The following is a 57,671-nucleotide window of genomic DNA, read 5'->3' on the forward strand; positions in this document are numbered from 1 at the left end:
TAGATAACTCCATTGTGCATCATGCAAAATTTGAAAAGGCACGGAAACCTAACTTATACTGGAGAGCAATTCAGCTAAAACAACATTCCCTAGTCTTTTAGTTCGATTTCCTTATACGTTCATTTTTTATCATTTCTTAACGCTGGACTAGATAGCGACAGGTGCTTTTGTTCGATGATCGAACATTTTTACTTATTATCGAACAAAACCTGATTTTTTCAGTCAGATTTCACGCTATAGTAAAAATATAAACACAATACATATCAGGAAAGTATCTAAATGGATGAGGAATTGCATAAAACTGAAAGATGGCTTGAAAATAAAGATAATAAAAAAATCATTCGACATGAAGATTTTGTGGCCGGCATCAGTAAAGGTATGGCAATTCTGGATTGTTTTGGTGCTGACCGTCATCGTTTAAATATTTCAATGGCTGCTGAACGGACTGGGATGACCCGCGCGGCAGCACGGCGTCACTTACTCACTCTTGAATATTTGGGCTATTTAGAGTCGGATGGTCATTATTTTTATTTAACGCCTAAAATTTTAAAATTCTCAGGTGCTTATCTTGGCGGTGCACAACTTCCTAAAATATCTCAGCCTCTATTGAATCTACTCACCAATCAAACGTCTTTAATCTTTTCCGTGATGGTACTGGATGGATATGAAGCCATTACTATTGCACGTAGCGCTGCGCATCAACAAACAGATCGTGTTAACCCCTATGGTTTACACTTAGGAAATCGTTTACCTGCACATGCAACATCCGCAGGGAAAATTTTATTGGCCCATCTGGAACCAAATGAGCAACGTGAATGGCTGGAAAAATATCCACTACAACGTTTAACCAAATATACCCATACCGACAATGCAACATTTTTAAACTTGCTACATGAAATCAAAGAACAAGACTGGTGCTATTCTTGTGAAGAACATGAGTTAGGTGTCCATGCGCTTGCCGTACCGATTTATCAACAAAGATCTAAAGTGATTGCTGCTTTAAATATTGTGTCCCCGACTACTCGTACCACTAAGGAATATCTGATTCAGCACATTTTGCCATTACTACAAGAGACGGCACGTGAGTTGCGCAATATTTTATAAAAAGCCTAGATAAACAATCTAAATCTACATACTTAATCTAGTGCTTTAATCACAGAGTATGTGTTAATTTTTTTTAGGACTTAGCAAAATAAAAAACCGCGATAACAGAGCGGTTTTTTATTTTATCAGCTTTAGTCAAATACCACTTTTTTATGGGTGAATCGACTATAGAAAAATACAAGCAACCCCAATAAATATAGGCAACCCGACAACAATAATAATGATACGCCTGCCGCATAAAGTAACCATGCTGCATAGATGACTGCGACTGCGGCAATCCAAATATGCTTACTACGTTTATGTTTCACAGATTCTTTTAAATAGAATGCAGAAACCAAAAAGTATGGCAATAAAATCATTACTGATGAAATCAGCAATAACTGCGTATAGTTTTTATCAAAGAAGCAGACTGCAATCAGCGAAATTTGCACCACAATAGACGTTAGCCAAAGTGAAGCAATCGGCACACCATTCTGATTGGTTTTTAAAAATATAGAAGGAAAAGCTTTATTTTTTGCAGCTAAAAATGGAATTTCCGTTGCAAATAAAGTCCAACTCAAATAAGAAGAACTAACCGAAATAATCAAACCTAGCGTAATAATAATCGTACCAGGCAGCCCAATCAGTTGCTCCAATATGGTTGCCATAGAAGGGTTATGCATATTGGCAATTTCAGCTCGCCCAGTTACACCATAAGCCAGTACAGTCACCATGACATAGAAACTCAATGCCAACAGCACACCCAAAACGGTTGCACGGCCAATATCTTGTCTGTTCTTGGCGCGAGATGATAAAACTACAGCGCCCTCAATACCCGTAAATACCCATAAGGTAATGAGCATCAAATTACGCACCTGTTCCCAAACAGGCAACTGTAAAGAAAAGTCGATAAAGTTAAGTTTGAACAGATCCAGTTTGAACGCAATAAAACTACAGGCAATAAAAATAACCAAAGGAACAATCTTGGCAATCGTCGCAATAAGATTCACCAAAGCTGCTTCTTTAATGCCCTGACTGACCAGCCAATGCACAATCCAGACAAAGATAGATGAACCAATCAATGCATACAGGGTATTGCCTTCACCAAAATACACATGCTCTGGGCTATCAGTAAATAAACCCACACCAGAAAAGGCAATTACCACATATCCAACAATGCCGATGGTGGTACAAAGCCAATAGCCCCATGCAGAACAAAAGCCAATTAATTCACCAAAACCTTCTCGAGCATAATTATAAATACCACCATCTAAGTCAGGTCTTTGCCGTGTTAAAAAAAGCAGTGCAAAAGCAAGAAACAGAATTCCTACGCCTGTTATAAGCCAAGCCATGAGTAAGGCTTGGCCATTTGCGACTGCAGCCATGTTTTGTGGCAAACTAAATACCCCTGAACCCACCATAGAACTAAACACTAAGGCAGTTAAGGAAAGTAAGCCAATTTTAGCTGTAGACATAAGAAAATCTTACTGTTTAAAAAATTGAGAAAGTTCTGCAATATGCTCGGGACCAATACCACAACAGCCCCCAATTAAAGTTGCTCCCGCAGCTTGCCATTGCTGTGCAAAGCTTAAATATAATTCAGGATTTAAATCGGCACGGATTTCATCTAAACCATCGTTAGCGGTTGCTTCACTTTTCTGTGGCGGAAATGCGTTGGCATAAGCCCCAATTTGTACTGTTTCTGGTAGTAATTTTTTAATTTGGATAATGGCTTGCAATACCACTTCTGGTTGGCAGCAGTTAAACAATATTGCGTTGGCACCAAGACGTTGTATCAACTCAGCCACTTGTTCAAGGCTTTCCCCAGAACGCAATAAGGGTTGTTCTAACTGAATTTCATCTTGTAAGGTAAATGACACCCAAAAATCTCGCCCATCTTTAGGTAATAATGCATGTACGGTTTCGACTTCTTTGAGGCAAGATTGTGTCTCTGCCAACCAAAAATCGACATGCGGTGACAAAGTTTCAATAATTGGTGTTGCAAGGGTTTTAGCTTCTGCTTCTTTAAATAAATCCGCACGGTAAGAACCAAATAACGGAGGCAAACAACCCGCAATGCGAACGTCTTTTCCACTCTCTTCAACTGCTTTTTTCGCCTGAGTTACAGCAACATTCACCAAACTTGTTACTTCATTTTCAAAGCGCTGCTCGCCAATATGAAATGGAACCACTGCATAATTATTGGTGGTAATAACTTCTGCACCCGCTTCAATAAAATCTAAATGCACTTGTTTTACAATGTCTGGGGCTTCTGTTAAAGCCAATGCAGACCATTCAGGTTGTCTAAAAGGTGCACCTCTACGCGCAAGTTCACGACCAAAACCGCCATCTAAGATTTTCATAAAGTTAAGTTATATTAAATAAAAAAGCTGATTATAGAGAAACTCTTAAAAGATTTAATGCTTGAATCCTCCAAACAATATCTTTATTTCAGCTAATGAAAATTCATTTTTCTAATAACTCATGCTGATATAGCGTAATTTGAACAATAGTGTTGAATTTCGGAAAAGCGTTTTTTCCATATGCTCCGTTATTACGCACTCTTCTCTCAGCCAGAGGGATATCAAATAATAGAGGACTGCATAAGGTATGATCTTTGATTAACCCTATACAAATTGTCATCAGCATATTCAACAAATAGATAACGCACTATCCCATTAAAAATTTTATTGATTCAATATGCTGAAAATACAGCTCAACGCAGAGCTATCTTGTTTTTTGATTGAATCATGTCTCCTGCAATTAATCTCTAATTGGCATTTATTTTGCTTATCAGTAATACGGTTTTAAAAATTCGTAATACTAGGCGGACTAGCGATATGGGATATGTTGCAACTGAACTTAACCAAAAAAATAAGCTGATTCTGGGCTTTTGCTCATTTCTCATTCCAATTTTGATTTGGTGTGCAGTCAGTTATCTGCCATTTATTTGGCATCCTCAAGTCCAAATTACCGACTCTGGCAGCGTGCCTTATTTGCAAGTCGACAGTCGGATTGATAAAGCATTGTTCTATAATGAAGCACAAAATGCAGTCAATCACGGCGATGCGCCACCTCAAGGCAAATTGGTCAACCCGATTTATTTACCCGCCCCCGATGAAGTTGCAACTGCACTGATTACTGCATTTACGACACCTCCTGTACAACCCGATGCTCCATGGTTTCATCAAAGCCTATGGCATAGTATTAAACTGGTGTTTACCGCGTTTTTCTTATCTTCCCTAATTGGTATTCCCTTAGGGATTTTATGTGGCTTCTCCCTCAAAATTTCAAAACTGACTGAACCTTTTGTTGAGTTCTTCCGTTATTTACCTGCCCCTGCATTCGGTGCACTTGCGGTTGCCATCTTGGGGATTAATGATGCGCCGAAAGTCGCGATTATTGTGATAGGAACGCTGTTTCAACAAATTTTAATTATTGCCAACACCACACGGATGGTCGACCGTGGACTGATAGAAGCAGGTTATACCCTTGGCACCAACAAAATAAAAAGTCTGTTTCATGTGGTGATTCCCGCTGCCCTGCCAGATATTTATCGCGATTTACGCGTGCTACTTGGCTGGGCATGGACCTATTTAATTGTGTCTGAATTGATTGGTACGACCTCGGGCATCACATGGTTTATTACTCAACAAGCGCGCTATCAAAACTTTGACAATGTCTATGCTGCTATTTTGATTATTGGGGTCATTGGACTGGTCTGTGATGTCATTTTAATGAAATTAGGCGAACGACTGTTCACATGGAAAGCAGGAGCAAAATAATGAATACAACGACGAATGATGATGCAAAACAGTATTTTGAACAAATCTATCAACGCCCTGTAATTCTTGAAGCAAAAAAACTCACGCAAGTGTTTCAACATGGTAAGACCCAACGCACTGTCTTGAATCAACTGGATTTAAAAATTCATAAGCGTGAATTTATTTGTGTGATTGGTCCCTCGGGTTGTGGCAAATCTACTTTTAGCCGTGTCGTCGCGGGACTCGATCCGTATCACAGTGGAGAACTACTGGTCGATGGTCAACCGATTACAGGCCCTAGCCCAGAACGTGGCATGGTGTTTCAAGGTTACACCCTATTTCCGTGGAAAACTGTCAAAGAAAATGTCATGTTCGGTCCGCTCATGAAAGGTGCAAGCCATGCCTCCGCAGAAGCACATGCCCGCGAATGGATCAACATTATTGGCTTAGAAAAATATGAAAACCAATACCCGCATCAACTTTCGGGTGGTATGAAACAACGCGTTGCTATTGCTCGTGCCTTAGTCAATCAACCGAAAATTTTACTGATGGATGAACCTTTTGGGGCACTCGATCCGCATACACGCCAGAAAATGCAAAAGCATCTTATGGATTTATGGCAGAACATCGACATCACCATTATTTTTGTCACACATGACATGGATGAAGCCATTTTACTGGCAGATCGAATTGTGGCTCTAAAGGCCAATCCAGGCGAAATTAAAGAAATTATTGAAGTGGATTTACCACGACCACGCAATGCGGAACTGATGCTTACACCCGAATTTAAACGCTTACGCGAACATGTCGATGCCTTGGTTCATGCGCAAGAAGAAGAACTAGATCCTGCTTTAGAGGAGCTGCCAAAAATTCCACGTATGACACAAGTCAGTACACACAAATAAGACACTTATAAATAATCATAACCTTTGGGACGACCCAAAGTGTTGAACAATACGTTGGACGACCAACTTTTGGTGATGATCATGCAATCGGATTATATATTACCACTGGTAGAAATCTCAAAACTTAACAGCCCACTTTTAGAAGATCGACTATCAGTCGCACAGGCTCTCGATCAAGCCTGTAAAGAAGTTGGATTTTTATATTTAAAAGGCGAGCAATTCCAACCCGAACTTTTTGAAAATTTGTGTCGGATCAGTACGCAATATTTTGCTCGTGATGAGCAAAGTAAAATGCAGCAATACATTGGTTTTTCAGAAAATCATAGCGGTTATGTTCCTATTGGCGAAGAACAATTTGTCAAAAACGTCTATGACCTGAAAGAATCCTATGATGTGAATTATGACTATTTAGGCACAGAACAACGACGTCCTTTGGTGGGGCCGACCCAGTGGCCAGAAGATGCAGAATTTAAACAGCATGTATCGCAGTATTATCAACATCTAAAAGATATTGGTCAGAAATTGTTCCAATGTTTTGCTTTAGCCCTAGGTTTAAAGGAAACCTATTTTGATGCACATATTGCCCATGCACCAAGTCAACTGCGACTGATTCACTATCCGTTCAATCCTCAGGCACAAGACCAAGAAGGTATGGGAGCACATACCGATTATGAATGTTTTACCTTACTCCTTCCGACAGCTCCCGGTCTACAAGTTCTGAATAAACAAGGGGAATGGATCGATATTCCCTTACTCGAAAACACACTGGTCATGAACATTGGTGACATGATGGAAATTCTGTCCAATGGGCGTTATTTGGCTACCAAACATCGAGTCAAAAAAGTTCAACAAGAGCGCTACTCGTTCCCGCTGTTTTTCTCTTGCGATTATGACTATGTGATTCAGCCTGTGATTGAAACAGATCAACCCAAATATGCCCCTTTAAGTGGCGGAGAACACCTGTTTAACCAAACGGCTCAAACCTTTCATTATTTAAAAGAAAAAGTCGCTTCTGGCGAAATTGTGCTGAACAATGCCCGCCCTTTGTATTCCTTTGGTCTAAATGAACACAAGGAAAAGCTATGAATTTAATCGATTTATGTGCAGATTTATCAACTAAACTTTTGCCGACAGATATAAGCACTGTAGAGCTGCCTTTAGAATTGCTCGGTGCGTTTAGACGCAAAAGCATTAGTTTTTATAATGGTCAAACGGATGAGAAAACCATCGTCTATTGGTTTCAATCCAAATCTTTTACCATTGATTTAAGACTGAAAGATATTGAGCTTACCCCAGTATTACAACGTCAGGGCTGGCTTGGACAAACCCTGTGGAATAAACAACAGCAAGTCTTATCTTGGCAAGTCGATTCAAATTCCAATTACCAAAATCACATTCAATGGCCAGAACCCGCAACCTTACATTGCATCGGCAACTGTATTTTGGAATTCTCTCCTAGCAATGCCTATGTGGAGGATTGGCGTCAACAAGCCAATCAAGGTTTATACCTTGGTTTACGTTTAGAAAAAGCCATTCATCTTGAATCGAATACTCCAGTTCAACTGGATGCAGGCTTGATTATTTGTGGTGACTTGGTGGCTTATGCACAGTCTCGATTGCCGCAAAACCAGCAAGCCATTCAACCTTTCGGCAATTTGATTGAAGCACATCAAGCAGGTATTCATTTAGAGCAAATCAATCAATTTGAAGTTTCAGTGGGTTCGTTATCTTCGAGCGTACAATTCAGTACCCAAAATTATCGCTTGCAGCAGCCCTTTTCACTCGAAGACTTCGAATATATTGGTGAAAATCAGCTTAAGCAAGTCAAAGAAATTGAAGGTGAAACCTATACCTTATATTTCAAGGTCGACATCTATCTACCCCATTATCAATTCCAAACACAAACCTCTACAACAGCAGCCAGTCAAACTTGGCTCACACAAGAAGCTGAGCATCTGTTACATCATGCTCAAGCAACATATTAAGTAGGTGATATTTTGATTGCATTTATCTACTTAAGCATTGCAATTATTGCTGAAGTGATTGCTACTTCAGCATTAAAAGCTTCACAAGGGTTTAGTGTGTTTATCCCTTCTTGTATTACCGTATTGGGCTATACGATTGCTTTATATTTTCTGTCTTTAACTTTAAAAACCATTCCTATGGGCATAGCTTATGCCATTTGGTCGGGTGCGGGCATTATTTTAATTTCATTGGTGGGATGGTTTGGCTTTAAGCAACAATTGGACGTACCTGCACTGATTGGTTTGGCTTTAATGATTTCTGGAATTTTAGTGATTAATATCTTTTCACAAAGCACCCATCTTTAATATAAAAATAGCCTGACCGAAACATCGCCGTGCTGTACCACCCAACACAAAAGCCCAGAACATTTCTGGGCTTTTCCTCGTATAGATGACTTATTTCAACCCTTCAATCAATGCGGGATAAATTAAACCATTGACATCCATTTCAGTTTTGTAGATGCCATTACTGACATTAAATTTATTCACATGATACGTCGAACCATAAATGGAATCGAAGCCCGAACCTTTGGTAAACACTTTCTTGTTTGCAGCTAAATCCAGTAAATGTGTTCCACCGATAAATTGTTCATATTGCTGCGGATCCACCCCAACACGGTTCGACATAATCTTGACTGCATCAGCATGGGTTGCAGGGTCATTAATATATTTAACGGTTTTATCCCAAACCTGAATTAATTTAGACCACTGTTCTTTGTTGGCGGCCAAATGGCTCATATTTACAGTTAAAGTATCGTAAATCAGACCCGGTTTATCTTTTGAGGTATAAATAATTTTAGACCCAGCAACTGATTTTAATGCCTGATTGGCAACAGGTTGCCATACTGCAATCGCATCTACACCATTACTTGCAAAAACTTGCGGCAATTCGTTGGTCATTGAGTTGACCAGCTTCACGTCCGACAATGAAATTTTGGCATCATCCAAAGCTGTTGATAATAATAGATGATCCACTAGCCCTTTTTCAGTGGCGATAGATTTCCCTTTTAAATCTGCAATGCTGTTTATGCCCTCTTTGGCAATAATCACATCATTTCCTGCGGAATAATCGGTTGCCATAATCATGATGCCTTTGGTTCCGCCCGATGCTGTAACCAAATTATCACCATTGGTCACCAAAACCGCATCTAACCGGTTCGCTGCAAATGCTGAAAGCGATGCTGAATAATCAAACCATTTAAATTCGACATTTAAACCCGCTTCTTTTAACCAACCCTTTTCAATGGCTACTTGCCAAGCCACAAAACCCGGCCAGTCACTATAACCAATGGTGATTGCCTGTGTTGCTGCTGTTTCAGTCTTCTTTTCCGCTTCTAGTACTTTGGCGGTATTGTCACAACCTGAGAGTAAAATACCCGCAACTACTGACATTGATAACACTGCTTTTTTCATCATTTTCAGGTTCCCCTAAGATTATTCAACATTTTGTGGAATCGGTGGCATCACCGCATCCATCAGTTCAAGGTGTCCGTTAATGACCCCTTTCAAGGCAATAAATTGCTGGCTCATTAACTTTAATTCTGCGCTTTTGCCCTGCATAAGCATGACTTCCATAATTTTTTGCTCATCCAGTTGGATATGCAGTGAGCTAATCACTTGTTCTAAATATTGTTGTTGCAAATCCATCAACTGAACTCGCAATGGCATAGAACTGGCGTCATACAGCAAAGTCAATGTGCCGACCATGACCGAATTTTGCCGTTCTTCTTCTGCAATTAAGTGCTTGTGAATCATGTCTACAATGGCTTGCGAGCGGCTTTCATAGCATTGATCAACAATTTTCTGATCCAGTGCACTTAAAGTACTCTCAGGTACAGTGACACTGATTCGGGCAAGTTTAGGTTTAGCCACAATTTACTTCCGCAATGTTTCAGGATGATGAGGATCTTGCTTGACATAAAAACCCGCGCGAACGCTAATTAGCTCCAGTAAAAACTGTTTAAAGAGCTGTGATGTCGACTTATCTTTATTCTGTGGCTTTTGCATCTGTGGCTCCTCTTTGGTATTACCAAATTCGAATTTTGTATTACTCGATTAAATGCAGAAAGCGTGCCAATCCATTCCATCAAAATAGAGACGAAAACAAGAAAATTGCTTGAAATTTGGGCAAAATAAATCAAATCGCGCTGTTATGGAGCTTTAAATTAAAGAACAGTTTTTCAGGGAAAAATCATGAGAGAAATTCGGCTGAATCTTTAAATGCAAAAGCCAGCGCGATCACGCACTGGCTGTTTAGATTTGATAATTTTGAGATAAGATCTAAGCCACAGGTGCCAATGTAAACAGTACTTGCCCTGTTTTCACGGTTTGCCCTTTTTCAATGGTAATGGCTTCAACTTTCATTCGTTCAGGTGCCAAAATTGGAATCTCAATTTTCATGGCTTCAATTACTGCCAGAGTCGCCCCTTCTTCAACCACATCACCCATCTGACATTCAATTTTCCAAATCGAACCGGGCATGTGCGACTCCACTGCACAGCCACCATCTGGAATTAACACGGCTTCACCCTCATCCACCGTATCTAAGCTTTCAGATACATATTCCGCCAAACCTGCTTCATGCCAACGACGGCGCTCGGCTTCAAAATTACTTTGCTGTATTTGCTTAAATGCCTGAATGGTTTCAGTATTGTCCTGCAAGAATTGGTTGTACTCTTTCAGGTTTAACACGCCTTCTTCAACGCGAAGGTTTAAACGTCCTGCTTTAAAATCTTCACGCATCTGCATCAATTCAGTTTCAGACACTTCATAGAATTTAATCTGGTCGAAAAAGCGCAGTAACCACGGCTTACCCTCTTCAAAATTGGCATTTTTACGGTAGCGACTCCACATTTGCGTGGTCCGTCCCACAAACTGATAACCGCCCGGTCCTTCCATGCCGTACACGCACATATAGGCACCACCAATACCAACTGCATTTTCAGGTGTCCATGTCCGCGCAGGGTTATATTTGGTGGTGACTAAACGTTGTCGTGGGTCTAAAGGTGTTGCCACTGGTGCACCCAAATAGACATCTCCCAGTCCCATCACCAAATAACTGGCGTTATAGACCACATCTTTCACCGCCTGTTTAGAATCTAAACCATTAATACGTCGAATAAATTCAATGTTATCTGGACACCATGGAGCATCGGCACGCACGATTTGGCTATAACGTTCCGTCGCCAATTGGGTTTGCGAATCTTCCCAAGCCAAAGGCAAATATACAGTTCGTGATGGAACCTGCATTTCTGCAATATTCGGGATTTGTTCTTCTGCCACTTCAAGCAAACGTAATAAGTCGGTTTGATCCAGCACCAAACAATCATAATGGATTTGTAGCGAGCGAATGCCCGGAGTTAAATCAATAATGCCCTTGATGTTTTGCTCTTTCATCCATTGCATTAAGGCATGAATGCGGAAGCGCAGATTCAAATCTAGCACCAACTCACCATATTCCACCAACAGGTAATGATTCCCCGCAGGACGATAGACCACATCTGGACGTATACCATCGCCTTTAAAGGTATCTAAAATTACATGGTTTAAAGTAATTTCCTCTGCTTGAATGACTTGCTCGTAATGAATACTTTCAAGTGATGCAGCATCCAGCATGGCTTGATAGTCTTGATTGAGCTGCTTGGCTTGGTGATAACTGACAGGTACAAATTTAACTTTATCCCCCGCTTTGAGTTGTCCTAACTTCCACAATTCAGAATGAATCACCACCGCAGGACAGACAAAACCACCTAGACTCGGACCATCTGGGCCTAAAATAATTGGCATATCGCCAGTAAAGTCGATCGCACCAATAGCATAGGCGTTATCGTGAATATTTGATGGGTGTAAGCCCGCCTCACCACCATCTTCCCGTGCCCATTCAGGTTTTGGTCCAATCAGACGAATACCTGTTCGACTTGAGTTAAAATGGATTTCAAACTCATGTTCAAAGAAAGTTTCAATATCCTGATTGGTAAAAAAGTCAGGTGCACCATGCGGACCATACATCACCGCAATTTCCCAATTCGAATTAAATGCAGGAATTTGCGACTGATTTAAAGCATTCGCAGGCTGATCGCTAAAAGATGTGATCGGCAACATATCCCCGACCAATAAGTTACGCCCTGCATGACCACCAAATTGCCCTAAGGTAAATGTGGCTTGCGAGCCTAAATATTCAGGGACTTTAAAGCCGCCTTTGACCCCAATATAACTGCGGCAGCCTGTGCTAATTTTGCTACATTTTAGGATTTGCCCTTTCTTTACATTCACGGTTTGCCACATTGGAATACTTACGCCATCCAGCGTACTTGGCATCTCGCCGCCCGTAAGCACAATTTGACTGTCGCAATGGAATTTCAGACTAGGACCTTGTAGGGTACATTCCAAACCCGCAGTATTCTTTTCATTGCCCAACAGTTGATTGGCAACATTCAAAGAAAAGGGATCAATCGCCCCTGATGGTGGGACTCCAACATCCCAATATCCCAAGCGTCCTGTAACGTCCTGAATCGAAGTTTGAATACCAGCTTGCAGTACCTCAATTTTTTGAGTTTTCCATGTGAAACTGTTTAAGAACCGTGTGGTTTGCGTGCCTGCTTGGAACACTTCACCTGCGACAATGTTTTGTAAATACTCAAGATTGGTTTCAATCCCCGCCACTTGGGTATTGGCTAAACTGGCTGTCATGGCTTTAATCGCGGCATCACGATCTGTAGCAGTCACAATAATTTTGGCAATCATCGGGTCATAATAAGACGATACATTTGAGCCTGTTTCGACCCAAGTTTCGACACGACAATGCGGATCAAATTCAACTTCAGTTAAAAGTCCTGCACTCGGCTGAAAGTTTTTGATCGGGTCTTCGGCATATAAACGCACTTGAATGGAATGCCCTTTAGACTGTAAAGCCGAAGTCGGTGCAACCCAGTCGCCACTGGCTAAAGTCACCATCCATTCCACCAAGTCCACAGCATAAACCTGTTCAGTCACGCCATGTTCCACTTGTAAACGAGTATTCACTTCCAAGAAATAAAATTCTTGAGTATCAGTATCCATCACAAATTCAACTGTACCCGCAGAACGGTAGTGCACTGATTGCATCAGTTGAATCGCCACCTGTTGCAGATAATCACGTTGTTCATCCGACAAATGCGGTGCAGGCGTTTCTTCAATCACTTTCTGGTTACGGCGTTGTACCGAACAATCACGCTCACCCAATGCCAAGACCCGACCTTGACCATCCCCGAAAATTTGCACTTCAATATGACGGGCATTTTGCACAAATTTTTCTAAATATAAGCCTGCATCTTTAAAGTTGGCTTGCGCCAAATAAGATACTGTTTGATAAGCATCTTTTAGTTCTTCGGTATTCCAAACCAACCGCATACCAATCCCGCCACCGCCTGCGGTACTTTTAAGCATCACGGGATAACCAATCTTTTCTGCTTCTGCCAATGCTTCCGCTTCATCAGCCAACAAGCCACTTCCCGGCAAAAGTGGCACTTGACTCTGAATCGCCAGTTCACGCGCAGTATGCTTTAAACCAAAACTGCGCATTTGGGCAGAAGTCGGACCAATAAATGCAATTCCTGCAGCTTCACATAAGTCACAAAACTCAGCATTTTCCGATAAAAAACCATAGCCGGGGTGAATCGCTTCCGCCTCTGTTTGCTGTGCAACTTGCAGGATTTTTTCAATATTTAAATAACTTTGACTGGCAGGTGCCGCACCAATACATACCGCTTCATCCGCCATGGTCACATGTAAAGAATCACGGTCGGCTTCTGAATACACAGCAACAGATTGAATCCCCAATTTTTTCAGGGTGCGGATCACGCGGCAAGCTATCGCACCACGGTTGGCAATCAGAACTTTATTAAACATGGTGCTTACTCCGCAGCTTCACGCACAATCAGTTGGATGGGCGTTGGGTTATAGGCATTACACGGATTATTTAGCTGAGGGCAATTTGAAATCAGCACAATCAAATCCATCTGCGCTTGAATTTCCACATATTTCCCTGCGGCTGAAATGCCATCATCAAACTTCAAATGACCGTCTGCGGTAACAGGCACATTCATAAAGAAATTAATATTGGGACCAATATGACGCACATTTAGACCATGCTTTAACGCCACAGGGTTTTTCGCTAAGGCATACATAAAATTATTGCGGCAACTATGCATCGGGTAAGTGTCGTGCGCATAACGCACCGTGTTGCTTTCACAAGAACATGCACCACCGAGTGTGTCATGTCGACCACAGTTATCATCGTGAATCACGGCCATCGGGCGCGCCAAGTTACTGTATAACATGGTGCCTTTTTCTAAATAAATCTGACGATTGATGGCCAAGGTATCAGTGGCGCTATAGCGTTCTTCTGGATTTTCAGCACTGATAAACAGCGTATCTACCGCCTGATTGCCTTCTAAATCGACAATGCGGAAGTACTGTCCTTTTTTCACTTCGCACATCCATGCTTCACCCGCAGGGCACACTTCACTTAACACTGTTTTTTCAAAGTTTTGTAATACTGTCATGACTGTTCTCCCGAGTTCTTAGCAAGCATCAGATAATGCGAAATAACGTGCATTGTTTTGAAATGCACGCTGGTTTTGGGCACATGAATCACGACAAATATCATGCTCATTCAAAGGATTGGCTTTAAACAGAGAAAGCTGAATGTCAGCAGGTTGATAAGTAGGATTTTGGTCTAAAGCATGGGGTGCAGCAGATAAGAACACCAAACAATCCATTTCAAAGCGCAGCTCAATCACCTGATCAGTATTGTCAGCAGTCACATAAGAAAGTTCGCCCGCATCATTCGGCGCGACTTTAGAAAATAAATTCAGGGTGGCACTTAAGTCGGTTTGTCCTAAGGAAAATTTCGCCATTTCCACCAATAAACCATCCACACCACTTTGATACATGGCATTGCGTGCAGCTTGGAAGTTTAGGTGACCGTATTGAGCTGTGATCTGTTCAGCACGACTTGCACCACATAGCACATCATTCCAGCCATGTTCATCTGTGACGATGGAAGCCATGACACGCCCAAGATCTGAATACAGTACATGACCCGAACTTAAATAGGCGGTATGTTGTCCTTTCAAACTGTCTGGCATATTAAAACGCTCTAGTTTATCGGCAGCATTAACACAGAACAGTGAAACATTGGCATGTTTAGAGCGTGCTTTAAAACGGAGAATTGCGCCTTTTTGAATACGTCCCGACCAGTGATGCCCGCCCGGCAAAACCTCAGTCCATAGTGTTTGATTATTATGATATTGCTGTAAGCCCATTGCTGTTACCTCTTCGGTGGATTCGCATGACCTCCCGGGCTTTTATCCCTCCGTGTAGTTCTTTCGAACCGCGAACTCTCGGTCTCAGACATACGCGTGCGTATCGGAACCCTAGATCACATTTTTCATAGTCATGATTAAGCAAAGGCTGTGCCAATTTAGTATTACGTTTTTTATCATTCGTAATACTATTTTTGAGCGAAGATGATGCAAAAATAAAAAAAGGTGCTTTTTTGCACCAGAATTAAAACAATTCACCTTAAAGGCTGTAATAGAATGATTTCTATTAACTCATTTCACAAATATATTGCACGCCATCACGTCCTTGGCGTTTTACTTCATATAAAGCCTGATCTGCCATCTTCAGCCAGTCCGTTGTAGAACCTGCTGCGGCTGCCGAAGAAATTCCAATACTGATACTCATGCGAAAGTTCGGATTACTCGGTAAACGAAAATGTCGCACTTTATCCAAAATGGTTTGAGACAATTGCATAATTTCCTGTGAACTGCTGTCCATCACAATCACTGCTAACTCATCACCACCAAATCTGGCAGGTATATCTTTGCTTTGAATCGATTCTCTTAAAATATTCGACAGTTCAATCAGGACATAATCTCCCATTTCATGCCCATAGGTATCATTAATGTCCTTAAAATGATCTACATCGATTAACATTAAATGAGCCGTACTATTTCCACGTTGTGTTTGTACAAAAGTGCTGGCTAAACGCTGCTCAAACAAACGGCGGTTAGGAATATGCAAACGCGGATCCATTAAGGCAATCCGTTCAAACTGCCGATTTTTTTGGCTCAGATTGGTAGAAAGCTTCCGAGATAAAATACTCAAGGCAATTAAATACAAAGTCGCCAATGGAATGGTGAGCCATACCGTATGCGGACTAAATGTGAGGGTTAGAGGCATACCAACCAATAACCAAATGCCAATTAAGGAGACGGTAAATCCTAAAATTGAAGGGGCTAAAAGTTTCCATCCTCCTGCAGCATAACGGTCTGCAATAAATACAGCCAAAATAATAAAAGATGGCATGGGGCTTAAACCCATCACGCCAATCCAAGCCCCACCAAACATGGTATCTACAATCAAGCTTGTTTGTTCAGTTTTCACAGGATCGCCAGATCGTTGACTAATTAAATAAGCAAAACTTGGCCAAACAAAAGCATTCACTGCCAATAAAATGAAATAATTACTTTCATAATGCATATCCCGTAATACAGAAAAAATGGGGATAAAACACAAAATCGTTCCAAGCTGTCGCATAACGAAAATTCTTTTAAGGAATTTTTTCGTTCGCATTTGTAATAATTCTTCATCAGGAACGATATAAGACATATTTAACCTAATGCTAAATGAGAATGGTTTCTTCTAATGTAGCAAATTTTATTCCCTTATTTATCCATATCATTTAAAAAAGTTGATATTTATCGCTTTTTGAGACAACAATTCTTTTTAATTTTCAAAACCAAGCACTGATATTTAACGTTCAGCTTAAAAGGCTTTTATCAAACACCAAACGCACAAATGTAAATCATTACACTTGTGCGTAGCTCATTAAGATCGAGATATAAAATATTATTTTTTCGCTTGCTGAGCTTTAAAACGTGATAATGCAGTGACGGCAATTGCGGAAAGAATAATGCCTGGAGCACTTGCCACCAAAATACCCGATGTACCTAAACCTAAGGCTAAAATTTTACCCGTCAGTAATGGACCTGTCATTGCACCTAGGCGTCCTAAAGAGATTGCGCTCCCTACACCTGTGACCTTACCCGCGCCTGAATAAAAGATTGGAGAAATTCCGTAGAGAATAGATTGACCACCTGTAGAGAAAATTCCGCCCAACACCCCAGCTATAATTAATACAGCCACCACCTTACTGGTGAACAGTAAAAATATGGCAATAAATAATCCTGAATAGATAATTACCGCCATTTGCCATAATTTCAGGCGATCTAGCAAGTAACCAAAACCCAAGGTTCCAATCACTGCGCCCACCTGAAAAACCAGCATCACCAGAAATGCTTGCTGCTTTTCTAAGCCTTGTTCCATCAACAAGTTCGGTAACCAGCTAATTAAAATATAGTTCACCATCAAAGTGAAAAAGAAACTTACCCAGAGTGGTAAAGTCTGTTTAAATTTTTGCTGCTGAAATAATACTTCAGTCATTGCAGGAACTGGTGCTGGTTCAGCATTTTCGACAAGCGTTGTTTGCTTCGGTTTATCTTTTAAAATAAATGCCATGAATGGAATGAGGACTAATGGGGTAATCCCACCAATCAAGAACAATGTCTGCCATGGAATATCTTTAAAATAAATCGCAAGCCCTGCCACAAAAATGGCGCCTACAGGCAAGCCACAATACATTAAACTGTTTAATTTGCCGCGGTTGGCTTCCGTTGCTTCATCCCCCACCACTGAAATCATGGTCGGCATCGCAGCACCTAAACCCAGCCCTGTGAAAAAGCGTGCAAGATATAAAACTTCTACATTGGGTGCGATTGCTGTAATACTAAAAAACACCCCAAAGATCGCAATAGACAGCATCAGGACTTTCTTTTGACCTAAATAATCTGCAACGCGTCCGCCAAAGAATGCGCCAAACAGCATACCAAATACACCTAGGCTAAACACATATCCCATTTGTACTTGATCTAATCCAAAGGTTGCTGCGATTCCTTTTGCTGCAATACCAGGTGCTTGTAAATCGAAACCTTCAAAAAAAGCTACCCAAAAACACAAAAATACGATGAGGAATTTCTGCGTTTTTCCCATGTTTGTTTGAGCCATAATTGATCTCCATCAATAGTTTGCAAGTTGGCTAAAACTTGTGGGGCTATTTTGAAAGGTATCACTGGCGAGAAATAGCACGACAATGGTCGGGATTCATTCACTCTCATTTTTAAATGATTCGGTTATTTAGAGCTAAACCCTTATAAAATGATAGCTAAAAGCTCTTATCAAAATATATAACCTATAAAATACAGTATGTTATACAAATGAAAGCTATTAACTATACAGTTATAGTTAATAGCAATCGTGGTGGAAATTTGCTTTTATTTTTTCCAAAAAAGCCATTTGTTGCGTTTCGGACGCTTTTGCTCAACACGAACAAGTCCATTCAATGCCTCACTATTCATTTGCTCGTACATTTTTAAATACTCAGGATTTAATTGCCCAGCGATGTGTTCTGGATAATATGCTGTTGATGGGGTCCTTAGTGACCGCTCATACCACTTTTCTGCAAGATCTAAATCTGGATTAAAATAAAGTCCATTTTCATACATATATCCAATCTTGCATTCCGCATACGAGTCTTTTTGATCGGCCGCTTTCTGAATCCAATACGCCGCTTCCTCTAAATCTTTTTCGGTATAGAAACCATTTAAATACCAATACCCCACTTGATACTGTGAGGAAGCTTCACCTTTTTGAGCATTAAGTAAAAATAATTTAAAGAATAATTGCTTGGCTTCATTCATATGCAGAAATGAATCAATCTTCCTAATCTGCTCAGAAATTTGCTCAATTGAATAATCACGCGCATTTTTGAGAACGTGTTGAGCCTGTTGCAGTGGGCTATCTTCGGTAAAGGACGCAAGCAGTTGCATCGCCTCCGCTTGCATTGTATCTATACCGTCAATGCGTGCCTCTAGTACAACATTTAAATGTTTTCGAGCCAATTCGAAGTCTTGCTCAACACCTCGTCCTTCTACATACATACGCCCCAAGCTTAAATCGGCTGCTATCACTCGCCCAGCGACTTGTTGATACAGCTCAATAGCCATATCTAAATCAAGCGGTACACCTAAACCATGCTCATATTTATCAGCTAAATTATTGATTGCAACTGAATTGCCTAAATCAGCCGATTTTTGATACCAATAGACACATTGCTCATAATCACGTTTTGTGCCAATACCATCTTGATACATCCAAGCTAAATGATAATAAGCATTAGCCAAAACAACTTTTTCAGTTTCAGGAGCCTGAGATGCAATTCGGTGATACAGATATAATGCCTGCCCAGGATGAATCACATGGTCGCTCACCACACCGTAATTCGGATAAACTGGATTGACTAAAAAACAGGTTAACCAACCAAAACGATAATAGGCAGCCAATCCCAATGTCGCTGCCCAACAACCCTGTTCGGATGATTGCTCCAAGAGCTGCAAACTTTTCTGTAAATCTTGTTCGGTGCCCTGTGCTCGCGCATAACATCCCGCCAACTGATATAGCGCAATACTATCCATTTTGGATGCGGCTTCTCGATACCAGTTAAAGCTTCCTTCCAAACTTTTTTGTAAAATTCCGCCAATAAATAATTGCTGAGCTAACTGACACATCGCAGGACTATATCCCGACTGTGCAGAGTAACGTAGTAAATCAATATAGCGTTGAAAGTCACGTGCTTGATAAGCCTGATCTGCCAAATAATATTGATAAATGCCGTGATACTGTTCTGCTTTCTTCTGAATTATTTGATGAATCAGTTCGCCATGTCCTCTTTCATGTTCAGCAAAATAATCAATACGTGCAACCAAGCCCAAACTTTTAGAAACTTGCTGTAAAGGTAAAAACCATCGTGTAATGGTATAAAGCCCCGGAACATCTGACATTTTCATAATTTCACCAGATGATTCAGGATCATTTGGTCGAACCAAAGCTCTCAACATCTGCATAGGAGACTCAGCTTCAGGAGGCATTAAATTTACCCCCACCAACTCCCCATCATTGGTTTTAGCAACATTCCATACTTTCATAATGGCTTGATCAAATTGATAAAATTCACCATTTTGATTTAACCAAATCACAACATCGCCCTCGCGAATCTCTTCACCATTTTTATATTGTAATGACATTACTTAACCTTATTTTTTTATTGTGCTTTATAGCGCGCTGATTTTACCTAAAAAAAAGCCCGCATAAAGCGGACTTTTTTAATCATTTTCAAAGATTAAGCAGATTTCTTGGTTTGTGCATTCTTACGAATCGTGATCATCACCAATTGAACTGCTGCTGGTGTCACACCAGGAATACGGCTAGCTTGTGCCAAAGTATCTGGACGTACATCTTTCAGCTTTAAGGTAATTTCACGTGAAAGACCAGAAACAACATCGTAATTAAAATCGGCTGGAATTTTCGTTTCTTCCAGACGCTTCATTTGAGCGACATCTTCATGCTGACGGTTAATATAACCTTCGTATTTCACTGCAATTTCAATTTGGTCACCTACTTGTTGTGACACTTCAGAACCAGTCAATTCCGCAATTTGGGCAAATGAAATATTTGGACGTTTGAGTAAGTCAATCGCGCTACATTCTTTCGACAAGTCAGCGCCTGTCATTTCAACAAACTTTTTACCCATTGGGTTATTTGGCGCAGCCCAAAGGTGTTGTAAACGACCTGTTTCTTTTTCAACAGCTTCCATTTTTTCACAGTAAGCAGCCCAACGAACGTCATCCACCAAGCCCATTTCACGACCTACTGGCGTTAAACGCTGATCTGCATTATCTTCACGCAACATCAAACGATATTCTGCACGCGAAGTAAACATACGGTACGGTTCTTTCGTACCCAATGTAATCAAGTCATCAACCAACACGCCCATATACGCTTCATCACGTTTTGGCGTCCATTGTTCCTGATCCCAAGCACGACGCGCAGCGTTCAGACCTGCCAACAAACCTTGTGCACCCGCTTCTTCATAACCTGTCGTACCATTAATCTGACCTGCAAAATACAGGTTGTTAATCGCCTTGGTTTCTAAAGTAAATTTAAGCGCTTGCGGGTTGAAATAGTCATATTCAATCGCATAACCTGGACGCAAAATATGCGCATTTTCCATACCACGAATCGAACGTACCAATTCAAACTGCACATCAAATGGTAAAGAGGTCGAAATACCATTTGGATAAAGCTCATGTGTATCTAAACCTTCAGGCTCTAAGAACACTTGATGTGAATCTTTGTCTGAAAAACGGTGAATTTTATCTTCAATCGATGGACAGTAACGCGGACCCACACCTTCAATCACACCTGTGTACATTGGTGAACGGTCTAAACCGCCACGAATAATGTCATGAGTTTTTTCATTGGTATGCGTGATATAACAATTGACTTGTTCTGGGTGCATAGATGCATCACCCATAAATGACATCACTGGAGATGGGAAATCACCTGGTTGAGGAGTCATCACAGAAAAATCAACAGAACGTGCATCAATACGTGGTGGTGTACCTGTTTTTAAACGGCCTACAGGCAGATTTAACTCACGTAAACGGTGAGCAAGCGAAATTGATGGTGGATCACCTGCACGACCGCCACTCGATTTTTCTAAACCAACATGAATTACACCGCCTAAGAAGGTTCCCGCCGTCAGTACAACCGTTTTCGCATCAAAACGAATTCCCATTTGAGTCACAACACCTTTTACAGTATCGCCATCAACAATAAGGTCATCTGCTGCTTGCTGGAAAATATCTAGATTGGCTTGGTTTTCCAAAGTTTCTCGAATCGCGGCTTTATAACGTACACGGTCAGCCTGTGCACGTGTTGCACGTACCGCTGCACCCTTACGTGAGTTCAGAATACGGAACTGGATACCACCTTTATCGGCAGCCAATGCCATTGCACCACCTAAGGCATCAATTTCACGAACTAAGTGCGATTTACCGATACCACCAATAGCTGGGTTACAGCTCATCTGCCCTAAAGTCTCAATGTTATGAGTCAGGAGTAAAGTCTGTCGACCCATACGCGCCGCAGCAAGTGCTGCTTCCGTACCTGCGTGACCGCCACCGATAACAATGACATCGTAAACTTTAGGATAATGCATAGTGGTATAGAGAGAAATAAAAAGAATGACAGAGTATTATATCAAATTTTGTTGAGTAAGTTGACTAAGCAACTCAATTTTATTTTTTAAACAATTATTATTGAATGTTTCATATCACTACATAAACACCATTGAATCGTCTAATAATTAAGCAATTTAACACAATTTTTCAGCACTATTTACCTGATTTACACTGTTTTATTTTGTCTATTTTTTATCCTATTAAGAGGCAACATGACAAATAAAGGAATAAGGTACACATCATGAATAAAAATATTCTACTCTCTGCTGTTCTCTGCGGTTTATGTCTTGCTCCATTTGCTACTGTGCAAGCAAATGATAAAGTTGAAACCACCTACAATGCCCAAAAATACATGCAAGTTTGTAAAGGCAAATCCCAAGGAACCTGGGTTAGTTTTGCTTACCGTGGAATTATTTGGAATGGTACCTGCGAACCGCAATTCTTTAGTACCAATAAAGCCGTGAAAGGAAATGAATCCGAATTAATGACAGCATGCCAAACCGATATGGCAACCAAATCTGTCATGATCAATGGGATGGAAGTGAAAGGAAAATGTGCTTTAGGTTTCACTGCGCCTTATCCTAAATAAATATCAAGTCTCTCAATATTATATGACTCTAAGTGGTTGAAGTGTTTCATCTTCGACCACTTTTGTTATAGAGTAAGCGCTCTTGTTTACTCTCATTTTTTTTCCATCAAATACCAAAACACATAATGAGAACCCAAGAGTCACTTTTACAGCTACTTTGATAATAAAATGCATTTACCATCTTTTAGAGTTGACAAATTCCATCTAAAACAACACACAAGAAACAATGCTTCAATAAATGAAATACGCCATAACCAAAAAAATATAAATATTTAAAAACAATTACTTATAAAAAACACCACAAAATTAATGCTTATTTTTTTTAAGAAATACGACCAACATTCCCCTCATTATTTTAGTTATAAAGCTTATATATCATGCTTAAACCAACAAGTTTTGTGCATGAATGTCATTTGCAACGTTTATGCTTATACTATGATCAAATCAATTGTGTATTGCTTAAGCCAAAGCCCCACACAAAAATAACCATAATTTCAATTAAAAACTCAGGATCGAGTTTTTACTGATTTTTTTAAAAATAAATCAATTTAATAATAGGAATAAAGAATGGATGCAGGATTAATTACCGTTGTTTTACCACTGGCATTGGCAATTGTCATGATGGGTTTAGGTCTTGAACTTACTCCAAAAGATTTTGCGCGTGTCACACAACAACCCAAAGCCGTACTCATTTCACTTTTTAGTCAACTTTTCTTACTTGTAGGGGTAGCTTTCCTGCTCTGTAAGCTTTTTGCATTACCACCACTGCTTGCAGTAGGTTTAATGTTGCTAGCAGCTTCGCCTGGTGGAAGTACCGCCAATTTGTTTAGCTATTTATTTAAAGGTGATGTAGCTTTAAATATTACCCTCACAGCAATTAACTCCGTGCTCGCAGCAGTAACGCTACCCATAATTGTAAATTTCTCGATCAATTATTTTATGAATGACGGACAGCAAGTTAGCCTACAGTTCAGTAAAATTATTCAAGTGTTTGGCATTATTATTGTGCCTGTGTGCATCGGAATGCTTATTCGTCATTTTGCACCGAATTTCACACATAAAATGAATAAACCTGTGCGTATCTTTGCAGTTGTATTCTTAATCCTGATTATTGTTGCTGCCTTTATTAAAGAGCGCGCTCACATCATGGAATACTTTGCTCAAATTGGTGTGGCAACAATCGTTTTCTGTATCATCAGCTTGTCCATTGGTTATTTCGTACCTCGTGTTATGGGTGTACATACAACGCAAGCACGTGCCTGTGCTTTTGAAATTGGCATTCATAACGGTACATTAGCCATGACCATTGCCCTTACAGTTCTTGAAAATACCACCATATCTATACCAGCAGCTGTGTATTCAATATTTATGTATATCATCGCCGCAGGGTTCGGCATGTTATTAAATAAATTTGATCGCACTACAACACCAGTCAATAAAAGTGATTCACTCAAACTCGAATCTTAATCATAAATTTAATCAGGATGTCTCGGCATCATTTTTACAGTTATATGAAAGTGTAGCTGTAAATGCTGCTCTCAGTTACAATGTGCGCTTTAGAAAAGCAAAGTTTGGGTTATTCCGTGAAGTGGTTACAAATTCATATTACTGTTGATCAAGCACAAGTCGATTTTACAGAAACATTATTAAGTTCTTTGGGTGCAGTGAGCGTGACTTTGGACGATGCTGAAAATCAAGACTTACTTGAGCCACTTCCGGGTGAAACACCACTTTGGAATAAAGTGATTGTGACAGGTATTTATGCACAAGAAGAAAATGAAGAAATTGATGTCGCTGCATTAGAAACCTTCATTCGTACACAAATGCCTGATGCACCTTTGCGTAGCGAGTTCTTAGAAGATCAAGTTTGGGAACGATCTTGGATGGATTACTACGAACCAATTCAAATCAGTGAAAAATTCTGGATTGTGCCTGAATGGTTAGAGCCACCTGAAGCAGATGCTGTGAACATTAAACTTGATCCAGGTCTAGCTTTTGGTACGGGTAACCATGCCAGCACATTCCTGTGTTTACAATGGCTTGGCAAAACCGACCTCAAAGATAAAGTCGTAATCGATTACGGATGTGGTTCAGGTATTCTGGGTGTTGCAGCATTATTATTGGGTGCTAAAAAGGTCTACGCTACAGATATTGATCCGCAAGCGGTATTGGCGACTCAACAAAATGCTGAGTTAAATGGTGTACTCGACAAAATTTTTGTGGGCTTACCTGATGAGTTTAATGAAACGTTTGGCAGCCAAAAAGCGGATGTATTAGTTGCAAATATTTTAGCAGGTCCGCTAATGGCTCTTGCACCAGAGTTTGCAACTTTAACAAAATATGAGGCAGAGTTCGCACTTGCAGGTGTAATCGAAGAGCAAGTTGCTGATGTTTCTAGTATTTACTCAGAATTTTTTGATATATTAGAAGTTGAAAAACGTGAAGAAAACTGGTGCCGTATTTCAGGCAAACGCCACAAAGCCTAACTATCTAACTTAAAAACTATGAGCGAAAAACAAACCAGCTGTCCTGAGTGTCTAACAATTTATCGAGTCTCTGTGGCTCAACTGACTGTTGCTCAGGGCATGGTTTGTTGCCCAAAGTGTTCAACCACGTTTAATGCTTTAACGCATTTGATCAATCAGCCATTTGGCCAGCTTTCGACTTATCCAGCTTCGGAAGATCATTTTGATTCATCCAATCAAGATGTTGATTTTCGTCCGCAAATGTCGAATATTGCTTTTGAACATTCTTTATCGAATCGTCAGCAATTACTCGAGATTTTTGATCGAAAAATTGAACACTCAAATATTGATCTAAAAACATATTTGAACAATCTCAATTATTTTAGTACCGATCCAATCGGCAACTTTCCTGCCCTTAACCTTGCAGAAAAAGATCTCGACCACAAACCTCGCACCCCGATATATTATGTCATGTGGGGCATCATAAACATTGCCCTCATTCTATTATTATTGTTCCAATTTTTTTGGTTTAATCCTCAGTACTTAAGAAGTAGCCCTAAATTAGCCACGAGCTTTAATCAAGTTTGTGCTTTGTTCAAATGTGAAATACAACAAGAAAACTATACCCTTATTAGCGTCACCAAAATAAAAGCCAAGCGCATTGCAAAAAACAAAACACTATTTACAGGTGAATTAATCAATTATCACGATAAGAGCCTTCCATTACCGACCTTAAAGGTTATCTTACGTGAACAAGGAGCAGAAACAGGTAACTTTACGCTTCAACCCAAAGAATATTTGGCAGACAACTTGGTCGGTATTGAGCGCATCCCTCAAAAAAGGCCTTTTAAAATCCATTTTGAGCTTCCAGTCGATCGAAAAAGCTTTGATGACTATAGTTTAGAAATTGTTGGACCTTAAAAAATGAAAAAACTACAAAAAAAGTAAAAAAAAAGTAAAAAAAATGCAGTTTTCTTGCTCACTTTTTCTAAGACAATGGTATCATACGCGCCACGAAAGCTTTGTGCTGCAAACTCCTCGCTAATTTTCACAACAACTACTAGTTTTGCCAATGCGCTTTATTCCAGATAATGCGTAGGGTATCTATTTTTTGTTTTGATTTTGATCAGTAACAAATATTAAATTATTGTTACGTATGTTTTTTGATCAAAATAGCTAGTTTGTGGCAAGCTAAATGTACGAGTTTTAGAACTCCTCGTTTTAGGATCTAAAACGGAGTTCATTTATTTTTATAGACAACATTAATATATCGCTTTACCCAAGCGGTATCTGATTTTTCGGATTAATTCGCATGAATAGCAAATCTCCTATTTTTACTGCACAATCTGATGTTGCTCTACGTATTCACGTAGATCGCGCAGTTCGCCATTACTTTGCTCAATTGCAAGGCGAGCAACCTTCTCAGGTCTATGACATGGTGCTAGCAGAAATGGAGAAACCTCTTTTATCTGTAGTTCTTGAGTATACACGTGGTAATCAAACACGCGCTGCCGAGATTCTTGGACTGAACCGTGGTACTTTACGTAAAAAGTTGAAAGCTCACGGTTTAATGAGTGAATAAATGATAAAATGCTTGCGGCTTCCGCGGGCATTTTTTTTACCTGCTATTTTTAGCTTTTTTTGTTTTAATCCTTGATAACTGTGACGAAGATCATGACCATTAAACGCGCATTAATCTCTGTTTCCGATAAAACTGGCATTGTTGAGTTCGCTCAAAACCTTTCTGCTCTTGGGGTAGAAATTTTATCAACTGGCGGTACATATAAGTTGCTTAAAGACAACAATATCGCTGTAGTGGAAGTTTCAGAACATACTGGTTTCCCAGAAATGATGGATGGGCGTGTAAAAACTTTACATCCAAAAATTCATGGCGGTATTTTAGCTCGTCGTGGTCTAGACGAAGCAGTAATGGCTGAACACAACATCGATGCGATTGACTTGGTGATTGTGAACCTTTATCCATTTGCTGCAACAGTCGCTAAACCAAACTGCTCACTTGCAGATGCAATTGAAAACATTGATATCGGTGGCCCAACAATGGTTCGCGCTGCTGCGAAAAACCATGCATCTGTTGGTATTGTGGTAAATGCTTCTGACTATGACACTGTTATTGCTGAGCTTAAAGCAAATGGTGCGCTGTCTTATGAAACTCGTTTTGATTTAGCAGTAAAAGCTTTCGAACACACTGCTCAATACGACGGCATGATTGCTTCTTACCTAGGTGCTCGTGTAGGCAAAGTAGAAGGTGAAGCAGACAAATTTGCACGTACTTTCAATACGCAATTAAATAAAGCTCAAGATTTACGTTACGGCGAAAACCCGCATCAATCCGCTGCTTTCTATGTTGACCCAGCTGCAACTGAAGCTTCTGTTTCAACTGCAAAACAGCTTCAAGGTAAAGAGCTTTCTTATAACAACATCGCAGATACAGATGCTGCACTTGAATGTGTAAAATCTTTCGCTAAACCAGCGTGCGTAATTGTGAAACATGCTAACCCATGTGGCGTTGCAGTTTCATTAGATGGCATTCAAACAGCTTACGATCTTGCGTATGCAACTGACCCCGAATCTGCTTTCGGTGGTATTATTGCTTTTAACCGCGAGTTAGATGTTGCAACTGCTCAAGCAATTGTTGACCGTCAATTTGTTGAAGTGATCATTGCACCAAGTATTGCTGAAGGCGTACTTGAAGTGACTGGCGCGAAGAAAAATGTTCGTGTCTTAGTTTGCGGTGAATTACCAGCAATTGATGAACGTGCTCCACAGTTAGACTATAAACGTGTGAATGGTGGTTTATTGGTTCAAGACCAAGACTTGGGCATGATCACGAAAGATGATCTTAAAGTCGTAACTAAGCGTGCACCAACTGAACAAGAAATTGATGACCTAATTTTTGCGTGGAAAGTCGCAAAATATGTGAAATCTAATGCAATTGTTTATGCAAAAAACCGTCAAACGATTGGTGTAGGTGCAGGTCAAATGAGCCGCGTAAACTCAGCACGTATTGCAGCAATTAAAGCTGAACATGCAGGCTTAGTAGTTGAAGGTGCTGTAATGGCTTCTGATGCATTCTTCCCATTCCGTGATGGTATTGATAATGCAGCGAAAGCAGGCATTAAGTGCATTATTCAACCAGGTGGTTCTATGCGTGATGAAGAAACGATTGCTGCTGCTGATGAAGCGGGTATTGCAATGGTCTTCACAGGTATGCGTCATTTCCGTCACTAATTTCGGATTTCGACGGTAATGACTTTGTCATTCGTATTAATTAAAACAGATTTCTAAATCTTGCATAAAGTCTTCGGCGCTTCAGCGGAAGACTTTATGTCATTTTCGATTCATGGAGTATGAACCGATGAATATTTTAGTTTTGGGTAGTGGCGGTCGTGAACATGCTTTGTCATGGAAAATCGCTCAAGATGAAAAAGTAACTAAGGTATTTGTTGCACCTGGTAATGCAGGAACTGCAACTGAAGATAAATGTGAAAACGTTGCATTAGACATTCAAAATAATCCTGCAATTATTGAATTTGCTCAAAATAATGCAGTTGATTTGATTGTTGTTGGGCCAGAAGCTCCGCTGGTCAATGGTGTGGTCGATGCATGCCGTGAAGCGGGTCTTAAAATTTGGGGACCAACTCAATTTGCTGCACAATTAGAAGGCTCAAAGGCTTTCGCTAAGCACTTCTTAAAGCGTCACAATATTCCAACTGCTTTTTACGATGTGTTCACTGAAGTCGATGCAGCAAAAGCATACGTGACAGAACATGGTGCTCCTATCGTAATTAAAGCGGACGGTCTTGCTGCGGGTAAAGGTGTTATCGTTGCAATGACCAACGAAGAAGCTTTTGCAGCGATTGATGACATGCTCGCTGGCAACAAATTTGGTGACGCGGGTTCTCGTGTTGTTATCGAGCAATTCCTTGCTGGTGAAGAAGCCTCTTTCATTTGTATGATCGATGGTAACAACATCCTGCCAATGGCAACTTCACAAGATCACAAACGTATCTTTGAAGGAGATCAAGGTCCAAACACAGGTGGTATGGGTGCATACTCTCCTGCTCCAGTGGTTACTCCAGAAGTATTTGACCGCGTCATGACTGAAATTATGCGTCCAACTGTGGAAGGCATGAAAAAGGATGGTCATGTTTACACTGGCTTCTTATATGCAGGCCTTATGATTGATGAGCAAGGTCAACCACGTGTAATTGAGTTTAACTGTCGTTTTGGTGACCCTGAAACACAGCCGATTATGATGCGTTTAAAATCGTCTTTGGTCGATTTGGTTGAAGCTGGTATTGCAGGCAATCTCCCAGCAGAAGCTGAATGGGACGAACGTAAATCAATTGGTATTGTACTTGCAGCAGAAGGTTATCCTGAAACAGTTCGTAAAGGTGACGTTATCTCTGGTCTTGGCCAATCTCCAGAAAATACTAAAATCTTCCATGCTGGCACAGCAATGAGCGCTGACGGTCACATTTTGACTGCAGGTGGTCGTGTTTTATGTGTGACTGCACTTGGTGATACCGTACTTGAAGCACAAGTCAATGCTTTAGAAGTTTGTGGTCAAGTTACATTTACAGGTATGCAATATCGTACAGATATTGGTTATCGCGCTATTGCACGTGAAAATGCATAACTCCCATTGATACGGCAACAGAAAAACCCGCTAATTTGCGGGTTTTTTTATTTCCCCATTACCTAAGAAGGTTGTAACTTAAGCAAAAGTAATCTACTTAATTCAGCAAGTTAATCTCTTTTTCACCCCCAGTTCAGAGGTTTGTGATATTGATTGCGAACTCAAAGCTTTGATTTTAAGCTCTCGAGGCGACATTCCAAACCAATTTTTACAAGCTCGACTTAAAGTAGATTGTTCTGAAAAGCCAAGTGTTGATGCAATTTGGCTCATAGACAACTGCGAATCGACTAAGTATTGTAAAAGTAAGTCTCGCTTCAACTGCTCTTTAATTTCTTCAAAACTTGTACCTGCTTCATTGAGCTTACGTTGCAAACTTCTTGGATGCATTGCCAACATCTGAGCAACTTCGGCTTTATTCGCTTTGGGACTTGATAAATGAATGCGTATAGCGTGACGAACTCGCTCGACAATGGAACTATGATGATTGTGGAATCTTTGTTCAAGATAACTATCCACAATTTCTCGTAAACCCCAATCTGAACTATTAAACTGAATATTCAACATATCCTTATGTAAATATAAAGCTGCATGTTTTTGACCCACTACAACTTCAGCATTGAAAAATCGTTTATAGATATTCAATGGTGCAAGCGGGCTATGTGGTAGTGAAACTTTTAAAAGTTGATATTGATTACCACTCAAATATGCGAGCACTCGGTGGCATACAGCTAAACCTAAGTCTATAACTTGACGTTTACTGAAAATATTTTCTGAATTTTTGAGTTGTATATCGTAAACAATCTCTATAATTTCAGCATTCTGATCAAATAAATCAGTCGTTACATGTTCATTCATCTCTAAGCGCAATGCTGAACCATGCAGGAATAAAAGATCAGATGAAAATTTAATTACTTCTCGGAATGTGGATGCACTTTGTATAATCTGTCCGAGTACACCTAATACACTAATATCCTGATAAGTGGAAATTCTCAAACCCAAATCAGCACAATTGGCTTTTTGTGAACTCTCTTCTAAAAGTTGTATTAAGAACTGATGCTTAATCCATACATTACCAGCGTGTAAATCTGTTAAATTAATGTGATATTTTTCCAATAAAGGCAGCGGATCTATTCGTTGCTGCTGCATAACATCTACATAGCCACGCAAACCTGAGCTATGTACCATATCTTGTCGCGTATCTTTTTTATGTATTAAATCCAAATCAACCATTTAAACAATCCTTGTCTCAATATGTCAAAAAATTGACTCATTTTGTCAAGCTAGCATAAATATTCAAAGGCACAATAGCAAAAAATGGACATTTAACCACGCATGACCAACATCTCGAAAGGATGAACTCCTATTGTAAATACGTAGGTTAAGGAAATAAATGTTCCATTTCCATTAAGGATAATATAAGGACACAAGAATGAATTTTAAAAATGTAACTGTTGCTGGTAGTGGTGTATTAGGTTACCAAATTGCGTTTCAAACTGCTTTTCATGGTTTCAAAGTCTCAGTTTATGACATTAATGATGACGTACTTAATCATGCAAAAGCCAAATTTTCTGAATTAAGCGCATGCTATAAACGAGATATAAATGCAACTCAGGAACAATTGGACAATACATTTAACAACTTAAGCTACCATTCAAACCTTGCAGAAGCTGTTCAAGATGCCGACCTAGTAATTGAAGCAGTGCCTGAAGATGTGGCAATTAAAACTGAATTTTACAAGCAACTGAGCCAAGTTGCTCCTGCAAAAACGGTTTTCGCAACCAATACCTCTACTTTATTACCAAGTCAGTTCCGTGATTTGACTGGTCGACCAGAGAAGTTTCTCGCCCTCCATTTTGCCAATATCATTTGGGTCAACAATATGGCTGAAATCATGGGACATGAACAAACAGATAAACACGTGTTTGATGATTTGGTTCAATTTGCAAAAGCAATTGGCATGGTCGCGTTACCTATTTATAAAGAACAACCAGGTCACCTACTTAACTCAATGCTCGTTCCATTTTTAATCTCAGCATTAGATCTTTGGATTAAAGAAGTTTCAGAACCAGAAACTATTGATAAAGCATGGATGAAATCGTTTGGTTCACCCAAAGGTCCTTTTGCAATCTTAGACATCATTGGCATTAACACTGTATATAATGTTGCAAAATTAAATGCAGATACCAATCCACTTATGGTTCCACTCATGCAAAAGCTAGAAGTTGAATTTATTAACCCTGGTCATTTAGGTATGCCAAGTGGCAAAGGTTTCTACAACTATCCAAATCCTGCGTATGAATCTGCTAACTTTTTAAAATAAAAGTTGCGTATAGAAATTAAACATTCAATTCTATACACGCATATTCCATATACAGCAAAGCGATGCTTCTTATAGTATCGCTTTGACTTTTATACCTCTCAAGCCTTTTTATTTCATAAAGCTCAAAAGTATTCTATATATTTTCTCAATTGAATAGACATTAAAGAACACCGAAGACCAGACCCTCTTTTTTTATAACCTTAAAAATTCACACGCAACAATTTAAAAATAAAAAATTGTTTAAATTATTGATCAACTCAATCACTCATATATTAAACAATTAATGCTATTTACATAAATTATTCATTTTTCGTATGTCTATTGGATAAAATCTTATAAAGCTTATTTTTTCAACAAAATGAATGGATTATTTATATTTATTTAAAACAATGTATTGTTTTTACTATTCTTTTATAAAAAATGAACACTTTCTTTTGCGCCTAAAATGATAAGCATTGAATTCTTATTCACTATATTGAATATAGTTTTATTGTTATGATAGCGTAACTTTTTGAGAGATTAGAGCTGCTTTGTCAGTACTGCAACGTGATATCAATATCATAACGCGATAATCTAATCCTCTAAATACGAAATTATTTTGGTCTTGTTGGGATGAAGCGAATTTTTAGCTCTGTATATAGCTAGAAATCGCAAAGTACCGAATTTTTATCAGACAACTTCATTCATCGTGAGCATCGGATATTTATTTAGCATGTCTTTATAATGTGAAACGATGAAATGATGTCTGTACTAGGAAATATTCATGAAAAAGCTATTTAGCGTTTTATTGAGTGCATCTGTGTTAACACTCAGTGCCTGCGGCAAACAGGAAGCTCCTGCAACTGAAACCAAAACTGATGCGGCAACAACTACAGAACAAACCGTAGTGATGGCTTCAACTGGTTCTGACGCAGATATCTGGCGTTTTATTGCGACCCTTCCTGAAACTAAACAGGCAGGCATTAAACTAGAAGTAAAAAACTTTACTGACTACGTGGCAATGAACACTGCTGTAGCCAATAAAGAAATCGACATTAACGCATTCCAATCTTATGCTTATCTTGTTGCCTTCAATGCCAACAATAAAGATAAAATTGCACCTGTTTCTACGACTTACCTTGAGCCTATGGGTATTTATTCAAGCAAAGTGAAAAAGCTTGATGAATTCAAAACTGGCGCAACAATTGCTATTCCAAATGACGGTGCAAATGAATCACGTGCATTGTTATTGCTTCAATCTGCTGGCTTAGTAAAATTAAAAGCTGGTTTTGATGATGTAAAAGGTACGCCTGCTGACGTTGTAGAGAACAGCAAAAACATCGTGATTAAACCAATTCAAATGGCTACGGCTGTTCGTGTTAAAGACGAAGTAGATGCAATTGTATTGGGCAACACCTTGGCTATGGAAGGTGGTTTAAATGTATTGAAAGATGCGATTTACTATGAGCCAGTTGACCAAACTACTAAAATGAATGTTAACGTTTTAGCGGTAGCAGAATCACGTAAAGATGACCCTGTATTGAAGAAAGTAGGTGAGCTTTACCACACCAAAGCTGTAGAACAATATGTTCAAGAACACTTTGGTGGTACTAAAATTGATGTAAACAAACCTGTTAGCTATCTTACCGAAAGCAAATAGTAATATAATGCTGCAAACAAAACAGGCAAAGTGACTTTGCCTGTTTTTTCATTTTGTACAGTTTTTGACGCTATGATTGAATTTAAAGACATTTCAAAACACTACGAGCTCAAAGGTCAAACCATACGTGCTCTGGATAACATTAATCTGACTATTCCAGATGGCAGTATTTTTGGCATTATTGGCTATAGTGGTGCAGGTAAAAGTACCTTAATCCGTCTGATTAATTTGCTTGAACGTCCTACGCAGGGTCAGGTCATTATTCGTGACACCGACTTTACAGCATTGGATGCACGTTCATTACGTCAAGAACGTGCAAATATCGGTATGATTTTTCAGCACTTCAATTTACTGCAAACCAAAACGGTTGCAGCCAATATTGAAATGCCACTGAAGCTTTTAGGCTTTTCCAAAGCAGAAAGAGAAAAACGCCTGAATGAACTACTCGAATTTATCGATCTGAAGCATAAAAAAGATGCTTATCCAGATGAACTTTCTGGTGGTCAAAAGCAACGCGTCGGTATTGCGCGTGCATTGGCAAATCATCCAAAAATCTTACTTTGCGATGAAGCAACTTCTGCACTTGACCCACAAACCACAAAGTCCGTTTTGGCCTTGCTAAAAAAGATCAATCAGGAACAAGGTATTACCATTGTTATGGTCACCCATGAAATGGATGTGATTGAATCAGTTTGTGATTATGTTGCTGTAATGGAACAAGGCAAAGTGATTGAAACAGGTCCTACCCTTGATATTTTCAGTCAGCCGCAACATCCAACGACCAAAAATTTCATTCAAACTGTGTTACAGCAACAATTGCCGATTAATATTCTTAATAATTTAGAGAATCAAAATCAGCATAGTATTTATAGCTTGCAGTTCTTAGGGACTTCAGCGCAAGAAACTGTAGTTCAAGCTGCAATTAAACAATTTGATATCAGTTTGAATATTTTATTTGCCAACATGACCGAAATTAATGGTTCTGTCATTGGGCAAATGTTTGTTCAGTTATTGGGCGATCCAAACATCATTCAAGACACTATTGCCTTCTTTGAACAACACGGCGTAAAAGTTGAACAATCTGGAGTCTGCGAATGAGAGATTTAATTGTACAATGGCTGACAGACCTCACAGCACCTTTCTGGCATAGTTCACTCAGCATTGACCAATTTGTCACTGCCATGCAGGAAACTTTCCACATGGTGTTTTTTGCAATGCTATTTGGTTCAATTTGGGGCTTTATTCAAGCCATTACCTTATTGGTAACACGTCCAGATGGTATTTTGCCAAATCGTGTCGTGTATCACTTACTCAATCCAGTTGTGAATGCCCTACGTTCATTGCCATTTATTATCTTACTCATTGCGGTAATTCCACTCACAAAAGTGCTTGTAGGGACTTCTATTGGTACATGGGCTGCAATTGTTCCCCTCACCATTTATGTAGGACCTTATATTGGTCGTCTGATTGAAACCTCACTTTTAGAGGTGAATGAAGGGATTATTGAATCTGCTCAAGCAATGGGTGCGAGTCCTTGGCAAATCATTTTCAAGTTTATTGTGCCTGAAGCACGCAGTTCGCTTATTTTAAATTTAACCACTGCCACCATTAGCCTGATTGGTGCCACTGCAATGGCAGGTGCTGTAGGTGCTGGCGGTATTGGTGACCTTGCTATTTCTTATGGTTACCAACGTTTTGACACCAGTGTGGTGATTCTCACTGTCATTGTATTGCTGATTTTAGTTCAGTTGGTACAAAGCTTAGGTGATTGGCTGTCTCGTTTAAGATAAAACCAATCTTTTAAAGCTCCCGAAATGGGAGCTTTTTTCAGGTCTAAAATTTATATAATCAGCATAACAACAAAATGAATTCAAACTTAACCATGAAAATAAACACGATATTAATGAGTCTCTGTGTACTTTCGACTATCAGCCATGCAAATGCGATTTCTTATAATTATGTTACCAGTATCAAAGTGAATCAGATTGAACTGAATGCTCCAGTATCGGCAGATCAAATCAACAAATTGGTTAAAACAGAAAGTACTAAAACTCATAGAACTTATTCAGAATGCACAGGAAATTATGAATACAGCCTGAATCCATCTTCTAATCAAGCCCTAACCTTTGAAATCTATGCTGAAGATAATCCTCAAATCAAACATGAACAATTTTATCAGGATAAATCTAATTTCAAGCAATTGGGGCAAACCAAAGGTCGCGTGTGGTTAACTTGGAACAACAGCAAAGACATGAATGATAAAATAGTTGTGAACAACACTCAAATTACACCGCAGTATACATTGCAGCAATTTAAACAAGATTTTAAACACAGTGCACAAAGTATGAACCCCAAAGGAGATGCTCAAGTCCTGATTTTAGAAGTCGAGCAAGTCAAAGAATTCATGAAACATCCTGAAGATTTTAGCCCACCTTATACGGCTTATCTCAATTTCAGTTTTAAAAATGGGAAACTTGCACAATTCTCGATTCAGCAAGCGCTTGCATGTTAATACCTATCAAATCATTTCAGCTCATTTCTTCAAGCAAGCAAAGAAATGAATTATCAATTCAAGTACGACAAAATAAAACAAGCTGATTCTGAGCTTTAGGCTATTAAAACTTAACCAATTCATTTCAATTAAACTCAGAATAAGCACAGAGCATGCTAAACTATTGAGTGGTTTTTGCAGGAACTCATTTATGCACTTTGTTCATCTTGGTATTCATACCGAATTTTCTATCACTGAATCTATCGTTCGGATACCTGATCTAATTAAAGCTGCCGTAAATGATGAAATGCCCGCTTTAGCATTAACGGATTTGTCGAACTTACATGCAGCAGTCAAATTCTATGGCTCTTGCTTATCTAAAGGCATCAAGCCAATTTTGGGTTCAGTCATTCGACTCAATGATGCTGAACATCGTGTGACCTTATTGGCCATGACCAATCAAGGTTGGCGAGGACTCACTGAAATTGTTTCCCGTGGTTATATTGAAGGTCAACAACTCGACATCCCCTGCGTACAGAAAGACTGGGTTCTAGAACAACATCAAGATATTATTGCATTATTGGGTATGCACAGTGATGTTGGCAAAATGCTGTGTTCATCGAATCCGCAAAAAGCCGAACCACTCCTTGAACAGTGGATCGAGAAATTTGGCAACCGTGTTTATTTGGCGCTTACTCGAACTGATCGCCCCTTTGAAGAAGATTACATTGTAGAAGCCGTTAAACTGGCAAAAAAATATAACATTGGTGTAGTAGCACACAACGATGTGCACTTTATTACACGTGAAGACTTTGAGGCGCATGAAGCCCGCGTCTGTATTGCAGATGGTTATGTTCTAGGGGATGACCGTCGTCCGAAACCCTATAGCCCTGAGCAATATTTTAAAACTGCAGCTGAAATGACTGAACTGTTTTCAGATGTGCCGACCGCCATTGAAAACAGTTTCCATATCGCCCGACGTTGTAATGTCACACTACAATTAGGCAAATACTTCCTGCCTGACTACCCAATTCCTGAAGGTCACACCATTGACACTTTCTTTGAACATTTGTCCAAAGAAGGTCTAGAAGAGCGCCTCAATCACTTATACCCTGTAGAACAACGCGGTGATGATTGGGCTGAAATCCGTAAACCTTATGATGAGCGTATTAATTACGAAATTAACATCATTAACTCAATGGGATTCCCTGGCTACTTCCTGATTGTCATGGACTTCATTCAATGGTCAAAAAATAACGGTGTACCTGTTGGTCCTGGTCGTGGTTCTGGTGCAGGTTCATTGGTTGCATATAGCTTAAAAATTACCGACCTAGACCCACTTCGTTACGATTTGCTTTTCGAACGTTTCTTGAACCCAGAACGTGTATCTATGCCCGACTTTGACGTCGACTTCTGTATTGCAGGTCGAGATAAAGTGATTGACTATGTAGCACGTAACTATGGGCGAGATGCAGTTTCTCAGATTGCAACTTTCGGAACCATGGCGGCAAAAGGTGCCATTCGTGATGTGGCACGTGTCTTGGGTAAATCTTATGGTTTAGCGGATCGTATTTCTAAAATGATTCCAACCAAACCTCTAGGTTTGTCTTTAGAGGAGTCGATTGAAGCTGAACCGCAACTGAAAGATATTGTCACCAATCCATCCAACCCAGACAATGACGATGCCGCAGAAATTTGGGAAATGGCGCTTAAATTAGAAGGTATTACCCGAAATACAGGTAAGCATGCGGGTGGTGTAGTGATTGCACCAACTAAAATTACCGACTTCTCTGCGGTACTTTGTGATGCGGATGGTACAGGTCGTGTTGCACAATACGATAAAGACGATGTCGAAGCGGCAGGACTGGTTAAATTCGACTTCTTGGGTTTGCGTAACTTAACCGTTATCGAAGATGCAGTGCAAAATATTAACAAGCACTATCCTGCTGAGATACCACTGGATATTGCCAATATTCCTTTAGACGACAAAGATGCCTACTTGGTCTTTGCCGATGCCAATACGACAGCGGTATTCCAGTTTGAATCCGTCGGCATGAAAAAAATGCTCAAAGAAGCGCGTCCGAGCAAATTTGAGGAAATTATTGCCTTCGTATCTTTATACCGTCCAGGTCCTATGGACCTAATTCCTGACTTTATTCACCGTATGCATGGCGGAGAATTTGAATACTTACATCCTTTACTTGAAGGCGTACTCGAGCCGACTTACGGGATTATGGTCTATCAAGAACAGGTAATGCAGGCTGCACAGTATTGTGCTGGCTATACACTTGGTGGTGCGGACTTATTGCGTCGTGCCATGGGTAAAAAGAAACCCGAAGAGATGGTAAAACAACGCCAGATCTTTATTGAGGGTGCAGCAAAAAAAGATATTGATGAAGCCACAGCTAACCATATCTTCGACTATATGGAAAAGTTCGCAGGTTATGGTTTTAACAAATCCCATGCTGCTGCCTATGCTTTGGTTGCCTATCAAACTGCTTGGTTAAAAGCGCATTACCCTGCTGAGTTCTTGTCTGCGGTACTCTCTTCGGAAATGCAGAATACCGACAACGTGGTATTCCTGATTGATGACTGCCGTACCAATGGTTTAGAAGTATTACCGCCCTCGGTAAATATGTCACTTTACCATTTCCATGCGACCGATGAGACAACCATTGTATATGGCTTAGGCGCAATTAAGGGTGTTGGTGAACAAGCCATGCAGTCTGTCATTGACTCTCGCTTGCATGACGGTCCGTATAAAGACCTGTTTGATTTCTGCCATCGAATTGATTTAAAGAAAATCAACAAGCGTACCCTTGAAGCGCTGATTCGTGCAGGTGCTTTAGACTGCTTAGGCATAGAACGTTCAAGCTTAATGGCACAGTTGCCAGAGGCTGTCCAAGCCGCAGAACAAGCACGTAGCAACCGTGAAACGGGTATTATGGATTTATTTGGTGAAGTTGAAGAAGTTCAACGTAAACCTGCCAAACCTGTGAAGCCTTGGTCAGATGAAGTCCGCCTTAAAGGTGAAAAAGACACGCTCGGCTTGTATTTAACAGGACACCCGATTGATGTGTATCGTCCTGAGTTAAAATCCTTCATTCCTGCCAAAATTAATGAACTGACACCAACACGTCGTGGTGTAACCACCGTTTTTGCAGGTTTAGTAGTTGATGTTGCCAACTTCCCGAACCGTGTCATGATTACCCTTGATGATGGTACATCACGAATTGAAGTGTCTGCCAATCATGAACGCTTCCAGCGCTTTAAAGACATTATTGTCAATGAACGCGTGGTGGTTATTGAAGGTGAAATTTATGAGCGCGAAGGTTTTGACCGTCCAATGGGACGCTTAACCAAAGCCTTTAGTCTGAACGAAATTCGTCAAAAACGTGCCAATAGTATTCAAATTAAGTTACAGGCAGATCATCTGAGCAAAACCTTGAGTCAAGATTTACAGAAAATCTTATTGCCTTATTGCAATGTCGATCTGTGCAATCATATTCCTGTGTTATTGCAACTTGATTATGCTTACGCCTCTGCGGAATTACATTTTGGTATGCAATGGAAAGTTGCGCCATTAGATGAACTTTTAAGTAAATTGCGCGATTATTTTGGTAAAGAAGCCATCTATATTGAATATCAGGTCAAGTCGAAAGCTGCCAAAGCCGTCAATTACGAACAAGCCAGACCTGCGCAGGTCCCTCCTCCACCTGCCGATTTAAGCATGGATGAGGCAATGGATTTATATCAAGCTGATGTTAATCAATATTCATAACGATTAACCACATTCAGTGATTTAACAAAATTGGAAATGCAATGAATCAATTCGACAATACTGCGGTTGCAGCACATCTTTCCCATGTCCGTATTGTCATGGTGAATACCACTCTACCTGCCAATATTGGAAGTGCATTGCGGGCCATGAAAACGATGGGACTTAGCCAGTTGGTCTTGGTTGCCCCAAAAACCTATCCGCATCCAGACATTGAAGCATTGGCAGCAGGTGCAGTCGATCTTATTCCGCACATTAAAATTGTAGAAACTTTAGAACAAGCTATTCAGGACTGTCATATTGTATTTGGTACAAGTGCACGTAGCCGAACAATTCCTTGGCCTTTGCTTGATGCACGTCCTGCAGCAGAAATGTCTCTCAAAGCTGTAGTCTCTCAACAGCAAAATATTGCGGTAGTGTTTGGTCGTGAAGACCGTGGCTTAACCAATGAAGAACTGGCTTTAGCCAACTATCATGTCACGATTCCAGTCAATACGGATTATGGTGTGTTGAATGTTGCTCAAGCCATTCAAGTCATTTGTTACGAAATGCGTATAGCAGCACTGGCTCATGTAGAAAAAACTGAAGATCTTGAAGCAACTATGCCCGTTACCGATACCGCTCAAATGCATTGGGACGAGCCATTAGTCACGCATGATCAGATGCAACAATTTTACCCTCATTTAGAGAAAATGCTTGAAGATATTGAATTTTTAGATCCAAACAACCCAAGATTACTCCCTTTACGCTTGCGTCGCTTATTTGGGCGTATACAATTAGATAAAATGGAATACCATTTATTACGTGGCATTTTCAGCCGTGTACAAGCCTTGAATAAAGGCACTTGGAAACCATCTATACCAAAAACCAAAGACAAAGAGGATCCGTCTGATGCTTAAACAGCTCAAAGAGGATATACAAGCTGTCTTCGCGCGCGATCCAGCCGCACGAAACACTTTAGAAGTTTTAACCACTTACCCAGGCATTCATGCCTTAATCATGCACCGTATGGCACATGAACTGTGGAAAAAAGACTGTAAAGGCTCAGCTCGACTTCTGTCTTCATTTAGCCGTTTTGCGACAGGTATTGAAATTCACCCAGGTGCAAAAATTGGCCGCCGTTTTTTTATCGATCATGGCATGGGTGTAGTTATTGGCGAAACTGCCGAGATTGGTGATGATGTTACCCTCTATCATGGGGTGACGCTAGGCGGTACTACTTGGAATAAAGGCAAACGCCATCCTACCCTAGAAGATGGGGTAATTATTGGCGCGGGTGCAAAAATTTTAGGACCATTTACCGTAGGCAAAGGTGCAAAAGTTGGGTCAAACGCGGTGGTCACCAAAGCTGTACCTGCTGGTACGACGGCGGTAGGCAACCCTGCACGCTACATCAGTAAAGACATTCCAAAAGATCAAGATGAAGCACGTCGCCGTGATTATGCCGAAAGTATTGGATTCCAAGCCTATGCTGCAACACAAGACCAATCAGACCCTATGCTTGAAGGTATGCGTATTTTATTAGATCGTATTCAAAATAATGAAAAACGTATGAACACACTTTGCCAACGTTTATCTCTGCTTGATCCAACGTTTAAAAAGCAGCAATTAAATGAACAACCCTACAGTGAAGAAGAGTTAAAAATTATAGAAGATGTACGTCGCGAATGTGAAGCACAAAGTAGCCAATCAAAGCCATAACAACATAATTAAGAACCAACTGTAACACGCCCTATATTGCATGTTCGCCTTAGTTTTCTTAGACTGACGGACATGCAATTTTTTTATTACATTTAAAAGAAAGAATGGATGAATACTATGACCTTAAAGCCTCTGGCACTCGCATTAGTTGCTGCATCATTTCTGACGGCGTGTAGCATAACCCCAAGCAAAGATAAAAACTCTAAAGAACCGATTATTTTCACGGAACCAGATATCACTCCCCCATTCTACGCCCTAAATCCATTTGACTATGCAGCACCGCCTCCATTTGAATTGGCATTGAAGCAAGCCGCTGCTCAGCCAGTAACGAAAATGGTAGTGACGAATTCAGCTAAACCAAATGAAAAAATTACCTTAGAAACAAATCGCTTGATCATTCCTACGGTGAATAACAACCAACGCACGATGAAATATGCCGTTTTAGCAGGTGAAAACGAAATTGATATCACAGATATTGATGACTTTTTACAGTTAGTTGAAGGCAAAGCACGTCACTACCCACCACGTTTTTCTGAGCGCAAAGAACGTAAAGGCTTCGAAGCAAAATTAAAACAAGTGACCCAAGAGTTAGATACGCTTGCTTCGCGTGATGATGCCTCTTTTGACATTTTAGTGCGTGCATTTAAAGCCAGCGTGATGGCACGTAATCTTGATTTAGGTTCTGTGTATACAACTAAATCTTTAACTTATGCACAGCGCATCTTGAAGATCAATCAAGATGACCCAGAAGCAAACTTCTGGTTTGGTTTTGGTTTATCTGAAGGCGGTGGTCAACGTGAAGCCATCCCTTACTTAGACAAAGCCATGAAAGCTGGTGTTCAGGAAGCTTATTTGTCTGCTGCCAATAACTACATTGCCATGGAACAAAAGAAAAGCGCTATTCAAATTCTGAAAAACTACAAACTCAAATATCCGCAAGAAGCTGCTGTTGCAGATCGCTTAATTAACGAAATTGAAACACAAGGGCGTTGGAATGTTTGGCAAGTATTAAACACTACCCCTAAAGCATCTTAGCCTCATTCACTGCATCAAATAGACCGTCCAGTACGGTCTATTTTTTTTCTGTGCATTGAAAAAGCTGACAATTATCGTATGATTTTAAAAAATAAACAAAATGAAATTTAAGATCTGCCTATGCCAAAGAACTTTAGCCATATTGTCCTGCTCTCCATACTAGGCACTACTCTACTTTCGGGTTGCCAAGTTGTTACTGTCAAAAATCAGGCTGTCAAAGTTACCATTGCCAATGAACGTGAAAGTATTCTGACACGTGATAAGCTAAGTGAAGCGAGTCTGAATGTTTTATCCATGACAGGGCGAGAAGCTAAAATTTGCACAACCCATCCGACTCAATGCGTTCAGGAATTACAGCAAATTCCGCAAATTCAAGACGAGCAATTATATTCTACGGCCAGTGAACTATACCTAGCACGGGCGCTCGCATTAGAAGGCTCTTCAGACTGTAAAATTGGATTACTGACCAACCATAAATCTGAAGAAAAGCAAAAAATCCAGCAAGAAATTTATAATCAATGTCTAGAGCAAGAATTAGACATGCTGGATAAAAGTATTCGCTACAGCTATGCCTACATGTTCAAAACTCAACGCGGCCCTGAGGATCGGATTTTTGATAACCGACAAGTACAAATACGTGATTTCTATAACTTAGCGATTGCAAAACTATCTAATGCTTATAGTCTTCGTCACCCTGAAAAAGAAGTTCAGCGCCAAATTAAAATCGGGCAAAGTGTCTATCAAATTGATTTTAGCAATTATCCATTGTTGAAAGATCAGAAAATTGAACAACTCATGTCGAGTTATAATCTGAATTTTTCAGGTTTACGCTCGATTAACCGTCGTGATGGCTTTGGTTCAGAGTTTGTAGTGGTACTTCCAGACTCGAATCAGCAAAAAGAATCTAATCAATATGTTATTGATCCATTAAATTTTTCTTATGAAAGTGGAATCAATCCCAATATTCATAAAGCGCGCTACTTGGCAGCAACATTTACGGCTGAACCTAAAGCAGCCACCTCAGTCAATGATATTTTAACCAAACCTGAATTTGTAATTCGAGCTTATGATCCATATCAATATGAATCTATTCCGCTTGCAGGACGTACGTACCCTTTAGCAGCGAACTTTTCGACGCCATACGGTTTATGGTTAGCTCAGAATAACTTAGGTAAGGCCGCTTATCTCACCCTGATTGACCGCGAAAACCGTTTAACCATGCCCCATTTATATATGTTAGAACCTTACAATCCAAATAAAAAAGTGATTGTTTTGGTGCATGGCTTAGCCAGTAGTCCAGAGGCTTGGGTTCGTCTAACCAACGACATTATGGGAGATAAAGTCTTAAGAGAAAATTATCAAGTTTGGCAAGTGTTTTATTCGACCAATATGCCGATTATAGAAAGTCGCTTGCAAATTTATGCACTCCTTAAACAGAGTTTTGCGCAAGTCAATGCTAATGCCGCTGCCAAAAATGATGCTGTACTGATTGGGCACAGTATGGGGGGAATTATTTCCCGTCTTTTGGTCAGTGATGCGGATGTCACCAAAAAAGCACTGTCGATGATGAGCAACCGACAATTAAGTAAATATAAAAAAGTCCCAATTGTTGCACAACGCATGCAAATAAAAGATATTCCTAATTTTAGCCGTGCCATCTTTATTTCGGCCCCACACCACGGTACAGCTTATGCGGACCTTTGGTTTACTCGCGCTGCGCGTAAAATTATTAAACTTCCAGGCGCATTTTTAACTGCGGTTGGTGACACCTTACAAAGCCAAGATTTAGATTTCTCAGATTTAGCCAAACAAATTGACCAAGGACTCATACAAAATGGCCCAAGTGACTTAAGCCATAAATCTAAGTTTATGGCGACCACATCGGATATTATGCCGCGTAAAGGATTGTTATTTCATTCGATTATGGGAAATGACACTAAAAGCGATGATCCAAACCTGATTACCGATGGTATCGTACCTTATAAAAGTGCTCACCTAGAGGGCGCTGTCTCTGAAAAAATAATTCAAGGGGGTCATTCAATTCAAGAAACACCTGAAGCTGTACTCGAATTAAGACGTATCCTCCGTTTACATCTCGTCCAACTTGGACTTTATAAACCTTAAATACAGGTCAAGGCCCGTGTTTTAAAGTAAAACATGGGCTAACTTTATTGCTTCTACTACCATGTATCAATCCATCCCATTCTTTAGAATGGTTTTTTTATACCTATTCTTCCCATTTAATTATGCAACCGTTAAGGTTAACTCCAACAGCTTAGAACTGACTACACAACACAGAGATTGAAACATGGAAGCGTTCAACACAAAAATGTTTGAAAACAAAGTTGCTGTCGTAACTGGCGGAACTTCTGGTATTGGTCAAGCGGTCGCAATTGCCTTTGCTGAAAAAGGTGCAAAAGTTTGGGCACTTGGTTTACAAGCACAAAAAGCCGTTTATCCAGCAGGTTTAGACATTGAAGCTGTCGAAATGGATGTAACTGATAAAGCTGCTGTTGATGCTTTCTTTGCAAAAGTTGACCGTATAGACACTCTATTCAATGGTGCAGGTATGGGTTCTATTTCAGAACATGAATTAGATACCTATAAGAAAGTACTCGAAGTGAACTTAACTTCTGTATTTTATATCAGTGAAGTTGCAGCAAAAGCGCTAGCAAAATCTGATAATCCGTCAATTATTAATGTTTCTTCGCTTTACGCACAATTTGGTTCAGGCCTTGCACCAGCGTACTCCTGCTCTAAAGGTGCAATTGATCAATTAACGTTCTCACATGCGCTTAGTATGTCTGCTGCAAAAATTCGCGTGAATGCAGTCGCACCAGGTTGGATTGATACACCTCTGATTCAGCCATTAAAAGATATGCCAGAGGTTTTTGAGGGCATTATGGCGCGTTCACCAATGCAACGCTTAGGCAAGCCATCAGAAATTGCGAGTGTGGTACTTTTCTTAGCTTCTGATGCAGCAAGTTTTGTGAATGGTACAATTGTTAAAGTTGACGGTGCATACTCGATTTTCTAAGTATAGGTATAAAGAACTTCTGGCTGTATTCCTCTCAGGGAAACAAACAGAATTTTGAACATGAAGATGACTTCCACATACTCTTTATGTTCAAAATTTAAGAAAATACCTGAATAACATTTATTATTTTAAGCAAAAAAATTAAAAAATAAACCAGTTCCCTATCTTGCCCATATCTTAGCGTTTAGACATGGGCAACTTTTTTAATCTGTATGCGCTACATTACTTACCATTATTTTAGAGGATTAATCCTTTCTTTTTGGCTTCTGTAACTGCTTCAAGCCTCGAACGTACACCCAACTTGTTATAAATATTACGTAAATGCCATTTCACTGTATTGACCGATAAGAATACTTTATCTGCGAGCTCAATATCTGTACAACCTTCGCTAACCTTCTGCAAAATCTGTAATTCACGTTTAGAGAGCAATTCGGATTTTACAGTACTTATATCATTATCTGCTGTTGCTTCAAAAGAAGGGACATTGCACAAGCCAGCCAGCATTTCAGTGAAAGCTAAAAGTTTAGGTTCCTTTTTCTCCTTGGTCTGGCCATAATGACGCATATAATCAGCCAATACTTGGAATATCAATGGATGTTCATCTAATACAATACGGACTGCTTTGGACGGTTCCAAAATAACTAAAGCTTGTTCGAACCACATAAATGCAGCGTCGTTGTAATTCAAACGATAATCAGCTAAAGCCAATAGTAAAAGAATTCGAGCATGACGGAATGGATAAGTCACGATTCGATCAAATTCTTGCTCAAGAAATACTTTGGCTTGTGGTTCACGAGCTAAAAAAATCAATTGTCTATAGAGCATCAAATCATCGCCAGTAATCACATTTGACATATTTAGAGTTTTCTCAATATGACGCTGGCAAATTTCTTCTAATTCGTCTGCATTTATATCATTCAACTTATGCTTTCTATCAAACCACTGATATTGCTGATAAACATTCTGAACTGTGCGACTTAAACGTGGCATTGACCAATTATTGCTACAGATTTGAGATTGCGTCAAACACGTCTGTTCCGCCTGTGCATCCTCTGAAAGATGTGCCAAACGTAGCAACAATTCATACCCAATAATTGCCAAATCAGGAATAATCAGTTGTTCACCATTATTAAAATGCTTAAGTGCCTCTTCTGCTAGCGTAATCTCGTTCAAATCATAATACAGACTTGCTTTTACACTACTGATGATCATTTTCACAATCGTCATTAAAAACTCATTTGCACCAAGTTTTATGTAGTCTTCACTGCGACCAATATAGTCAAATTTAACCAGTGCTTTCTCTACATTTCCCTCCAAATAGTCACTGAGTGCTTCAATACAATCTGTAATAATTAACCCAAATACATTTTGACCTTGGATATATATCGCCCGTGTCTGAATAATAATTTTACGTGCTTCAATAATTTTACCTAAACAAATATGATAAAGCGCACCAATACCAATTAAAGGTGCACGAACAAAGTAGGAATTATCCGATAATTTAGAGACATTGGCTTGGGCTAACTCGTAAGCCAATTTCATATCATCACCGACTAAAGCAAGCATAGGATCAAGTGCCAGTTGATCATCACCTTTAATTCGATCTTTGGGATCAAGCTTGAGCCAAAGTTGTAAATAGTGAGCGCTTAATAAATGCTGATGGGTAATGATCAATGACCAAATCATATCGTATAGCAGTGCCGCTTTTTGAATTAATAGAGAATCTGGAATTGACTTCACCAATTCAATTAAGCTGTAATAACTACCACCTAACATTAAATCACGGCTGACATGACTTAACAGTTCTAATACCAGTTCTTGATTTTCAGCATGCTGGGCGTGATAAATCGACTCCATGAGATAATTGTTTTTCTGATACCAACCCGCAGCACGTAAATGAGCCGCTCGAAAGTCTTCTATATCTAATACCTTAAAACGGTTTTCCAAAAACTCTCGGAATAAATGATGAATACGATACCACGTATGTTGCTCATCTAAGGCTTGAAGGAATAAGCCTTTTTGTATCATTAATTCCAACAACTTTGACGATGTGGAGTTTTGTGCAACTTCCTGTATATTTGACAAACAAACCTTTCTTAGGATACTGATATTCATAAGAAAAGTTTGCATTTCTTCAGAAAGTTGTAAAAATACTTGCTCACTTAGATAATCAACAATCTGATTATGGGCGCCACTTAAACTTTGAATTACAGCCCCAGCGTCATGATATTTCTTTAAATATAAATTGGTAAGCTGTATTCCAGTTAACCATCCCTCTGTTTTATGAATCAGTAACTCAGCTAATTCTGGTGTTAATGTCACATGATCAAAGTTCTGTTGCTTTAAAAAATGAATTAATGCTGCACTATCTTCAGTTTTTATACTTAGTTGACCTGCTGTCACCAACTTTAAACGACCCAATAAATATTCTTTGGCAAAGCTCCAATTAGGCTTTGTTCTAGAAGCAATCACCAAATGACAATTTAATGGTAAATACTGATAAAACCACCACAGAAGATTTAAACACTCTGGATTTTCAATTGCCTCTAATTCATCAATAAAAAGAATAGTTTCACTATCTATATCTTCAATTTTTTGCGCCAAATCAATAATATTTTGCTTATGAACTTGCCCCTCAGGAAGGTCATTGAGTTGTTCTAAGCCCAACAATGATAACCAAAGGTAGTGATAAAAACGAATGGGATCATTATCATCACCATCTAATGTTAACCATTTTACGGTTTTACCTTGGTTAAGAAGAACCTCACTCATCTGAAACATCAATGTGGTTTTACCATAACCCGCTGCTGCATGAATAAACACTAGAGAAGATTGGCAATATTCCAGCATTTGGCTCAACAACTCAGGACGTTGCATTGCCTTATCACTCATCACACTTGGACGGCTGAGCTTAGTTTTTAATACTTGCATATCACTTCATCCAATCTTTAGTATTTAATTCCATTAGCAAAATTCCACTCCTTGAAATTCGATATCCCATTTACAAATTCTAAAAAATCCTCTGCTTTCACAGCATTTTAAGCATCATCAAATTAAAATAAGGTTGCTGATGATGCAATGTGAAATTGAATCAAAATCCAGATTTTAAATACATTTTTAAACTCAAACCCTTCGAACAATAATTAAACAACTACAAATCCATCCTTTTGAATGGTTTGCTAAACATGAAACGTTGTTATGCTCAAGTCTAAGGCAATAACGGATACCTACTGTTTGGCATTCTGATATTTCATCTTAAATAGACATACATGGAGTTTGTCATGAGCATTGCACAATCAATTAAACATCAAGACCGTTTATTAACAATTAACATTAACGATGGTGAAATTAAAAACGCATTGCCAGGTGTACACGTTACGCCATGCTTTTTAGATCCTGATAATGGTACATGGGTGATTCGTGCATGTTTCGAGCCGGGTACCGTATTACCACGCCATTTTCACACGGGTGTTGTACATTTCTATACAACAGCTGGTTCTTGGCATTATGTCGAATATCCTGAAGATGTTCAAACTGCTGGTAGCTATTTGTTTGAACCAGCAGGTTCTATCCATACTTTAGCTTCTCCAGAAGGTGCTGAAGGCTTCATGGTTATTGAAGGTGCAAATGTAAACTTGAATGATGACGACTCACTTATGTTCATCATGGATGCAGGTTGGATTGAGCGCACCCTTCATGCAGTAGCTCAACAAACTGGTCAGAAAATGCCACGTTATATTAAACCAGGCTCAGAAGTTGCATTTAACGATAAATAAGTTCATAAAGACTTTTAGCAAAAGCTAAAAGTCTTTTTTACATTAAATAAAAACAGCTACCAAGGATGAATGAAATGTTTGGCAAAATGATGCATCAATCTTTGTTGATTAGTAATTTACTAGAGCATGCAGCAAAGTATCACTCTGACACTCCTATTATTTCACGTGAAGTGAATGGTCAGATTACCACGACTAACTGGTTACAAACTCAGCAAAACGCAAAACGTTTAGCCAATGCTTTTACCACATTTGGTTTAGAAGCTGGTGATCGTCTTGCGACTATCGCATGGAATAATCATCGTCATTTAGAATCTTGGTATGCAATTTCAGGGAGTGGTTATGTATGTCATACCATTAACCCACGTCTGTTTCCTGAACAGTTAATCTTCATCATTAATGATGCACAAGATAAAGCTATTTTCTTTGACGCTACTTTCCTACCTTTAATTCAAGCAATTCAAGGTAAAGTACCAACTGTAGAACGTTTTATCTGCCTTGGTTCACATGACGAAAAAATCGTTGAAGCTTTACCAGATGTGCTTTTCTATGATGAATTGATTCAATATCAATCTACCGAATTTGACTGGCCACAGTTTAGCGAAGAAACACCAAGCTCTCTTTGCTATACCTCAGGTACTACAGGCAATCCAAAAGGCGTATTGTATAGCCACCGTTCTACCTTATTACATACGATGGCAATTTGCCTTCCAGACTCACTAAACTTATCTGCGAAAGATATAGTAATGCCTGTAGTCCCAATGTTCCATGTGAATGCATGGGGTATTCCTTATGCTGCTGCAATGGTTGGTTCTACAATTGTATTACCTGGACCAAATTTAGATGGCGACAGTCTTGTTAGCTTAATTGATGATTATCAAGTCACTGTTGCATTAGGTGTACCAACCATTTGGCAAGGTCTACTTGCGGCAGCGAAAAAACGCGGCACCAAGTTAGAAAGTATGACTCGCAACGTGGTTGGTGGTGCAGCATGCCCTCCTTCAATTATTCGTGACTTTAAGAATAATTATGCTTGTGACACCATTCATGCATGGGGTATGTCTGAAACCAGCCCATTGGGTACTGCAAACCAACCTAAAGCCAAACATACAGCTTTAAGTGATGAAGAGTTTGAGAAACTTCGTTTAACTCAAGGGCGCCCGCCATTTGGTGTTGAATTACGTATTGTAAATGGTGATGACCTTACCGCATTACCAAATGACGGTCATACGCAAGGTAATTTACAAATTCGTGGTCCATGGATTGTTGAAAAGTACTTTAACCAAGAGAAAAGTGCACTGACTGCTGATGGCTGGTTCGATACAGGTGATATCGCAACAATTGATGCTGATGGCTACATGACCATTTGTGACCGCGCTAAAGATTTAATTAAATCTGGCGGTGAATGGATTTCTTCAGTTGAAATTGAAAATATTGCGGTTGGTCATCCAGAAATTCGAATGGCAGCTGCTATTGCCGCACGTCATCCAAAATGGGATGAACGACCAATCCTAATTGCCGTGAAACAAGAAAACTCAACCCTGACTGAAGAAGAAGCACGTGCTTATTTTGAAAACAAGATTGCGCGTTGGCAAATTCCAGATGTTGTGATTTTTGTTGATGCTTTACCAGTCAATGGCACAGGAAAAATTGTAAAAGCCGAGTTGCGTACACAATTTGGTGATGTACTACTGAAAGACGAAGTGATTTAACACTTCGTCCTTAAAGAGTTCTCACAAGGATATTGAGATGAAAAATACAACAATGAAAACAGCATGGGTTACAGGTGGAAGTAGTGGCATTGGTCTTGAACTCACTCAGCGTCTACTCAAAGATAAATTTCAGGTGTGCATTTTTGCTCATGCAGGTATTGAGCAAGCCGTTGCGAATTTTAAAAAAATCTCACCATCGGTATGTGGCTTTGAAGTTGATGTACAAAATGAAAGCACAATGGACGCAAAATTTGCGGAAGCTGTAGCTACATTTGGCACACCAGATCTTCTGATTAATTCAGCAGGTATTAGTATTGCGAAGAATTTTGATGAAATGACTTCGCAAGAATTTGAAAGACAAATCAATATTAACCTTGTGGGCAGTCGTAATGTGGCACATGCTGCTTTGCCTCACTTAAAACAAGCAGTTCAACAAGGCAAACGCCCTAAGATTGTATTCATTGCATCCGCTGCAGGTTTGGTTGGCTGCTATGGTTATACAGGCTATTGTGCTTCTAAATTTGGTGTGATTGGCTTGGCTGAAGTCCTCCGTATGGAATTACGCAGCCAAAAAATTGATGTGGCTGTGGTTTGTCCACCAGAAGTAGACACGCCACTTGTAACAGAAGAGCGTAAAACTGGCTCACCTGTTACGGCTGCATTAAAACAACTTGGTGGCGGCACTATGCCAGTAGATAAAGCCTGCAAAGAAATTTATGAAGGCATTTTCGCAAATGAATTTATGATTATTGTTGGTACTCAATTACGTATTTTGACCAAACTCTCTCGTATCTTACCTGATACTTATCGTGGTCAAATCGATAAGAAATTAGACCAGATTATAAAGAAATTTGCATCTTAATTCGCCTGTTGATTCAGCTACGGCGTAGCTGAATCAACCAACTACATTAGAACAAAAATCGATTAAAGATGTTAAATTTTAGCACTGTGAAGTTTTAAACAGCATTTAGACAAAACAACTTTTATGTATTGCAGTAAAACAAAAAACTCATCAGATTCACTCATAAAACAACGCGATATTACCTGTTTGTCGGCTTTTGGATATTTATTGCCTAAACTATTGTAAATATTTAAGTTTCAAAAAAAATGTATTTGAACAACCCAGTTCAATACAACACTCATAAGGAAAATGATATGAAAAAGAATATGTCTAAAACAGCATGGGTTACTGGTGGCAGTAGCGGGATTGGTCTTGAACTGACCAAGCGTTTACTCAAAGACCAATACCAAGTCTGTATTTTTGCTCATACAGGTATTCAGCAAGCAGTTAAAGAACTAATCAAAATTTCTTCAACAATTACTGGATTTGAAGTTGATGTACAAAATGAAAATACCATGGACGAAAAGTTTGCTGAGGCGGTTGCTCAATTTGGTACACCAGATCTTCTAATTAACTCCGCAGGAATCAGCATTGCGAAGAATTTCGATGATATGACTTCGCAAGAGTTTGAACGCCAAATTCAGATTAACCTCGTTGGTAGTCGCAATGTAGCTCATGCTGCGTTACCGCATTTAAAACAGGCAGTTCAGCAAGGTAAACGCCCTAAGCTGGTGTTTATTGCCTCTGCTGCAGGTCTAGTCGGTTGCTACGGTTATACAGGTTACTGTGCATCTAAATTTGGTGTGGTTGGCTTAGCTGAAGTACTCCGTATGGAATTACGCAGTCAAAAAATTGATGTGGCTGTGGTTTGCCCACCAGAAGTAGACACTCCGCTTGTCACTGAAGAAAGAAAAAATGGTTCCCCTGTAACTGCAGCTTTAAAACAATTAGGTGGTAGTATGCCCGTCGAAAAAGCATGTAAGGAAATATATCAGGGCATTTTCTCAAATGACTTTGTGGTTATTCCTAGTGCTCAGGCACGTATTTTGGCCAAAATTTCACGCTTATTACCAGATACCTATCGTAATCAAATCGATAAAAAATTAGACAAAATTATCCAACGATTAGCTTCATAATCAAAACACGGAAATTATTTCTCTAAATGACCAACATTTCTCTGGCTTAAAAAACCGAATGATTAACATTCGGTTTTTGATTTGGAACCCTATTACATTTCCGATATAACACCCAAAATACCATTAATAATCATATCGACCGCAATCGTGCCAATCAATAAAGCAGACAGTCGCCCGACAATGTCCACATAACGGTCAATGTATTTGGCGTGCTTATAGCGCAAATGATCATGCGCAAATTTCATTAAAATCATCAACACGCAGGTCAACGCCAAAGTCAAAAAAATAATCATGGCTGCACCGCCAATTGGTAGGGATATACCGGTCACCACCGCCGCACTAATGGTCCCCGGCCCAATCATAAAAGGCATGGCAATCGTTCCTGCTAGATGTTCAGGTGCACCACGCATTTCGCCAATAGTATCTGCCCCTTGAAACACATAGCGATAGCCAATCACCAAGAAAATCAGTCCACCAAAAATTTGAAATGCTTCAAAACGCACATTCAAATATTTGCTGAAAATCGTTTCTCCTCCCCATGCAAACAGGACAAATACCACAAAAGCAATGAGACAACCCTGAATCAAAGCCTTATTAAACACTTTAGCTTCAGAATTGCGAATCATGCCAATCATATAAATGCTCATCAAGAACGGATTGAGCAATGAGAAAAACAAAGCGAAAGCATGTAAATATGAGGTCAACATGGCTCCTCCTAATTATCCTTGAGGGTCTGGAAATAAGGGACGATTCCCCGGACTAATTCGATTGATATGTAAGAAGGTCATATGGCGTTCATAACGATCTAGCACATCATTAATCACTTGCTCTTTGGTATAACCAACAAGGTCGTTGCCTTGAGAACCTTCATACAAATAGGTTTCAAGACGGTAATAGAACCGTTTACCCAGTTTGCCACGTTCACTAAAGGTCGGTGCGATATAACGCACAGGCCAAATTTGATAGACAAAGTTTTGTTCTTCTTCCAAATGAATCATCAAATCTAAATGATACAGATTTAGGTCTTCTTCTAGCGCACTCTCTTGAACACTGATGTTGATACCCCGTTTTTGCATTTCCTCTGCAACCGCCATCACTGCGGGTCGACAAATGTCATCGAGCATACGTCGAGTATCGGTTGTTCCTGGATGATGCATGACTCGAGACAACCGTTTTTTCCAGTTGAGGATGTCAACATTCCCTACCACGGGTGCTGCATTTAAACTGCTACTGGCTTGTCGATAATCTTCAAGTCTTAACGATTTGTATAAACCCGCCATGACCAAGAACATGACAAAACTAAACGGCAACCCCATAATGATGGTGGCATTTTGTAGTGCAGTAATCCCGTTAGCCATCAGCATGGCAAGGGTCAATAAACCAATCGCTACAGCCCAAAATACGCTTAACCAGCGTGGTGCATCATGATCTACATTGGTAAATTGAGTAGTGAAATTACCCAATACCAGTGCACCTGAGTCAGCTGAGGTCACATAAAATAGCAAGCCCGTAATGGTGGCTACCCCTGCAATAAACGGAAACCACGGATACTGTGCCAGTAAGTCATAAAAACCGTGTGCTGGGTTGGCAATCACACTCTGGGCAAGGGCTAAATTGCCATCAAAAATCACACTATGTAGCGCACTATTTCCAAATATTGATAACCACGTGAGGGTGAAAAATAAAGGAATAATCAGAGTTCCACTGACAAACTCACGAATGGTTCGTCCACGCGAAATACGTGCTAAAAACAAACCTACAAAGGGCGACCACGCCACCCACCATGCCCAGAAGAACAAAGTCCAACTGTTCATCCATTCTTTCGGTTGTTGAAAGGCAAAGCTTTCCAAGGTCATACTTGGAAAGCGATTAATATAGTCCCCAATATTTTGTACAAAGGCATTCAGTAGAAATTCAGTATTGCCTAAAAACAAAATAAACAGCATCAAACCGACAGAAACATAAATATTGATCTCGGAGAGCACACGTAGACCTTTATTAACTCCTGATGTAACAGAGATAATCGTCATCACAACCGCAACTCCAATTAAGGCAGCTTGCATCCAGAGGTTTTCGGGTAAATCGAACAGCACATGCAAACCATAGTTCAACTGTACCACCCCAATCCCACAGGTCGTGGCAATACCAAAAATCGTCCCGATCACCGCAGCGGTATCGACACTGTGACCAATTGGGCCATGAATCTTCTTACCAAAGATTGGATAGAGTGCTGAACGAATAGTGAGGGGTAAATTATAACGATAACTAAAATAGCCCAATGCCATACCAATTAAGGCATACATACACCAGCCAGTTAAGCCGTAATGAAACAGCGTCCAGACCATACCTTGACGGGCCGCTTCTAAGGTCTGCCCTTCACCTACAGGTGGATGCATATAATGCGATAAAGGTTCCGCCACTGAGAAGAACATCAAGTCGATCCCAATCCCTGCTGAAAACAGCATTGCAGACCAACTTAAAAGGCTAAATTCGGGCTTGGAATGCTTGGGGCCGAGTTTAATATCGCCATAACGTGAACAGGCAATAAAAATCACAAACACCATATACAAGGTCGCTGCGAGTAAGTAATACCAGCTAAAGGTTGAACTCACCCACGCCAAAACCATATTTAAGGTTTGATTGGCAAAGTCATTAAATAAAATGGTGGTAATAGAAAAAATTAAAATAATGAGAGCTGAAATATAAAAGACCACACCATTTAAACGGTCTTTAGGCGCTAATGTTTGATCATCAACTGCTCTTGGATTATCTGTTGCCATACAATCCTCAAGAAAGTAAATAAAAAAGACAAAAGCCAATTTTTAAACTTCTCGTGGTCGAGAGCTTAAAAATCGACTAACGAAAACGACAGTATTTTTATCAACAATAAAAACGCTATCTTCTTTAAACCTGAATAACGGTCTAAATCATTTATAAGGTGAATTTGCTACACAGGCTTAAAATGTGAGCCCACCCTTGTTCATCGATATTCCGATTGGAATCTTATATATCTCCCTTCAACATGACTATATGAGCTTTCTCAACTCGAAAAAAGTATAAAACCGTAATCCATTTAAATTTTAAACAAAACAAAAACAAAGTGACTCAAGTTAAATATCTAGCTGATAAATATAAATTTATCCAAATATACAACGGTCAGATGAGCAACTTTTGCTGTGAATTTAAACAACAGTGTACTTTTAATTGATTGAACGTTCAATCAATTAAAAGTATCATAAAAAAATGCTATGATGATTTCCATGTAAATTATTGAATCTAACGCCTTTAAATTTAAGGCAAATTGTTCTGGATTATCATGAATAAACGTAGAGTAAAACCTGAGCATGAGCGCCGTGAAGAAATCATTAATGCTGCCTATGCAGTCATTTATGAAGTGGGCTTATCCAACACCACTATTGCTCAAATTGCGAAAAAAGCACAGCTTTCTACGGGCATTGTGAGTCATTATTTTGGCGATAAACAAGGTCTCATTCACAGCTGTATGCGACAAATGCTCAAAGTTTTGGCTGAAACCACGGCGAGTTATAAAGCACAGGTTGCACAGCCGAGTCCAGAATATTTGCTCAAAGCCATTATTGATGCCAACTTTGACATCAGTCAGGTCAACAACACCGCCATGCGGGTTTGGCTAGATTTTTGGTCTGCCAGTATGCACCTACCCGACTTAGGTCGTCTGCAACGAATCAATGACCAACGTCTTTATTCGAATTTGAAGTTTCATTTTTTGCAACTCATGCCAAAGTCACAGGCCAGCCAAGCCGCTAAAGGGCTAGCAGCAGTGATTGATGGATTGTGGTTACGTGGAAGTTTAAGTGGTCATCAAGCATTTGATCGTGATTTGGCACGTTCTATTGCATACGACTATGTCGATATGCAACTTCGCTTAATTCAACAGATACGGCAGGAACAACAAAATGAATGATGTACAGCTTCACAAGCTTTATATTCACGGACAATATTTCAATGCCACCAGTGGTCAAACTTTTGACAGTATCAATCCTGCCACAGGACAGGTCATTGCTACCATTCAACAAGCCTCTAAAGCCGACGTCGATACAGCCGTGCACAGTGCTGTACAAGGGCAACGTGAATGGGCTGCCAAGACGGCAGTCGAGCGTGCCCGTATTTTACGTCGAGCAGTCGATATTTTACGCGCATGTAATGATGAGTTAGCGCGTCTCGAAACACTCGATACAGGGAAAGCATTCAGTGAAACATCTACTGTGGACATTGTCACTGGTGCAGACGTTTTAGAATACTACGCAGGATTGGCGACCGCCATTCAAGGCGAACAAGTCCCTCTACGCGAAAGTAGTTTTTTCTATACACGTCGTGAACCTTTAGGTGTGGTGGCTGGGATTGGCGCTTGGAATTATCCTATTCAAATTGCACTGTGGAAATCGGCTCCAGCCCTCGCTGCGGGAAATGCCATGATTTTTAAACCCAGCGAAGTCACCCCCCTTACAGCCTTAAAACTAGCAGAGATTTATACTGAAGCAGGTGTACCTGCTGGG

46 protein-coding genes and 1 riboswitch (1 of these 47 running past the window's edge) are annotated in these 57,671 nt (G+C 39.8%); of the genes, 30 read left to right on the forward strand and 16 right to left on the reverse strand.

What is annotated here, in order from left to right; genetic code table 11:
* The first annotated feature begins 291 nt into the window (after window positions 1-291).
* Complete coding sequence (pcaU, locus tag F4W09_RS03190; protein ID WP_165493966.1) at window positions 292-1,104, forward strand: IclR family transcriptional regulator PcaU; 813 nt, start codon at window positions 292-294, stop codon at window positions 1,102-1,104.
* A gap of 131 nt (window positions 1,105-1,235) precedes the next feature.
* On the opposite strand, the gene F4W09_RS03195 is transcribed toward pcaU, so the two are convergent.
* Together F4W09_RS03195 and F4W09_RS03200 are read right to left on the reverse strand one after the other, a co-directional pair.
* Window positions 1,236-2,558, reverse strand: coding sequence for a basic amino acid/polyamine antiporter (locus F4W09_RS03195; protein ID WP_044739994.1), 1,323 nt, complete (start codon window positions 2,556-2,558; stop codon window positions 1,236-1,238).
* Between the two features lie 9 nt (window positions 2,559-2,567).
* Entirely contained in the window at window positions 2,568-3,446 is an 879-nt protein-coding gene (locus F4W09_RS03200; RefSeq protein WP_016167594.1) for a homocysteine S-methyltransferase family protein, read from the reverse strand.
* A gap of 477 nt (window positions 3,447-3,923) precedes the next feature.
* Between F4W09_RS03200 and F4W09_RS03205 the strand changes: the two genes are divergently transcribed.
* From F4W09_RS03205 to F4W09_RS03225, 5 genes are all read left to right on the forward strand, one after another.
* On the forward strand, window positions 3,924-4,868 hold the full coding sequence (locus F4W09_RS03205; RefSeq protein ID WP_151504004.1) for an ABC transporter permease: 945 nt from the start codon (window positions 3,924-3,926) through the stop codon (window positions 4,866-4,868).
* Window positions 4,868-5,752, forward strand: coding sequence for an ABC transporter ATP-binding protein (locus F4W09_RS03210; RefSeq protein ID WP_151504005.1), 885 nt, complete (start codon window positions 4,868-4,870; stop codon window positions 5,750-5,752). The genes F4W09_RS03205 and F4W09_RS03210 overlap by 1 nt, the downstream gene beginning before the upstream one ends.
* Window positions 5,753-5,833: 81 nt before the next feature.
* A complete protein-coding gene (locus tag F4W09_RS03215; protein ID WP_151504006.1) occupies window positions 5,834-6,838 on the forward strand; it encodes an isopenicillin N synthase family dioxygenase in 1,005 nt (334 codons plus the stop codon).
* Window positions 6,835-7,737 carry a hypothetical protein gene (locus F4W09_RS03220; RefSeq protein WP_151504007.1) on the forward strand — a complete coding sequence of 301 codons (903 nt, stop codon included), beginning with the start codon at window positions 6,835-6,837 and terminating at the stop codon, window positions 7,735-7,737. Before F4W09_RS03215 ends, F4W09_RS03220 begins: the two co-directional genes overlap by 4 nt.
* A gap of 15 nt (window positions 7,738-7,752) precedes the next feature.
* A complete protein-coding gene (locus F4W09_RS03225; RefSeq protein ID WP_151504307.1) occupies window positions 7,753-8,082 on the forward strand; it encodes a DMT family transporter in 330 nt (109 codons plus the stop codon).
* A gap of 90 nt (window positions 8,083-8,172) precedes the next feature.
* On the opposite strand, the gene F4W09_RS03230 is transcribed toward F4W09_RS03225, so the two are convergent.
* The 10 genes from F4W09_RS03230 to mnmG all read right to left on the reverse strand — a co-directional run bounded on the left by F4W09_RS03230 (window position 8,173) and on the right by mnmG (window position 21,937).
* A complete protein-coding gene (locus F4W09_RS03230) occupies window positions 8,173-9,192 on the reverse strand; it encodes an ABC transporter substrate-binding protein (RefSeq protein WP_151504008.1) in 1,020 nt (339 codons plus the stop codon).
* 18 nt (window positions 9,193-9,210) lie between these two features.
* Window positions 9,211-9,648, reverse strand: a complete 438-nt coding sequence (locus F4W09_RS03235) for a CopG family ribbon-helix-helix protein (protein ID WP_151504009.1) — start codon at window positions 9,646-9,648, stop codon at window positions 9,211-9,213.
* Window positions 9,649-9,651: 3 nt separating this feature from the next.
* Complete coding sequence (locus F4W09_RS17275) at window positions 9,652-9,783, reverse strand: hypothetical protein (RefSeq protein WP_016167586.1); 132 nt, start codon at window positions 9,781-9,783, stop codon at window positions 9,652-9,654.
* Between the two features lie 273 nt (window positions 9,784-10,056).
* Window positions 10,057-13,662: an urea carboxylase gene (gene uca, locus F4W09_RS03240; protein ID WP_151504010.1), complete on the reverse strand. Its 3,606-nt coding sequence runs from the start codon at window positions 13,660-13,662 to the stop codon at window positions 10,057-10,059.
* A 5-nt stretch (window positions 13,663-13,667) separates the two neighbouring features.
* Window positions 13,668-14,318 (reverse strand): urea amidolyase associated protein UAAP2, encoded by a 651-nt coding sequence (locus F4W09_RS03245; protein WP_151504011.1) that lies wholly within the window; start codon window positions 14,316-14,318, stop codon window positions 13,668-13,670.
* An 18-nt stretch (window positions 14,319-14,336) separates the two neighbouring features.
* Window positions 14,337-15,080 carry an urea amidolyase associated protein UAAP1 gene (locus F4W09_RS03250; protein ID WP_151504012.1) on the reverse strand — a complete coding sequence of 248 codons (744 nt, stop codon included), beginning with the start codon at window positions 15,078-15,080 and terminating at the stop codon, window positions 14,337-14,339.
* A gap of 29 nt (window positions 15,081-15,109) precedes the next feature.
* Window positions 15,110-15,206: riboswitch (guanidine-I (ykkC/yxkD leader) on the reverse strand.
* A gap of 160 nt (window positions 15,207-15,366) precedes the next feature.
* Complete coding sequence (locus F4W09_RS03255) at window positions 15,367-16,431, reverse strand: diguanylate cyclase (protein WP_151504013.1); 1,065 nt, start codon at window positions 16,429-16,431, stop codon at window positions 15,367-15,369.
* A gap of 240 nt (window positions 16,432-16,671) precedes the next feature.
* Window positions 16,672-17,886, reverse strand: coding sequence for a 3-(3-hydroxy-phenyl)propionate transporter MhpT (mhpT, locus tag F4W09_RS03260; protein ID WP_151504014.1), 1,215 nt, complete (start codon window positions 17,884-17,886; stop codon window positions 16,672-16,674).
* Window positions 17,887-18,152: 266 nt separating this feature from the next.
* Window positions 18,153-19,961, reverse strand: a complete 1,809-nt coding sequence (locus F4W09_RS03265; protein ID WP_151504015.1) for a tetratricopeptide repeat protein — start codon at window positions 19,959-19,961, stop codon at window positions 18,153-18,155.
* A 95-nt stretch (window positions 19,962-20,056) separates the two neighbouring features.
* Window positions 20,057-21,937, reverse strand: a complete 1,881-nt coding sequence (mnmG, locus tag F4W09_RS03270) for a tRNA uridine-5-carboxymethylaminomethyl(34) synthesis enzyme MnmG (protein WP_016166492.1) — start codon at window positions 21,935-21,937, stop codon at window positions 20,057-20,059.
* Between the two features lie 263 nt (window positions 21,938-22,200).
* Here mnmG and F4W09_RS03275 point away from each other — a divergent pair, with 263 nt between their 5' ends.
* The 7 genes from F4W09_RS03275 to purD all read left to right on the forward strand — a co-directional run bounded on the left by F4W09_RS03275 (window position 22,201) and on the right by purD (window position 29,673).
* Window positions 22,201-22,548 carry a hypothetical protein gene (locus F4W09_RS03275; protein WP_044739516.1) on the forward strand — a complete coding sequence of 116 codons (348 nt, stop codon included), beginning with the start codon at window positions 22,201-22,203 and terminating at the stop codon, window positions 22,546-22,548.
* 567 nt (window positions 22,549-23,115) lie between these two features.
* Complete coding sequence (locus tag F4W09_RS03280) at window positions 23,116-24,015, forward strand: bile acid:sodium symporter family protein (RefSeq protein WP_151504016.1); 900 nt, start codon at window positions 23,116-23,118, stop codon at window positions 24,013-24,015.
* Between the two features lie 116 nt (window positions 24,016-24,131).
* Window positions 24,132-25,034, forward strand: coding sequence for a 50S ribosomal protein L11 methyltransferase (prmA, locus tag F4W09_RS03285; protein WP_044739535.1), 903 nt, complete (start codon window positions 24,132-24,134; stop codon window positions 25,032-25,034).
* Between the two features lie 18 nt (window positions 25,035-25,052).
* On the forward strand, window positions 25,053-25,934 hold the full coding sequence (locus tag F4W09_RS03290) for an MJ0042-type zinc finger domain-containing protein (protein ID WP_151504017.1): 882 nt from the start codon (window positions 25,053-25,055) through the stop codon (window positions 25,932-25,934).
* A gap of 391 nt (window positions 25,935-26,325) precedes the next feature.
* Window positions 26,326-26,595 (forward strand): DNA-binding transcriptional regulator Fis, encoded by a 270-nt coding sequence (fis, locus tag F4W09_RS03295; protein ID WP_001086304.1) that lies wholly within the window; start codon window positions 26,326-26,328, stop codon window positions 26,593-26,595.
* A gap of 92 nt (window positions 26,596-26,687) precedes the next feature.
* Window positions 26,688-28,262 (forward strand): bifunctional phosphoribosylaminoimidazolecarboxamide formyltransferase/IMP cyclohydrolase, encoded by a 1,575-nt coding sequence (purH, locus tag F4W09_RS03300; RefSeq protein ID WP_151504018.1) that lies wholly within the window; start codon window positions 26,688-26,690, stop codon window positions 28,260-28,262.
* A gap of 127 nt (window positions 28,263-28,389) precedes the next feature.
* Complete coding sequence (purD, locus tag F4W09_RS03305) at window positions 28,390-29,673, forward strand: phosphoribosylamine--glycine ligase (RefSeq protein WP_044739512.1); 1,284 nt, start codon at window positions 28,390-28,392, stop codon at window positions 29,671-29,673.
* Window positions 29,674-29,775: 102 nt separating this feature from the next.
* Here the strand turns inward: purD and F4W09_RS03310 are convergent, their stop codons facing one another.
* The gene (locus F4W09_RS03310) at window positions 29,776-30,903 is read right to left on the reverse strand and encodes an AraC family transcriptional regulator (protein ID WP_151504019.1); all 1,128 of its coding nucleotides are present in this window, start codon (window positions 30,901-30,903) and stop codon (window positions 29,776-29,778) included.
* A 199-nt stretch (window positions 30,904-31,102) separates the two neighbouring features.
* Between F4W09_RS03310 and F4W09_RS03315 the strand changes: the two genes are divergently transcribed.
* The 11 genes from F4W09_RS03315 to F4W09_RS03365 all read left to right on the forward strand — a co-directional run bounded on the left by F4W09_RS03315 (window position 31,103) and on the right by F4W09_RS03365 (window position 45,674).
* A complete protein-coding gene (locus tag F4W09_RS03315) occupies window positions 31,103-31,993 on the forward strand; it encodes a 3-hydroxyacyl-CoA dehydrogenase (protein ID WP_151504020.1) in 891 nt (296 codons plus the stop codon).
* 763 nt (window positions 31,994-32,756) lie between these two features.
* A complete protein-coding gene (locus tag F4W09_RS03320) occupies window positions 32,757-33,632 on the forward strand; it encodes a MetQ/NlpA family ABC transporter substrate-binding protein (RefSeq protein ID WP_044739509.1) in 876 nt (291 codons plus the stop codon).
* 72 nt (window positions 33,633-33,704) lie between these two features.
* Entirely contained in the window at window positions 33,705-34,730 is a 1,026-nt protein-coding gene (locus tag F4W09_RS03325) for a methionine ABC transporter ATP-binding protein (protein ID WP_104440785.1), read from the forward strand.
* Window positions 34,727-35,422: a methionine ABC transporter permease gene (locus F4W09_RS03330; protein WP_016167574.1), complete on the forward strand. Its 696-nt coding sequence runs from the start codon at window positions 34,727-34,729 to the stop codon at window positions 35,420-35,422. Before F4W09_RS03325 ends, F4W09_RS03330 begins: the two co-directional genes overlap by 4 nt.
* A gap of 74 nt (window positions 35,423-35,496) precedes the next feature.
* A complete protein-coding gene (locus F4W09_RS03335) occupies window positions 35,497-36,144 on the forward strand; it encodes a hypothetical protein (RefSeq protein ID WP_244948537.1) in 648 nt (215 codons plus the stop codon).
* 190 nt (window positions 36,145-36,334) lie between these two features.
* On the forward strand, window positions 36,335-39,904 hold the full coding sequence (dnaE, locus tag F4W09_RS03340) for a DNA polymerase III subunit alpha (RefSeq protein ID WP_104440787.1): 3,570 nt from the start codon (window positions 36,335-36,337) through the stop codon (window positions 39,902-39,904).
* Between the two features lie 41 nt (window positions 39,905-39,945).
* Complete coding sequence (locus F4W09_RS03345; RefSeq protein WP_016167571.1) at window positions 39,946-40,800, forward strand: RNA methyltransferase; 855 nt, start codon at window positions 39,946-39,948, stop codon at window positions 40,798-40,800.
* Window positions 40,793-41,602, forward strand: coding sequence for a serine O-acetyltransferase (cysE, locus tag F4W09_RS03350; protein ID WP_016167570.1), 810 nt, complete (start codon window positions 40,793-40,795; stop codon window positions 41,600-41,602). Before F4W09_RS03345 ends, cysE begins: the two co-directional genes overlap by 8 nt.
* Window positions 41,603-41,719: 117 nt before the next feature.
* On the forward strand, window positions 41,720-42,637 hold the full coding sequence (locus F4W09_RS03355) for an ABUW_2363 family tetratricopeptide repeat lipoprotein (protein ID WP_016167569.1): 918 nt from the start codon (window positions 41,720-41,722) through the stop codon (window positions 42,635-42,637).
* Between the two features lie 120 nt (window positions 42,638-42,757).
* Window positions 42,758-44,761, forward strand: a complete 2,004-nt coding sequence (locus F4W09_RS03360) for an esterase/lipase family protein (protein WP_151504021.1) — start codon at window positions 42,758-42,760, stop codon at window positions 44,759-44,761.
* Window positions 44,762-44,945: 184 nt separating this feature from the next.
* Entirely contained in the window at window positions 44,946-45,674 is a 729-nt protein-coding gene (locus F4W09_RS03365; RefSeq protein WP_044739505.1) for an SDR family NAD(P)-dependent oxidoreductase, read from the forward strand.
* Window positions 45,675-45,911: 237 nt separating this feature from the next.
* Here F4W09_RS03365 and F4W09_RS03370 read toward each other — a convergent pair whose 3' ends face one another.
* Complete coding sequence (locus tag F4W09_RS03370; RefSeq protein ID WP_151504022.1) at window positions 45,912-48,605, reverse strand: winged helix-turn-helix domain-containing protein; 2,694 nt, start codon at window positions 48,603-48,605, stop codon at window positions 45,912-45,914.
* A gap of 350 nt (window positions 48,606-48,955) precedes the next feature.
* Here F4W09_RS03370 and F4W09_RS03375 point away from each other — a divergent pair, with 350 nt between their 5' ends.
* The 4 genes from F4W09_RS03375 (at window position 48,956) to F4W09_RS03390 (ending at window position 53,136) form a co-directional block, all read left to right on the forward strand.
* A complete protein-coding gene (locus F4W09_RS03375; RefSeq protein WP_044739504.1) occupies window positions 48,956-49,450 on the forward strand; it encodes a 2,4'-dihydroxyacetophenone dioxygenase family protein in 495 nt (164 codons plus the stop codon).
* Window positions 49,451-49,524: 74 nt separating this feature from the next.
* Complete coding sequence (locus F4W09_RS03380; RefSeq protein ID WP_104440790.1) at window positions 49,525-51,159, forward strand: long-chain fatty acid--CoA ligase; 1,635 nt, start codon at window positions 49,525-49,527, stop codon at window positions 51,157-51,159.
* Window positions 51,160-51,196: 37 nt separating this feature from the next.
* Entirely contained in the window at window positions 51,197-52,021 is an 825-nt protein-coding gene (locus F4W09_RS03385) for an SDR family NAD(P)-dependent oxidoreductase (protein ID WP_244948538.1), read from the forward strand.
* Window positions 52,022-52,314: 293 nt separating this feature from the next.
* Complete coding sequence (locus tag F4W09_RS03390; RefSeq protein ID WP_151504023.1) at window positions 52,315-53,136, forward strand: SDR family NAD(P)-dependent oxidoreductase; 822 nt, start codon at window positions 52,315-52,317, stop codon at window positions 53,134-53,136.
* A gap of 92 nt (window positions 53,137-53,228) precedes the next feature.
* On the opposite strand, the gene F4W09_RS03395 is transcribed toward F4W09_RS03390, so the two are convergent.
* Together F4W09_RS03395 and F4W09_RS03400 are read right to left on the reverse strand one after the other, a co-directional pair.
* On the reverse strand, window positions 53,229-53,843 hold the full coding sequence (locus tag F4W09_RS03395; RefSeq protein ID WP_044739501.1) for a MarC family protein: 615 nt from the start codon (window positions 53,841-53,843) through the stop codon (window positions 53,229-53,231).
* A 12-nt stretch (window positions 53,844-53,855) separates the two neighbouring features.
* Window positions 53,856-55,916: a choline transporter gene (locus F4W09_RS03400; protein WP_151504024.1), complete on the reverse strand. Its 2,061-nt coding sequence runs from the start codon at window positions 55,914-55,916 to the stop codon at window positions 53,856-53,858.
* 536 nt (window positions 55,917-56,452) lie between these two features.
* On the opposite strand from F4W09_RS03400, the gene betI reads away from it, so the two are divergent.
* Entirely contained in the window at window positions 56,453-57,079 is a 627-nt protein-coding gene (gene betI / locus F4W09_RS03405; RefSeq protein ID WP_151504025.1) for a transcriptional regulator BetI, read from the forward strand.
* Window positions 57,072-57,671, forward strand: the start of a protein-coding gene (gene betB / locus F4W09_RS03410; RefSeq protein WP_151504026.1) for a betaine-aldehyde dehydrogenase. 873 nt of this gene lie beyond the right edge of the window; the window shows 600 of its 1,473 coding nt (coding positions 1-600); its start codon is at window positions 57,072-57,074; its stop codon lies beyond the right edge, outside the window. The genes betI and betB overlap by 8 nt, the downstream gene beginning before the upstream one ends.

The organism is Acinetobacter tandoii (genome assembly GCF_008867985.1).
Lineage (GTDB): Bacteria > Pseudomonadota > Gammaproteobacteria > Pseudomonadales > Moraxellaceae > Acinetobacter > Acinetobacter tandoii.

Excerpts from the sequence above, each read along its gene's own strand:
- uca (WP_151504010.1), bottom strand. The coding sequence starts at position 13,662 with ATGTTTAATAAAGTTCTGATTGCCAACCGTGGTGCGATAGCTTGCCGC.
- F4W09_RS03200 (WP_016167594.1), bottom strand. The coding sequence starts at position 3,446 with ATGAAAATCTTAGATGGCGGTTTTGGTCGTGAACTTGCGCGTAGAGGT.
- F4W09_RS03255 (WP_151504013.1), bottom strand. The coding sequence starts at position 16,431 with ATGTCTTATATCGTTCCTGATGAAGAATTATTACAAATGCGAACGAAA.
- F4W09_RS03385 (WP_244948538.1), top strand. The coding sequence starts at position 51,197 with ATGAAAAATACAACAATGAAAACAGCATGGGTTACAGGTGGAAGTAGT.
- F4W09_RS03315 (WP_151504020.1), top strand. The coding sequence starts at position 31,103 with ATGAATTTTAAAAATGTAACTGTTGCTGGTAGTGGTGTATTAGGTTAC.
- F4W09_RS03360 (WP_151504021.1), top strand. The coding sequence starts at position 42,758 with ATGCCAAAGAACTTTAGCCATATTGTCCTGCTCTCCATACTAGGCACT.
- F4W09_RS03325 (WP_104440785.1), top strand. The coding sequence starts at position 33,705 with ATGATTGAATTTAAAGACATTTCAAAACACTACGAGCTCAAAGGTCAA.
- F4W09_RS03345 (WP_016167571.1), top strand. The coding sequence starts at position 39,946 with ATGAATCAATTCGACAATACTGCGGTTGCAGCACATCTTTCCCATGTC.
- mnmG (WP_016166492.1), bottom strand. The coding sequence starts at position 21,937 with ATGCATTATCCTAAAGTTTACGATGTCATTGTTATCGGTGGCGGTCAC.
- dnaE (WP_104440787.1), top strand. The coding sequence starts at position 36,335 with ATGCACTTTGTTCATCTTGGTATTCATACCGAATTTTCTATCACTGAA.
- F4W09_RS03245 (WP_151504011.1), bottom strand. The coding sequence starts at position 14,318 with ATGACAGTATTACAAAACTTTGAAAAAACAGTGTTAAGTGAAGTGTGC.
- F4W09_RS03375 (WP_044739504.1), top strand. The coding sequence starts at position 48,956 with ATGAGCATTGCACAATCAATTAAACATCAAGACCGTTTATTAACAATT.
- F4W09_RS03265 (WP_151504015.1), bottom strand. The coding sequence starts at position 19,961 with ATGTCATTACAATATAAAAATGGTGAAGAGATTCGCGAGGGCGATGTT.
- fis (WP_001086304.1), top strand. The coding sequence starts at position 26,326 with ATGAATAGCAAATCTCCTATTTTTACTGCACAATCTGATGTTGCTCTA.
- F4W09_RS03275 (WP_044739516.1), top strand. The coding sequence starts at position 22,201 with ATGAATAAAAATATTCTACTCTCTGCTGTTCTCTGCGGTTTATGTCTT.
- F4W09_RS03280 (WP_151504016.1), top strand. The coding sequence starts at position 23,116 with ATGGATGCAGGATTAATTACCGTTGTTTTACCACTGGCATTGGCAATT.
- F4W09_RS03400 (WP_151504024.1), bottom strand. The coding sequence starts at position 55,916 with ATGGCAACAGATAATCCAAGAGCAGTTGATGATCAAACATTAGCGCCT.
- purD (WP_044739512.1), top strand. The coding sequence starts at position 28,390 with ATGAATATTTTAGTTTTGGGTAGTGGCGGTCGTGAACATGCTTTGTCA.
- F4W09_RS03205 (WP_151504004.1), top strand. The coding sequence starts at position 3,924 with ATGGGATATGTTGCAACTGAACTTAACCAAAAAAATAAGCTGATTCTG.
- F4W09_RS03220 (WP_151504007.1), top strand. The coding sequence starts at position 6,835 with ATGAATTTAATCGATTTATGTGCAGATTTATCAACTAAACTTTTGCCG.
- F4W09_RS03320 (WP_044739509.1), top strand. The coding sequence starts at position 32,757 with ATGAAAAAGCTATTTAGCGTTTTATTGAGTGCATCTGTGTTAACACTC.
- F4W09_RS03290 (WP_151504017.1), top strand. The coding sequence starts at position 25,053 with ATGAGCGAAAAACAAACCAGCTGTCCTGAGTGTCTAACAATTTATCGA.
- cysE (WP_016167570.1), top strand. The coding sequence starts at position 40,793 with ATGCTTAAACAGCTCAAAGAGGATATACAAGCTGTCTTCGCGCGCGAT.
- F4W09_RS03335 (WP_244948537.1), top strand. The coding sequence starts at position 35,497 with ATGAATTCAAACTTAACCATGAAAATAAACACGATATTAATGAGTCTC.
- mhpT (WP_151504014.1), bottom strand. The coding sequence starts at position 17,886 with ATGGCTCAAACAAACATGGGAAAAACGCAGAAATTCCTCATCGTATTT.
- betI (WP_151504025.1), top strand. The coding sequence starts at position 56,453 with ATGAATAAACGTAGAGTAAAACCTGAGCATGAGCGCCGTGAAGAAATC.
- F4W09_RS03370 (WP_151504022.1), bottom strand. The coding sequence starts at position 48,605 with ATGCAAGTATTAAAAACTAAGCTCAGCCGTCCAAGTGTGATGAGTGAT.
- F4W09_RS03390 (WP_151504023.1), top strand. The coding sequence starts at position 52,315 with ATGAAAAAGAATATGTCTAAAACAGCATGGGTTACTGGTGGCAGTAGC.
- F4W09_RS03230 (WP_151504008.1), bottom strand. The coding sequence starts at position 9,192 with ATGATGAAAAAAGCAGTGTTATCAATGTCAGTAGTTGCGGGTATTTTA.
- F4W09_RS03210 (WP_151504005.1), top strand. The coding sequence starts at position 4,868 with ATGAATACAACGACGAATGATGATGCAAAACAGTATTTTGAACAAATC.
- purH (WP_151504018.1), top strand. The coding sequence starts at position 26,688 with ATGACCATTAAACGCGCATTAATCTCTGTTTCCGATAAAACTGGCATT.
- F4W09_RS17275 (WP_016167586.1), bottom strand. The coding sequence starts at position 9,783 with ATGCAAAAGCCACAGAATAAAGATAAGTCGACATCACAGCTCTTTAAA.
- F4W09_RS03250 (WP_151504012.1), bottom strand. The coding sequence starts at position 15,080 with ATGGGCTTACAGCAATATCATAATAATCAAACACTATGGACTGAGGTT.
- F4W09_RS03330 (WP_016167574.1), top strand. The coding sequence starts at position 34,727 with ATGAGAGATTTAATTGTACAATGGCTGACAGACCTCACAGCACCTTTC.
- F4W09_RS03195 (WP_044739994.1), bottom strand. The coding sequence starts at position 2,558 with ATGTCTACAGCTAAAATTGGCTTACTTTCCTTAACTGCCTTAGTGTTT.
- F4W09_RS03395 (WP_044739501.1), bottom strand. The coding sequence starts at position 53,843 with ATGTTGACCTCATATTTACATGCTTTCGCTTTGTTTTTCTCATTGCTC.
- F4W09_RS03380 (WP_104440790.1), top strand. The coding sequence starts at position 49,525 with ATGTTTGGCAAAATGATGCATCAATCTTTGTTGATTAGTAATTTACTA.
- F4W09_RS03310 (WP_151504019.1), bottom strand. The coding sequence starts at position 30,903 with ATGGTTGATTTGGATTTAATACATAAAAAAGATACGCGACAAGATATG.
- F4W09_RS03365 (WP_044739505.1), top strand. The coding sequence starts at position 44,946 with ATGGAAGCGTTCAACACAAAAATGTTTGAAAACAAAGTTGCTGTCGTA.
- F4W09_RS03215 (WP_151504006.1), top strand. The coding sequence starts at position 5,834 with ATGCAATCGGATTATATATTACCACTGGTAGAAATCTCAAAACTTAAC.
- F4W09_RS03355 (WP_016167569.1), top strand. The coding sequence starts at position 41,720 with ATGACCTTAAAGCCTCTGGCACTCGCATTAGTTGCTGCATCATTTCTG.